This is a genomic window from Streptomyces sp. NPDC029014 (assembly GCF_055564695.1).
Window position 1 is genome coordinate 113,464 of the sequence record NZ_JBVHVT010000003.1, and the last position, 54,365, is coordinate 167,828.

Below are 54,365 nucleotides of genomic sequence, written 5' to 3' on the forward strand. Positions count from 1 at the left end.
CGAACGCGAGCTGCGCCGTACCGAGCAGACCCTCGCCGACGCCCCCACCGGCGAACTCACCCGCTACGGCGAACTCCTGGAGACCTTCGCCGCACGCGGCGGCTACGAGGCCGATGCGCGGGTCGCCGCCGCCCTCGACGGCCTCGGCATCGGCGGCATCGACCGGGACCGGCCCCTCGGCACCCTCTCCGGCGGCGAACGCTCCCGGCTGGCCCTCGCCGGCACGCTCTGCGCCGGCGCCGAACTCCTCCTCCTGGACGAGCCGACGAACCACCTCGACGTCGGCGCCGTCACCTGGCTGCACCGGCGGCTCACCACCCACCGGGGCACGGTCGTGGTCGTCACCCACGACCGCGCCTTCCTGCAGGAGTACGCCACGACGGTCCTGGAGGTCGACGCGGACACCCGCACCGTACGCCGCTACGGCGACGGCTGGGACGGCTACCGGGCCGCACGCGAGACCGAACGGCGCCGGCTCGCCCAGGAGCACCACGCATGGCAGGAGGAGGCGGCCCGCGCCGAAGCCCTCGTCGACGCGGCCGGCACCTGTCTGGCGGGCACCGGCAAGGACCCCCGCCAGGGCTTCGGCAAGCACCGGCGGTCCTCGGAGGCCAAACTGTCCGGCCGCGTCCGCGCCGCCCGCGCCCGCCTGGAGCACCTCCGCGCCCACCCGGTGCCCCCGCCGCCGGCCCCCCTCCGCTTCACCGCCCCCCTCCGCGCCCTCACGCACGGGGCACAGGACCCGGGTGAAGGCTGCCCCCCACCCGTCGTCGAAGTCGACGGGGCGGTGGTCGGCAGCCGGCTCCGGCTGCCGTCGCTGGAGGTCCCGCCCGGTGGCCGCCTGCTGGTCACGGGCTCCAACGGAGCCGGCAAGACCACCCTCCTGCGCCTCCTCGCCGGCGTCGGCCGGGCCGACGCCGGCCACGTCCGGGTCCGCGCCCGCGTCGGCTACCTCCCGCAGGAGCCGGCCCCCCTGCCCGCCGGCCCCGGCACCACCCTCCTCTGCGCGTACGCGTCCGACCGCCCCGGCCCGCCGGACACGTACGCGGAAGAACTCCTGGCCATGGGCCTGTTCCGGCCGGAGGACCTGCTGATCCCGGCCGCCGGCCTGTCGGCGGGCCAACGCCGCCGGATAGAGCTCGCCCGACTGGTGTCCCGACCCACCGACCTCCTCGTCCTGGACGAGCCGACCAACCACATCGCCCCCGCCCTCATCGACGAGTTCCAGGAGGCCCTGACCCACTACCCCGGCGCGGTCGTCCTCGTCACCCACGACCGCGCCCTGGCGGCCGCCTTCCCGGCCCCCCGCCTCCACCTCACCTCAGGCCGCCCGACGGCCCCCTGACCGGCGACCACCCGGCGCCGTGAGGCCGCGCGCTCGCCCGGCGCCACGTCGGCTCGAAACCATGCGTCGGCGGGGGCTGCCCCGCTGCATGCTGGTACTGGTGGGCCGATCGGAGCCGGGGGGCGCGGGATGTGGTCAGTGGTGTCGTCGCGCGGGGTGCCCGCGCGGGACCGGTTCGACTGGTACGCCGACATCATCAACCGCGAGGTGATGCCCGCCGCGCTCAACAGCGAGCAGCCCGAGGCCTTCCAGGGCGAGGCCGCCGTGGTCGACCTGGGGGAGCTGCGCGTGGCGCGGTTCGCCCTGTCGCCGCTGCGGTCGCGGCGGACGCCGGCGCTGATCCGGCGCGGCGACCCGGAGCAGTACCAGTTGGCGCTCATGAGGCGCGGTGCCACCTCGCTGTCCCAACAGCGCAACGAGTGCACCGTCCGCGCCGGGGACTTCGTGCTCTGGGACACCTCGCGCTCCTCCGACAACGTGATGTCGGCCGAGGGCGGTCAGGTGCAGGCGACGATCGTCATGCTTCCCCGCGCCGCCCTGCCGGTGCGCACCGCCCGCCTCGACCGGCTGCTGGCCCGCCGCATACCGGGCGACCGCGCCGTCGCCGCCATCCTGGCCTCCTTCCTGACCGCGCTCGAACACCACGGCGCCGCCTGCACACCCCAGGAGCTGCGCAGGCTCGGCACGGTCGCCGCCGACCTCACGGCGGCCTGCCTCGCCCAGCACCTGGACTCCGAGCAGCAGCTCCCGGCCGAGGTCCGCGCACGGGCTCTCCTGCGGCGGATCCACGCCTTCATCGATCACAACCTCGGCGACCCGGAGCTGAGCCCCCCGGTCATCGCCGCCCGCCACAACATCTCCGTACGCACCTTGCACCAGCTCTTCCGCGGTCAGGACGAGAGCGTCCACGGCCGGATCCGCCGGCGCCGGCTGGAGCGGTGCCGCGCCGACCTCGCCCGCCCCGATCTGGGCGGCCACCCCGTGCAGTCCATCGCTGCGCGGTGGGGCTTCAGCGGCCCGGTGGTGTTCAGCCGCTCCTTCCGCGAGGCGTACGGAATCAGCCCTTCGGAGTTCCGTGCGCTGAGCGTTCAGAAAGCCCGCGCCGAGAGTGCAGGGCGCGGATCGATTCCTTCCTAGATTCGAAGGCGTCCGATCACCTGCGCGGCCCCGCGCAGGTGACAGGACCGGCGATCCACACAACGGGAGGAACCACCATGTCCGCTTCGCTGAAGTCGATCGGCAGGACCCTCGCCATGGTCGGTGCGGCCACCGGCCTCGCGCTGGCCGTGGCCACACCGGCCAGCGCCAACAGCACCGTTCACTGGACTCACGAGGTGTCCCGCCTGTGCCTGGGCTGGAACCTGGACAACAACGACGCCAAGATGTGGGGCTGCAACTCCTACGGAACGGCCTGGTACGAGTACGACAACGGCGACGGCACGTGGCTGATGAAGCGCAACGACGACCGCGGCTACTGCCTCACGGCCTACTGGGACAACGACGTCTACATGGAGCCGTGCACGGGCAACGACTACCAGCGCTGGACCGAGATCCAGACCTCGGCCGGCTGGAAGCTGAAGCACAAGGCGACCGAGCGTTTCCTGGACGCCAACGACAGCGGTAGCAGCATCTACCTCCACAAGGAGAACGACGGCCGCAACCAGCTCTGGCACTGACCTCTGACCGCGCCCGCCTCGCGGGGGCTGCCCGGACGGCAGCCTCCGCCAGGCGGGACCGGTCGCCTCGGTGGCCGAAGGTCAGAACGTCCACCGCGTGTGGCTGTACACACCGCCGTCGCGGCCGAAGCCGTAGGCGGTGGTCGGGGCCACCGCGAACACCATCGCCTTCCCCTGCCGGAACGCGTCCCCGATCCCGTGGAAGGTGCCCTCGGGCGAGGTGATGTGCGGCCCGTACTTCGCCTCGTACGCGGTGATCACCTCTTCCAGCACCGCCGGATCGGCGATCGGGTGCGCCTTGCCCTCGACCACCAGGTCGAGTCCTTCGGTGAGCGAGTTCCCGCCGGTCGTCAGCGCGCAGTGCCCGTCATGGGCGAGGTTCTTCGCCTTCTGCTCGCTCGGGCCGGTGGAGAAGTACAGCACGCCGCCGTGCCAGGCGGCGATCACCGGTGTGACGTGCAGTCTGCCGTCCGGGCGGACCGTGGACACCCAGAAGATCTCGGCCGTCTCCAGCTGCCGCTGGGCCTCGGCCCACTCGGTGGGGGTGACGTCCTCCGCCCCGGGTCGGGGGTTGAGCGCGGAGCTGTAGCGGGCGTCGAGCTCGGTCGTGGGCTGCTGTGCGGATGTGTGAGGGGGCATGGGGTTCTCCTTCCTGTCCTCCCCGTAACGACCGGCGGCCCGGACCGGGATCACCGGCGCACCCGTTCGTGGATCCCGTTCGCGCCGTTCATTCGTTTTGTGCTGTATGTCGGTCTCGTGTGGGTGGCCGGCCGTGCGTCTCTGTCTTTCGGTAGAGGGCGGATCCGCCGTGAGGCGCACGCCGTGGCGGCCCCGCGGTATCGATACTGGTCAGCGTGTCGTGCACCCGTTCCGTCCCTGCGTACAGTCGGCTCGTCCGAGGCCGTTCGCCCGCGCTGGCGGAGACCGCCGGGGTGGTGCTCGCCGGGCTGGGCGTGTGGGTGGCGGTCGCGAGCCTGGGGCTGCTGCCCAGCCCGTACCCGCCGCTGCCGGCGCTCGCGGTGGGCGCGGTGCTGTTCCCGCTGCGCCGCCGCTTTCCCGCGGCCGTGCTCCTCGCCCTCGCCGCGCTGACGGGGCTGGCGTTCTGCGTCGGGCCGGTCACGGCGGCGACCGCGTACTCGGTCGCCCGGCGCACGGTCGCGGCACGGCGGCGCGCCCGGCTGCTGGCCGCGGCGGCCGCCCTGGTCGTGGTGGCCGCGGCGGTGGCCGCGCCCTGGCTCGGGCCGGGGCGGGTGCCGTACGGGCTGGCGCTCGGCCTCATCCTCACCCCGACGGCCGTGATCGTCCCCGGCCTGGTCGGCACCACGTACGGCCAGCAGCGCCGCCTCGTACGGGCGCTGCGCGAGCGCGGGGACGCGGCCGAACGGGCCCGGCGGTTCGCCGACAGCGAGGCCCGCATCCACGAGCGCTCCCGGATCGCCGCCGAGATGCACGATCTGGTCGGACACCGGCTCAGCCTGATCTCGCTGCACGCCGGCGGGCTGGAGCTGGCCCTGGAACGGGCCGACCCCGAACTGCGCGAGGAGGCCGTCCTCGTGCGCCGGACCACCCGGGACGCCATGCGGGAGCTTCGTCAGGCCCTCGGGGTGCTCGGGCCGCTGGGCCGCGACACCGGGCCCGACGCCCTCACCGACGCCACCGGCACCCGCGCCGACATCGAGGCCCTGGTGGCGGAGTCCCGGGACGGGGGGATCGCCGTACGCCTCGACTGGATCGGGCCGGACCTCGACGCCCGGCCGGCACGGGTGCGCAGGGCGGTGCACCGGCTGGTACGGGAGTCCCTGACCAACGTGCACCGCTACGCCGGCGCGGCCCACGTCACCGTGACGGTGGTGCACGGCGACGGGACGGTCCGCGTCACCGTCCACAACGGCGCCCCGCCCGCACCCCCCGCCTCCGCCGGGGACGTGGGCACCGGCCGCGGACTCACGGGGCTCCGGGAGCGGGTCGAGCTGCTGGGCGGGACGTTCGACGCCGGCCCGCTGCCGACCGGCGGCTTCCGGGTGGACGCGGCCGTACCGGCCGAGCCCGGCGACGCGCCCGTACCCCGGCGGCCCGGCGCCCCGCCCAGGGAGGCGGGCGGGGCCCCCGGCCCGGACGGCCCGGACATCCGGGGCACCGACTCCGCTTCCGTATCCGTATCCGGCTCCGGCGGCGGGGTCGCCCAGTGGGTGACGCTCGCCCTCGGGCTGGGGGCGTTGAGCGTGCTGATGGCCCTCGGGACGGCCTTCGTGTACGGAACGGCGCCGCGGAAGGAGTTCGCCGGGCCGCGCCCCCTGCCCCGCATCGGCATGACGTACGGCGAGGTGGCCGGGCTGGGCGTCCTCGACAACGCGGCGGTCCGGGCCGCGGCCACCGGCCACGAACCGCCGCGCCCCGACGGCGCCGTCGGCTGCATCTACCCGTTCACCGGCGGCACCGAGTCCCGCCCCGGCAGCCTGCGGATCGCCCGCCACTGCTTCGACGCCGCACAGCGGCTCATCGCCATCGACCGTTTCACCGTCCCGTCGGTCCGGGACGCCGCACCCTGGGAGACCCCGTGACCGAGCCCGCCCCGCCCTTCCGGTCCGACCGATCCGGCCGACCCGTCCGCGTCCTGCTCGCCGACGACGAGACGATGATCCGGCACGGCGTACGCCTGATCCTGCGGTACGCCGAGGGCATCGAGGTCGTCGCCGAGGCCCGGGACGGCCGGCAGGCCGTCGAACTGGCCGCGGCCCACCACCCGGAGGTGGTGCTGCTGGACATCCGCATGCCCGTCTGCGACGGGCTGACCGCGATCGAGCCGCTGCTCGCCCTCGACCCGGCGCCGCGCGTGGTCATGCTGACCACCTTCGGCGACGACGACAACGTCGTACGGGCGCTGCGCGCCGGCGCCGCCGGATTCCTGCTGAAGGACGAGGGCCCGCAGGAGCTGATCAGCGCGGTCCGTGCGGCGGCCGCCGGGGACGCCGTGCTGTCGCCGGGCGTGACCGGGGCGGTGATCTCCCGCATGCTGCGCGCCGGAGGCCCGGACGGCCCCGGCGCCGCCGCCGCGGACGAGCGGATCGCTCGGCTCACCGGCCGGGAGCGGGAGGTGCTCGCCATGCTCGGCGAGGGGCTGTCGAACCAGGACATCGCCGCACGGCTCGGCATCGGGACCGGCACGGTGAAGACCCATGTGGGCGCCATCCTCGACAAGACCGGTTCGACGAGCCGGGTGCAGGCCGCGCTGCTGGCCCACCGGACCGGCCTGGCGACCTGACGGCGCCGGCCGGCGTCGGTGTCCGCCTCTGCCGGAAGGAAGAGGAGGACCGCCTACCGCTGTCCTTTCGGCAGAGGTCAACTCCCGCCTCCAGGTCGATGTTCGTGCAGCTCAGGGCCGTGACGATGGATGCATCCCCGGCCCGCGGAACTCCTTGCGGGCCGTCGCACGCCGAGGCGGAGTACCCATGTCACAGACGTTCCCTTCCCCCAGCACGCCCCGTACGGAGCCGGCAGCCCGCGCGTCCGGCCTGACCAAGACGTACGGGAAGGGCGAGACGGCGGTCACCGCCCTGGACGGCGTCAGCGTCGACTTCGCGCGGGGCAGGTTCACCGCCGTCATGGGCCCCTCCGGCTCCGGCAAGTCCACGCTGATGCACTGCATGGCCGGCCTGGACCCGGTCAGCGCGGGATCGGCCCGGATCGGCGGTGTCGAGCTGTCCGCCCTGAACGACCGGCAGCTCACCCGGCTGCGGCGGGAGAAGGTCGGCTTCGTCTTCCAGGGCTTCAACCTCCTGCCCGCCCTCACCGCGCTCGAGAACATCACCCTGCCCCTGCGACTGGCCGGCCGGCAGCCCGACCCCGCATGGCTCGACACCGTCGTCGCCACCGTCGGCCTCGCGGGCCGCCTCGCCCACCGGCCCACCCAGCTCTCCGGCGGCCAGCAGCAGCGCGTGGCCGTGGCCCGCGCCCTGGTCTCCCGCCCGGAGATCGTGTTCGCCGACGAGCCGACCGGCAACCTCGACTCCCGCTCCGGCGCCGAAGTCCTCGGCTTCCTGCGCGACTCCGTCCGGGAACTGGGCCGGACCGTGGTGATGGTCACCCATGACCCCGTGGCCGCCTCCTACGCCGACCGCGTGGTGTTCCTCGCCGACGGCCGCCTCGTGGACGAGCTGCACGAGCCGACCTCCGGAGCCGTCCTGGACCGAATGCTCGCCTTCGAAGCCCGGGGCCGCGCCGACTGACCTCCTCTTCCCCCTCATCCCTCTCCTCCATCCCGCATCCGTCGAAAGCCCACCATGCTGCGAACAGCCCTGCGCAACGTCCTCGCGCACAAGGCCCGCCTGACCATGACCGTCCTCGCGGTCTGCCTCGGGGTCGCGTTCATCTCCGGCTCGCTCGTCTTCGCCGACTCCACCGCCGCCGCCTACCGTGCCTCCCTCTCGAAGGACTACGCCGGCATCGCGGTCACCGTGGACCCGAAGTACCCCCCGGGCACCCCCGCGGCCGAGCGCACCACCGTCCTCGACGACGCGCTCGTGGCCCGCCTGGCCGCCGTACCCGGAGTCACCGCGGCCCGCCCGACGGTCGACGGCTCGGTCACCCTCGCCGCCAAGGACGGCTCCCCGATGCGCGCCGACGACGCCATGGGCAAACTGGCCGCCGCCTACCTCCCCGGCGCCGACGGCACGGACGGCCGCCACCCGCTGACGGCCGGCCGCGCCCCCCGCACCGACGGCGAGGTGGCCCTGGACCGCGGCACCGCGGCCGCCGGCCGGTACGCCCTGGGCGACACCGTCACCCTGGCCACCGACGGGCCCGTCCTGCGGATGCGGCTGGTCGGCATCGTCTCCACCGACGACACCCGGGTCACCTCCGGCGGCACCCTCGCCGTGTTCGACAAGGCCACCGCCCAGCGGCTGTTCGCCACCCCCGGCCGCTACACCGGGATCGACCTGTCCGCAGCGCCCGGCACCGACCCGTACGACCTCGCCCAGCGCGTCGGCGCGCTGCTGCCGGCCGACCGGGCCGAGGCGACCACCGCGACCGCCAAGGCCGGCCAGCAGCAGGTCTTCGTCGACACCAAGACCCGCAGCTACTCCCGGCTGCCCATGGTCTTCGCCGCGGTCTCGCTCTTCATCGGCTCGTTCCTCATCATCAACACCTTCACCATGCTCATCACCCGGCGCTCTCGGGAGATCGCGCTGCTCCGGGCGATCGGCGCCACCCGCCGCCAGGTCGTCGGCTCCGTGCTCGCCGAGGCCGCCCTCGTCGGGCTCGGCGCCTCCGTCCTCGGATTCGTCCTCGGGCTCGGTGTCGCCACAGCCCTGCCCGGCCTGCTCGGCACCCCGGACGACCTGCTGCCCCAGGGCCCGCTCGTCATCGGCGCGGTCCCGGTGCTGGCCTCCCTCACCGTCGGCGTCGGCGTCACGGTCCTCGCCGCATGGCTGCCGTCCCGCCGCGCGGCCGGGATCGCGCCCGTCGAGGCGATGCGCACCGCCGAACAGCCCCCGTCCGCGGCGCTGTCCCGGTTCCGGGGCGCGGCCGGCGCGGCCGTCCTCCTCACCGGCGCCGGCCTGCTGCTCTCGTTGGGCGACGCCAAGGACGCCTCGGACGCGAACCTGCGGACCGCCATGCTCGGCTGCGGCGTCCTCGTGACCGGCCTGATCCTGCTCGCCCCGCTGCTCGCGGGACCCGTCGTCCGCCTTCTCGGCCGGCTCACCGCCGGCCTCGGCGTCGCGGGCGACCTCGCGAAGGACAACGCCCTGCGGGACCCGCGCCGCACGGCCGCCACCGCCGCCGCTCTGATGATCAGCACCGCGCTGGTCTCCGGACTGGCCGTCATCGACCACTCCTCCAGCCGGGCCCTGGACTCCCAGGCAGCCGCCGGCCTGAGCGCCGACTACGTCATCAGCACCCGCAACACCACCACCGCCGTCGACCCGGCCGCCCTGCAGCGCCTCGCCGCGGTCCCCGGCGTCGCGACCGTCTCGGCCGTCGCGGACTCCACCCTCTCCACCGGTGCGCTCGCGCGACAGGTCTCCGGCGTCGACCCGAAGACCGTGGAGGAGGTGATGAAGCTGCGCTTCAGCAGCGGCTCGGCCACGGACATCGGGCCCGGCCGGATCGCCGTCTCCAGCAGCTTCGCCCGCGAGAACCGGATCAGCACCGGCGGCCGGATCAACGCGAGCATCGGCCCCGGCACGGGAGACGGCGACCGCGACCGCCCGTACACCGTCGTCGGCGTCTACCAGGACAACCCGACCGCCCAGGACGTCCTCGCCTGGCGCAGCGACGTCCAGCAGAACAGCCACCTGCGCGACTCCGTCCAGCGCGTCCTCGTCCGCACCGGGGACGGCGCCGCCCCCGCCCCCGCCGACCTGGAGAAGCAGCTGCGCGGCGCCGTCGACCGCAGCCCCCTGCTGAAGGTGCAGAGCCGCGCCCAGCTCGTCCGCGAGCAGGCCGGGGTCGCCGGCGACCTGATCAGCATGGTCTACGGGCTACTCGCCATCGGTGTGGTCATCTCCGCCCTCGGCATGGTCAACACGCTCGCCATGTCGGTCGCCGAACGCACCCGGGAGATCGGCGTCCTGCGCGCCCTCGGCATGGACCGCGCCGGCATCCGCCGCATGATCCGCCTCGAATCCCTCGCGGTCGCCGCGTACGGCACCCTGCTGGGCCTGGCCGGCGGCCTGTTCGGGGCGTGGAAGGTCAGCGGCCTGGCCAACGGAGCCATCCCGCAGTACGCCTTCGCGCTCCCCTGGGGCACGCTCGCCCTCGTCGTCGGCCTCTCCCTCGCGGTCGGCGCGGCCGCGGCCGCGCTCCCCGCCCGCCGGGCCGCCGCCCTCGGCCCCCTGCAAGCGGTCGCCCACGCCTGACGCCCCGCGCGCCCGCGCAGCATCCGTATCCGTATCCGACGACACCGCCCCCGGGGAGTGCTCCCCGGGGGCGGTGTCGTCGGTTGCGGCTCAGCCGCCGACGCGGCTCCGGAACGCCTCCGCCGTCATCACCTTCTCGGGCACCGGCAGGGTGATGGCCTGCCGCGCGCCGAAGGAGTCGTAGACGGTGCTGCTGGTGCGGCCGTCACGGGTCGCCTCCAGCAGCAGCAGCCGACGCGTGTCGTTCTCGACGAAGTACAGGTCCTCGGCCTTCCCCGCGGCGACCCGCACGGCCGACGCCCGCCTGCCGTCGATGCTCCGGTCCTCGTCCGCCGCGCGCCGGCCGGTCCCCGCGATCGAGAAGTACGAGGCGCAGCCCCGCTCCGTCCTGCTGGTCACGTAGACGGCACGCAGTGCGGCGGGCACCGTGATCTGCTGCCGTCCGCGCTGGTTCAGCGCGGCCGCGAACAGGTCGGCGCTCGTGTACGTGGTCCCGTCCTTGCAGTACACGTCGCCGGACACGCCGCCCGTGACCTCCATGTGGAGGCCCTGGGCCGGGTCCCACCAGGTTTCCTGCCGGCCGCCGGGGAAGGCGGTCGTGGTGCCGGTGGAGTGGAACGGTTCCTCCTCCAACTGCCGGTTCGCGTCACCGATGAGCGCGGCGGCGGCCGGGTCGGGCTTCGACCCGCCGTCACCGCAGCCCGTCGACGCCGAGGCGAGCAGGGCCACGAGGACGAGCGCACGGACAGTGGCTGCTCTACGGTGCACGGCTGGTCGTTCCCCCTCGGTCGCCCGGTCGGTCGATCTTCCGATTCAAACAGGTCGACCGCTGATGATCCATCAAGAATTCGTATGGATGGGGATGTCGGGGGAGGGACGGCCCGGACCGGCCCGGACCGGCCAGGACCGGCCCGGTCCGGGTGGTCAGGTCAGGTGGTCGGCGACCAGGTCGGCGAAGGCCTCCGGGGTGAGGACCTCCACGCCCAGCTCCGCGGCTTTGACCGCCTTCGAGCTCGGCTTGCCGCTCGCGGACGGCGCCGCGACCAGGATGGACGTCTTGGAGTTGACGCTGCTGCCCGCGCGCCCGCCGGCCTTCTCGATCAGTGCGTTCATCTCGGACCGGCCGAGCCCGTCCAGGGGTCCGGCCATCTTGCCGGTGACCACGACGACCTTGCCGTCCAGCGGTCCCGGACCCTCGCCGTGCGCCGACGCCGTCGGCTCCTGCGGCTCGGTCGTGTTGACCCCTGCCGCGATCAGCTTCTCGATGACCGGGGCCAGCGCCGCGACCTGCTCGACGACGACCGGGGCCTTCTCCGGGCCGATCCCCTCCACGTCCTGCATGGCGGCCGCGTCGGCCTGCCGGATCGCGTCCATGGTGCCGAAGTGGCGGGCTATGCGACGGGACATGCTGCGCCCGGTGCCGAGCACGCCCAGCGCGCAGAAGACACGGCTCAGGGGGCGGGACCTGGCGGTCTCGATCTGCTCGGCGAGCTTCGCGCCCCGCTTGGCACTGCCGGACGCGGCGGTGAGCTGGTCGACGGTCAGGGTGAAGAGGTCGGCGACGTCGGTGACGGCGCCGCTCTCGATCAGGGACGCCACGTACGTCCTGCCGAGGCCGTCGATGTCGAGCATCTCGCGTCCGGCGGCGTACTCGATCAGCGCGGGCAGCGCGCACGAGGTCCCCTTCGCGCAACGCCACCGCTCCTGGGCCTTGTTGATCTCGCCGCCGCAGCGGGGGCAGGAGTCGGGCAGCGGCACCTCCACCGCCCCCGCCGGACGCAGCCGGACCACGGCCGCCTGGACGCGCGGGATGATGTCGCCGGCCTTGTACACGGTCACGGTGTCGCCGAGGTGGAGGTCGCGGCGGCGGATGTCGGCGGGGTTGTGCAGGGTGGCGCGGGTGACGGTGGAGCCGTCGATCTCGACCGGGGCGAGGATCGCGGTCGGAGCGAGCACCCCGGTCCGGCCGACCTCCCACACCACGTCCTGCAGTACCGTCTGCCGCTCGACCGCGGGCAGCTTGACCGCGATCGCCCAGTACGGGAACCGCGTGCCGAAACCGGCCGCCTGCTGCTCGGCGGTGTCGTCGAGCTTGACGACCACGCCGTCGATGCCGACGGGCAGCTCCGCGCGCATGCCGGCGATCGCGTCGACCCGCTGCTGCGCCTCGGCGAGGTCGGCGACGACGCGGAGCCCGGCGGGGGAGTCCGCGGTCGTCCGCACCCCGGCCGCGGCGACGGCGGCCAGGGCCTCGGCGTGCGTGCACCCGGCGGGCAGGAACGATTCGCCGTCCAGCTCCACCACACCGTACGCCCAGAACGTCATGCGGAGCCGGTACGGGCGGTCCTTCGCCCGCAGCGTGCCCGCCGCACCGTTGCGCGGGTTCGCGAAGACCTGCGCCCCGTGGGCCGTGCGGACCTCGTTCGCCGTCTCGAACTGCTCCTGGGTGAAGGCCACCTCCCCGCGGACCTCCACGGTCGCCGCCCCGGCCAGCCGCTCCGGGAGACCGTCGATCTGGCCGATGACGTGGCTGACGTCCTCGCCGTGGCTGCCGTCGCCGCGGGTGATGATCTGGACGAGGCGGCCCGCGCGGTACCGGGCGGCCACGGCCGCGCCGTCGATCTTCGGCTCGACGGTGAACCCGCCCTCCGGTGCGCGGCCCAGCCGGCGCTGGACGGAAGCCCCCCAGGCCACCAGGCCCTCGGCGTCGAAGACGTTGTCCAGGCTCAGCAGCCGGGTGGTGTGCGCGACGTCGCCGGCCGGAGCCGCGCCGTCGGCGACCAGGCCGGTCGGGGAGTCCGTGGAGACCTCGGTCGGGTTCTCCCCCTCCCAGGCGAGGACGGCCAGCCGCAGCCGGTCGTACGAGGCGTCGTCCAGAGCGCTGTCGCCGTCCCCGTAGTACGCCTGCGAGGCCTCGCGCAGGCGCTGGAGCGCGGCCTCGTACTCGGTGCGGTCGGACATGCGGAACTGCGCCTCAACGGCGGTGGAAATCGTCATGGGGAGATCCTCTCGCGAGGGTCTGACAACGGCCCCCGGCCGGCCCGGCGCGCGCGGCGAAGCGGTCTGACCAGCGACGCGCCGACGCGGTCGGGCTCGCGCCCGAGCAGTCCGCGTGCGCGCCGCGCGCCTTCGCGACGGGTGGGGCCCGGCGGAGGCGGGCGGGCACGGTTCCCCCTGCTGCCGTGGGAGCACACCGCCCGGGCCCGGTTCGCCCTACCGGAGAGGCGGCTCGGTCCCGGTCCCGGCCTGTCGGCGGTCACCTCACGGCTGTCAGCGTGTCGAGCAGGGCGGCCGTGACGGCTCGTTGGCCGGCGGGGGTGAGGTGGACGCCGTCGGCGTCGAGGTGGCCGCGGGCCGCGGGCCGGGTGTCGACCACGGGCTCCGGCCGGGCGAGGAGGTCTTCGGCGAGGGCGTCGAGGTCCTCGCCGGACCAGCTGAGGCCGGCCCGCCGGAAGTGCACGTACTGCGCCACCCCTTCCTCGTCCACCCCGGTCGGGGTGAGCCAGACCCAGCGGGCTCCGGTCCGCCGGACCGCGAGGTCGCGCAGCGCCGTCAGGTTGCGGCGGGTCTCCGACGCGGTGACGAGCGGGACCCCGTCGAGCCGCTGGACGTCGTTCCCGCCCAGCATGCACAGCACCCAGTCCGGCTTCCCGAACCCCAGCATCGGCAGGCCGGCCAGGGCCTGGGTGGTCGTGCTGCCGGACACGGCGAGGTTGGTGCACCGGACGTCGTCGGGCAGCAGGTGCCGCAGGATCTCGAACCAGGACAGCCGGTCGGCGGTCGTGCTCTCCCCGACGGCGACCACGTGCTGCCCCGGCCGGAACGGCAACCGGTCCGCCGGGCGGATGGCCCCGCCCGGGCCGGCCGCCGCCCCGGCCCCGGACGCCGTGGCCGCGAGCTCGGCGGCGGCCTTGCGGTTCCGCTCCTCGAAGCCGCTGAGCCGCGTGCGGTAGTCGGCCGGGTCGAGCCCGAAGAGGGCCGCGAGCGTGCCGTCGTCAGGAGGGGCCCCCAGATGACGGAGGGTCTTCTCCGGTTGGTGGAAGCGCAGCCGGCGCTCCGTCTCGTCGGCGGTCACGATCGTCCCTCCGTACGGGTGCGGTGGCGGGGCAGCAGGAACCCGGCGGCGATCAGCCAGCCGAGTCCGGTGAAGCGGGCCAGCGGGAGCAGCAGGGCCGCGCCCTCGAACAGCAGGGTGAGCGTGGCCAGTTCGGCGACCGCGGCGATGGCCAGGCCGGCGATGGCCAGCCCGCGGGGCAGGAGCCGCGCGAGCAGGCCGGGCACGGCGATGCCGGCGACGAGCAGCCCGAGCAGGACGACGTGGCCCGGGCCGCCGAAGCCGAAGGCCAGGTAGTGCAGGGCCCGCACCGGTTCGGGCCGGTCGGCCACGGCGGGCTGGGACAGCACCCAGGTCACCAGGCCGGAGCAGGCCAGGAACGCCGAGGCGAGGATCCCGCCGGCGAGGGCGATGGTCGCGCCGGGCGCGCGGACGCCGAGCTTGTGCAGCCGCGCCGACACGGTTGCGGCGTAGATGGCGAGCGGCACCGATGCGGCGAACTGCAGGGCGCCCGACACGCGGGTCGCGTCGGTGTGGTCGCGGAAGTACGTGGTGATGTCGTCGGTGGCGCCGAACGGCGAGGGGAAGGGCTGCCCGTCGGCCAGCACGGTGCTGAGGGCGAGTCCTGCGAGGAAGAGGGCGGTGACGACGACGGCGAGGACGCCCGGGGGCGGTCCGGCCTGGGCGTCACGAGGACGGGTACGCGTCTGGGTCGCTTGCACGGAGAATCAGTTCCTTCGAATGAATCGTTCACCAAGCTGAATCATTGCGCATGGCTTACGATAAACCCGTGAGCAGCGCCCGGCAACCAGAGCAGCCAGAGCAGGTGGAACGGCCAGAACAGGCGGAGGGCTCGGAGGGGCCGGGCCCGCGGCCCGCTTCCGACGACCGCCACGCCTCCGGCCCCGACCAGGGCCCGGGGCCGCGCGGGGCGGCTTTCCTGCTCGCCCAGATCGGCGCCCACGCGGCCGGGCGTTTCGCGGAGCGCATCGGTCATCTCGGCCTCACCCCGGCCGACGTCGGCCTGCTGCGCATGATCGCCGGGCAGCCGGGGCGCAGCCAGCGGGCCCTCGCGGAGGACCTGGGCGTCGTGCCGAGCCGGGTCGTGGCCCTCATCGACGGCCTGGAGGGCAAGGGCCTCGTCGAGCGGCGGCGCAGCCCCGAGGACCGCCGCAACCACGAACTGCACCTCGGCCCGGAAGGCCGACGCGCCCTCGGCTCCGTCTCCCGCGCGGCCGCCGCCCACGAGGACGCCCTGCTCGCCGGCCTCGACCCCGAGCAGCGGTCACAGTTGCACGCGCTCCTGGAACTCGTCGCCACCCAGCAGGAGTTGACCCCGGGCGTGCACCCGGGCTACCGGACGCTCCCCACCCCGTCCCGGGCCCGGTCGGGCACACGCCGCTCGGGCTGACCCGGCTGCGTCAGGAAGGGCCAGGCGACGTCGGCGACGTGGTCGTCCGCCTGCGCAGTGGCCCAGTGGGGGTAGTAGACCTCCCGGGCGGAGCCGGCGGAGCGCAGCCCGCGCGCGGTGGGCCGGTCGGCGAGCGCGTGATGGGCGGCGAGCATGGCCGGGTGGCCGCCGTCGCCCTTGGTGACCCGTACGTAGGCCTCGCGGTGGGCCGGCTCCAGCCGTACGCCGATCCGCCCGGCCGGCGCGAGGGTGGCGCGGGTCGGGGCGCAGACCTCGACCGGCCCGTCGGCGTCGTGGTCGACGAGCCGCGAAGACCGGCCCGGACAGGTCGGCTCCCGTCTCCCGGAGACGGGCGAACGGCAACTCCGGGGCCTCGGTGAGGAACCGGGGGAGGCCTTCGGCGGTGACGTGTTGCTGCACGCCGATGACGCGCTGCTCCGGCACGTCCCGCTCGGCGATCGCGCACAGGACTTCCGGCCCGGGAGCGGCCCCTTCGGTGAGGAGGCGGCGCGCGCGGGCGGCCATCGCGCGCCGGGCGCAGTGGGCGGCTTCCTCGGCCCGCCAGTGGGCGTCGAGCAACCGGACCGCCTCCTCGCCGGGGGCGTCGAGGACCGCGGCGACGTCGGCCAGGGACAGGCCCGTGGTGCATGCGACGACCATGCCCCTTGCCCCTGGGGGAGGTGCAGGGCCGAGGCGGGGCGGGGAGGCCGGCCGCGGGGCGGACCCGACCGGGAAGTAGCGTCGTGATCATGAACCCTTCGACCCATGCGATGACGGACCAGGCACCGGCGGACCCGGCAGCCGCCGATGACGTGCTCGCCTCCCAGCCCATCGGCTACTGGAGCGGCCTGGTGCACACGGCCGTCACGCGACACCTCCGTGACGCCATGGCCAGGATCGACGTCACGCAGCCGCAGTACTGGGTACTGAACGGCGTGAACGGCGCAGCCGCGCCACCCGCCCGCGAGGACGTCATCACCCAGCTGACGCCCCTCGCCGACGGGCCGCACGAGATCTCTCGCGTCATCGACCAGCTGCTCCATCGCGGATGGCTCCGCACCGACGACGCACGGGGCCTGTGCCTCACGGGCGCCGGCGAGGCCGCGCGAGCGCGGCTGCGCACGCTGGTGACCGAGATACGGGCGGTGGTCCACGAGGGCATCAGCGACGAGGAGTACGTCGCCGCCCTCAAGGTGCTCCGCAGAATGGCGGCCAACGCGAACGGCGCCGGGACTTCCTGATCCGACCCCGGCGGCGCGCGGATATTTACCAGGGCCGACTGATGGAGTCAAGCCACGTGTTCCAGTGGCGTGACGCTCCTCCGCTCACAGGGTTTATTTGAAGTACGCCCTCACCGGGAACTCCGGAAAGGAGGGCGAATCACAAAAACCCCTTCTATATCGAGTGGAGAATCATCATGTTCGAGCGTTCTTGGACCCGTCGTATCGTTCTGGCCGGCGCCTCCGCGGCCCTGCTCGGCGGCGGCATCGCACTGCCCGCCACCGCCATGGCCGCCCCGGTCACCGCCCCACAGCACGCCGTTTCCCTCCTCCCGAACGACAGCGCCGACGGCATCGGCACCAGCGGTGATGCGGACGCCAGCAACACGACGGTCGGCGGCGAGGCCAGCACCGGTGCCGCCAACTCCGGTGTGAACAACTGTGACGGCGGCTGCGACATCCACACCGGCAACGCCCAGAGCGGCAACGCGAGCGCCGACGCGATCAACCAGGGCGACTCGACCGCGGTGACCGGCGACGCCACGGGCACGGGCGGCACGGTGACGAAGCAGCTGATCAAGAAGGAGCTGAAGGAACAGCTGAAGGCGAAGCTCGGCAAGTGAGGCACCCGGCCCCCGGCCGCCCCGCCCTCACCCCCCAGCCCCCGGGACACCGTCCCGGGGGCTGCTCGACGTCGCGGGCGCCGAATTCCGAATTCCATGCCTACCGGAAAACGCGTCGGTGTTTCACCGGGAACGCCCGGGCGCCGGAATTCCGCACACGGCAGGGGAGGCCGCTTTCCGTGAAATGTCCCGCAGGACCGGCCGCCGGGTGTTCACCTCCGGTGCCGCAGGACGTGGTCGATGACGGCCCCGGCCTGCTCCGGGTGGCCCTCCAGCCACGTGTCGAGGTGTTCCCGCACGGCCTCTGCGACGCAGGCGCGCACGACCGCGTCGCCCAGTGCCCTGTGGGTGGCGCCGACGAAAGCGGGACATCGCGGGAGCCGTGCAAGCGGAGGGCGACCTCCGTCGTCCCGCCATGCGCGGCTCTCCTGTGCGAAGCCGATGACCTCCGGGTGCACCGGTGCACCGGTGCATTCGCGTCCGCGGCGAGGAAGGCGGCGAAGTCCCGCGCCCCGCCGGGGAAGCGGAACCGGGCCGAGTCCGGTCCTCCCGGAGGGCGCTCGTCGGTCAGTGTGAGGTCAAGGCCCCGGTTCAGGAAGGCCAGTTCCCTGAAGCGCTCCGCCAGTACGGCGAACGAGCACTCCGTCGTCGCGAAGACGTCGGCGTCGGGCAGGAAGGTGAGCGTGGTGCCGGTTCCGGTCGTCCGCCCCGCGGGCGTCGGCGGGGTGAGGGCGACGCCGCGCGCGTACGTCTGGACCCGGCGGACGCCCGCACGTCGCACCTCGGCCGTGCCCGGCGGTCGCGGTCGCGAACCGCGGCCGGTGCGGCACCCGGGCCCGCCCGGGCCGCGTACGGCCGTGTTCTCGGCGGGCCCGGGGTCCGCGATTCGGGAACTCGCGCCCGGCTGCTGCACTGCGTGCAGGTAGGGCGTCTCAGCAGTGGTTGACGGCCACGGGACGGTTCTCGTACGGGCCGTAGCCGGCGAACGTGGCGGTCGCGGCGGCAGCCACCTGGCGGCAGGTCGAGATGCTGCCGTCCCGGTAGATCACCTGGAGGCCGTAGGTGCTGCCGCAGCCGTTGAAGACGGGGGTGTAGCGCCAGGTCTCGGACCAGGTGATGCACGTGGGCGCGATCCCGGAGGCCGGTATGCCGGCGGTGACGCGGAAGGTGTCCCGAGTGGTGACGGGGGCGCCTCCGGCCCGGGGCTGCATGAAGCGGTTCGCGCCGTCCTCCCAGGTGACCGTCCCGTCGGCCTTCTTCACCAGGTACTTGTACTCGACGGGCGCGTCGGTCGGCGCGACGGCCTCGGCGTCCCACTGCGGGTAGCCGTGGGCGTCGAGCGGTACGGCGCGTGCCGGATCCCACGAGCCCAGCGCCGGAACGCTGCCGACCGCGAAGACCTGGTCGCCCCACTGGGTGGTGGCCGTGACCTGGAACCGGATCGGTGCACTCGACCGGGTGTCCGCGTCCGCCGCGGTGGCGGACGGCGCGGCGGCCCAGGACAGGAGCGCGGCGGCCAGTGCCGCCGCGGTGACGCCTACGCGACTGCTGTGCGGTCTCTGCACGGGAAATGGTCCCTTCGTGGGAGGAGAGGAGGGGTGGATCGGGAACGGGCGCAGCCTATCGATCTCTGCAAGTTCTTGCAGCAACTTGCAGAAAATCTGCGGGGGTTGTCGAGTGCCGCCCGAGCGGCCGTGGCGGGAAAGATGCAGGTCCGGGCGCGTCGCCTGTTACGTTGACGGCTCTTTTTGTTGTTCACGGGTTTTCGGGCGGGGGAGTACGGGGCGATGCGGCGCGGGTTGGTGCGGGCGGCCATGGGGGTCGTCGGGGCGGGGATCCTGGTGGTGGGGGCGACGGCCTGCGGGACGTCGACGACGGGCGGGACCTCGGACGGAGGGGAAGCGCCGCCCGCGAAGGGCGCCGCCACCGCCGCCCCGCCGAGCCCCGCCGCGAGCCCGGGTGGCGGCACCGGCGTCAAGGCCGCCGGATCCGTCGGCGGCGCAGGGACCCCGTGCCGGCTGCCCGTCACGTTCGACCTCGCCAAGGACTGGAAGCCGAAGGCCGTCACGCACGCCGAGGACGACCAGTTCGCTTCGCTGTTCAAGCAGGGCGGGACGACCCTGGCCTGCGAGATCGACGCCAAGCCCGCCGGGAACCTCGGCTTCCTGCGCGTCTGGGTCGCCGACGCACCCGCCGCGCCCGGCGACGCCCGCACGGTGCTGGAGGCGTTCATGGCCGGCGAGAAGACCAAGGGCGCGCCCGCCTACACCGAACTGCGGGCCGGTACGGGCGGCGCCGCGCTGCCGGCGGTCGAGGCCGCCTACGAGACGGCTCCCCTCGACGAGGCCAAGAAGGAGAGGGCCTTCGCCGTCGTCACCCCGGGCGGTGCGGCCGTCGTCGTCCACCTGGGCGGGTTCGACAGCGGCGAGCACGACGCGATGCTGCCCGCCTACCGGTTGGCCCAGCAGTCCCTCGGGCCGGGCGAGTAGGACGGCCGCGCCCATGGGAACCACCTCCCGCAACGCCGCCCTGCTGTACGCGCAGGACGTCCACGTCGCGTACGACGACGAGCCCGTGCTCGACGGCGTCGGCCTGGCGCTGGAGCCCGGCGGCTGCCTGGCGCTCGCCGGCGCCAACGGGTCCGGCAAGTCCACCCTGTTGCGCGTCTGCGTGGGCCGCCAGCAGCCCGACCGGGGCGAGGTCCGCTTCGCCGGGACCGCGCCGCGCGAGGCCGACACCGCCTTCCGCCGGGACGTCGGGCTGCTCCTCGACGGCGCCACGTGCTTCCCCGACCTCACTGTCGCCGAGCACGTACGCATGGTCGCCACCGCACACGGCCTGGGCTCCGGGGCGGACGCGGCCGCCGAACGCGTCCTGTCCGACCTCGGCCTGGAACACCGCCGCGACGCCTTCCCCGACGCGCTGTCGGCAGGGCAGGGCCAACTGCTGCTGCTCGCCTCGGTACTGGTCCGTCCGGCCCGCCTGATCGTCCTGGACGAGCCCGAGCAGCGCCTCGACGTCACCGCCCGGCGCAGGCTGGCCGATGCGCTGTGCGCGGCGAAGGCTGGCGGTACGGCGGTGCTGTTGGCCTCGCACGACCGCGCCACCGTCGAGGCGGTCGCCGACCGCGTGCTGCTCCTGGACCGGGGACGGCAGGCCGCCTCGGGAACCCCTGCCGAGGTCACCGGCCCGGCGGCGGGCTCGCCGTGGCGGTGACCACGCAGAGCACTGCCAGCGCGGGCGCGGAGCGGGACGACACGGCTCCGGCCCCGGCCCCGGTCGCGGCCCCGGTCGCGACCGAGGCCGCGGCGGCTCAGGCCGTCGCAGCCGCCCACCGGGCCCGCCGCGGACGCGGGGCCGGCCGGCCCCGCTTCGACGACGTGTGGACCCGGGTCTGTGCGGCCGTCTCCGCGCTCGTGGTGATCGCCGGCCTGGTCCGGGCGGCGCCGGGCATCGGCCTAGGGCTCGGCTGGTCCGGCGGCCCGGCCGCCCGCGCCGTGGTCGTCGGCACCGCCCTGCTGCTGTTCGCCGGCCAACTCGCCCTCTGCGTACGGCTGGGCCCGGTCCTGCTGGGCCCGGCCGAGATCACCTGGCTCCTGCCCCTGCCCGGGGACCGGGGCCGGCTGCTGCGCCCCCGGCTGCGGCAGGCCCTGGCCGTCGCCTGTGGCACCGCGCTGCCCGTCGGCGCCCTCGCTGCCGCGCTCGCCCTCGCCGTGCAGGGCGAGCCGCAGCCCGCAGCCGCCCCCGTGGCCGTCGCCGCCCACCTGGCGCTGGCCTGCCTCGCCGTGGGCCTGGGCGCCCTCGTCGAGGCCCGGCCGGTCCTGGCGGGCCCGGCCCGGCTGTTCGGCGGCTGTCTGGCGGCGGCCGGGGCGACCGTACTCGCCTGCGGGGCGGCGGTGCCCGCCGTGACCGAGTTCGCGGCCTGGTCCGGCCCCTGGGGCTGGGCCGGCGCGGCCACCGCCACGGCCGCCGCACACGGCCCGCCGGTCGCCTGGGCGGCGCAGCTGGTCTGCCTGGTGCTCTGCACGGCCGGCGTCCTGCGCGCCGCGTTCCGGGCCGTCGTGGACATCCCCACGGACGCACTCATCGCCCGCGCCCGCACCAGCAGTCAGGTCACCCGGGGCGCGACACTGCTGGACCTGCGCGCACTGACCCTCGTCCTCCGGTCGACGGACGGGCGCCGCCGGCCGGCGGCCGGCCCCCGCCTCCGCTCCCGCCTCCGTCTCCCCCTGCCCCGCGCCCCGTGGGCGGTCCCGCTCTGGCGGGACGCCGTCGTCCTGCTGCGCCATCCGGGCCGGCTGCTCCTGGCCGGCGCGGCGCTGGCGGCCGGGTACGCCCAGTTCCGCGCGGTCGCCGGCTGGCTCGCCGGTCCGGCGCACGGCAGCCCTGCCGGCCCCCTGGAGGCGGCGCTCGTGGGGCTGCTCCTCGTCCTGCCGCTCCAGCTGGCGGCGGTCGCGCTGGCGGAACCCGCCTACCAGGACACCGACCGGCCGGGCCGTGCCCTGCTGCTGCCGCAGTCGCCCACCGTCCTGGCCGTCGCCCATCTGGGCGTACCGGCCGCGTTCCTGTGGGCCGTCGGCGGCGTGGGCTGGGCGCCGGCCCTGCTGCCCGGAACGGCCGCCGGTCCCCTCGCCGCGTACGCCACGGCGCTGCTGGTCGCGGGACCCGCCCTGGTCGCCACCGCCCTCGTGGGCGCCTACCGGGGCGCGCCGCGGTACGAGCTGCTGGCGCTGTCGCTCGACTGGTTCGCGGCCGTGCCGTTCGTCCTGTGGCGGCTGGCGCCCGCGCTCGCCGCCGGGTTCGTGGCCGCGCCGTACCTGTGGCACGCGGCGTGCGACCCGTCAGCCGGCCCGGACGCCGGGGACACGCTGTGGCTGGCGGTGCGCTCCGCCGCCGTGCTCGTGTGGGCCGTCCGCAGCATCGGCCGCCGGGCCCGGGAACTCCACGGCTGACCGGTCGCACGACGGCCCCGGGGGATCGAGCCGAGCCACGCCGGAGGGAGTTGCCCTCGCCGCCGCGCCCCGTGCGGTATACGTCCTCCTCGGGCGCACCCGTCGCCCGCGAAGGGAGTGGTTGCCGTGGAGCGAACGACCTGCTGCGTGGTGGGAGGCGGGCCCGCCGGCATGGTGCTGGCCCTGCTGCTGGCCCGGGCCGGCGTCGAGGTGACGGTGCTGGAGAAGCACGGCGACTTCCTGCGGGACTTCCGCGGCGACACCGTCCACCCCTCGTCGCTCGCACTGCTGGACGACATCGGCCTCGCCGAACGGTTCGCCCGTCTCCCGCAGCGCCGCGTCAGCTCGGTACGCCTGCCCATCGGGCCGGACGGGGCCCTCGTCACCGTCGGGAACCTCGGGGCGCTGCACGGCAAGTACAACTACATCGCGATGGTGCCCCAGTGGGACCTGCTCGACCTCCTCGCCGACGAGGCCCGCCGCGAACCGTCGTTCCGGCTGCGCATGAACACCGGGGCGACGTCCTTCCTCGTCGAGCGCGGACGGGTGAACGGCGTGCGCTACCGCACCGCGGACGGCGGCACCGGCGAACTCAGGGCCACCCTCACCGTCGCCTGCGATGGCCGCGGATCGCTGGCCAGGACCCTGCCCGAACTCGGCCTGGAAGGCTTTCCCTGCCCCATGGACGCCTGGTGGTTCCGGCTGCCGCGCCGTGAGGACGACCCCACCGGGCTCGTGGGGGGCGCGGGGAACAGGTTCTTCACCGCACTCATCGACCGCGGCGAGTACTGGCAGTGCGCGGGCCTCATCCCGAAGGGCGCCGACGCCGCGCTGCGCGCCGAAGGCCTGGAGTCCTTCCGGGCCCGGTTCGCGGGGGCCGTCCCCTGGCTCGCGGACCGGGTCGACAGCCTCACCTCCTGGGAGGACGTGAAGCTGCTCGACGTGCGCCTCGACCGGCTGCGCCGCTGGCACCGGCCCGGGCTGCTGTGCATCGGGGACGCCGCCCACGCGATGTCCCCGGTCTTCGGCATCGGCATCAACCTCGCCGTGCAGGACGCGGTGGCCGCGGCCCGCTACCTCGTGGGACCGCTGCGCGAGGGCACCGTGGGCCTCCGGGACGTGCGCCGGGTCCAGCACCGCCGCTGGCCCACCACCGTGGCCACGCAGGGCATGCAGCGGCTCGCCCATGCCCAGGTCATCGAGCCGCTGCTGGCCGGCCGCCCCGCGTTCGGCGATCCGCAGCGCGTGAAGCGGCTGACGGAGCTGGTCACCGAGTCGCGCTGGCTGAACCGGGTCCCCGCCTACTTCGTCGCCTACGGTGCCCTGCGCGAGCGGCCCCCGCGGGAATCGCTGCGCTGAACGGGCCCGCGGGTCAGGAGGTGCGCTTCAGGGTCCACGTGTTGGCGTTGAAGCTGGGCACCGCCGAGTAGCGGCAGCCGGCCGAGTAGTAGCTGCTGACGATGGTCCAGCCGGAGGGCGGCCAGGTCGAGGCGCAGGCGTTGACCTGGGTGCCGACCGGGTACCCGTTCAGGTCCATGATCTGCTTCATGTTGGGGCTGAAGCCGGAGCCGCAGCCGGCGCTGTTCCACCACTGGACGTCCACCCAGCCGCTCGGCGTGAGCGCGTTGGCGCACATGTTCTGGGTGGCGCCCGGCGCCGCGCTGGCGGGGGTCGCGGCGATCGCGAGGGCGGTGAACGCCATGGTGGCGAGGGCGGCGAAACGGGTGCGGATCACGGGTCTTCCTTTCGGGCGCACTGGAGGCTCCGTCGACCGTCGACGGGCGGTGCTCAGGGTGCCGCCCCATTGCTATCCGATCAGGACCGGCCACAGACAGTCGCATTTTGGGCACAACCGTGCGATCGTTTACAGCCGTTGAAGGCCCTTCCGGTGCAGGTCAGGCCCTTGACCGCCGCGCCGACCGGCCCCGTACCGTGCCCGCGGCCCCCGGCCGCCGACGTCTTCGGCCCTGCCGGACCGGATCGCCGGGCCCGGACCGGCATAGTGGTGCGGTGACCAGCGAACGCGACGACACAAGCGGCGGCCCCACCCCCGACGGCACCTCCCCGCGACCGGACGGGGCGGGTGACGAAGAAGCACAGGTCATCGTCGTCGGGGCCGGCCCGGCCGGATCCGCCGCCGCCGCGCACCTGGCCCGAGCCGGCGTGGACGTACTGCTGCTGGAGAAGGGCGGCTTCCCCCGCGAGAAGGTGTGCGGTGACGGCCTGACCCCCCGGGCCGTACGCCAGTTGGTACGGATGGGCGTCGACATCGGGGCCCCGGGCTGGATGCGCAACAAGGGGATGCGCTGGGTGTGCGAGGGCCGCCAGGTGGAGCTGGACTGGCCGCGCCTGGGCAGCCACCCCGACTTCGGGCTCACCCGCAGCCGCTACGACTTCGACGAACTCCTCGCCGCCCACGCCCGCGCCGCCGGAGCCCGCCTGCGGACCCGCGTGAAGGTGACGGCCCCCCTGTGCGACCGGGCGGGCAGCATCATCGGCGTCACCGCCTCCCACGGACCGGGCGGCGAACCCGTGCACTACCGGGCCCCGCTCGTCGTCGCCGCCGACGGCGCCTCCGCCCGCACCGCACTCGCCCTCGGACTGGAACGGGACACGGCCCTGCCCGTCGCGAAGGCCGCCCGCCGCTACTACCACAGCGAGGCCCGCACCCACGACCCGTACCTGGAACTCTGGGCCGACCTGCGCTGCCCGGGCACCGGACTGGACCTGCCCGGCTACGGCTGGGTGTTCCCGCTCGGCGACGGGCGCATCAACGTCGGTCTCGGCGCCCTACCGCGCCGGGGGCGCCGGCCCGTGGACCTCCGGGCCGTCCTGGAGCACTGGCTGCCGCGGCTGCCCGCCCACTGGGGGGTGCACGAGGACAGCGCCGACTCGCCGTTGCGCAGCGCCCCCCTGCCCATGGGCCTCAACCGGCGCCCGCAGTACCGGCGAGGCCTGCTGCTGGTCGGCGACAGCGCCGGGATGGTCAGCCCCTGGAGCGGCGAGGGCATCGCCCAGGCGCTGGAGGCGGGGGAGGTGGCCGCGGAGACCATCGCCCTGGCGCTGGCGCGGCCGACCGGGGCGCGCCGGGAACACGCGCTCCAGCAGTACCCGGCCGAGATCCGCCGCCGCTGGGGCCGCTACTACCGCCTCGGCACCCTCGCCGGGGACCTCGTCCTCGCCCGCTACGGCTACCGGCCGCTGCTCCACCCGCGCGTCATGGCCTCGCCGCCGCTGGTGCGCGCCCTGGCCCGCCTGCTCACCCACGTCGCCGACGAACCCGCCCAGGACGGCATCGACGCCGTCGTCCACACGATCCTGCGCGCCGTCCCCACTCCCCGGCGCTGAGACGCCCGGGCCCTGCATCCGGTACCGGCGCCGACCGCGGGCCCGGTCCCGGTCCCGGTCCCGGTCCCGGTCCCGGACCGGGCCCGCGCGGGGTCCTACGGCATCATCCGCCCCACGGGGTGATGCCCCAGCGCATCGTGTGGTGGCCACCCGGTTCCAGGGCCACCACCGAGGTCCCGCTGGTGAACGCGTCGGGCGGGCACGACATCGGCTCGACGGCGACCGCGCGCCGCCGCTGCCCCTGCGGCAGCGTGTCGCCGGTGTACACCTGCAGGTACTCCGTGCCCTCACCGAGCCACAGGTCCGTGCCGTACTCCCCGGACGGGTGGGCGAGCCGGACCACCGCCCGCCCCTGCCCGTCCCGTCGGAGCGACCCGAACGGCGTGTCCAGCACCATCCCGCCGATGGGCCGCGCCGTACGGAAGTCGTAGGGCGTGCCGGACACCGGCTCCTGCGCCACCGGAAGGCCCGCCCCGTCGGTGCGCAGCCGGGTCCCCGCCGGGACGGTCAGCAGTACCTCGTCCACCGTCGCCGTGCCGACCGTCAGGTACGGGTGCTGGCCGATGCCGTACGGGGCGACCTCCCGGCCCCGGTTCCAGGCGGTCACCGCCACCTCCAGACCGGCGTCCCCCAGGGCGTACTCCGCCCGGACCCGGAGGTGGAACGGGTAGCCCGGCTGCGGCCACACGTCGGCCTCGAACGCGGCCCGCCGCCCGTCCGACCCGGTCGCCCGCCACGAGGTCCAGCGCAACAGCCCGTGGATCGCGTTCCCGTGCTCCGGCTCGCTCAGGGGCAGTTGCAGGTCCTTCCCGCGCCACCGGTAGCGGCCGCCGCCGATCCGGTTGGGCCACGGCACGAGGATCTGGCCGCGCCCGGCCGTGATCGGCTCGTCGGCGCCGAAGCCGTCGAGCAGGGGGCGGCCCGCCACGGCGTACGACCGCAGCGCCGCCCCGAGTTCCACCACCTCCGCGACGTGGTCGTGGTGGCGCAGTGTCGTCCGGTGTCCGGACGGGCTCTCGTGCACGGGTCGAGACTGGGAGCAGCCGGGCAACGGCGCAAGGGGGACACGTGCCTTCGCCCGGAAACCCCCGCGCACACAACCCGATGGGCGGACCCGCCGCAGCGCCCCGCCGGGCACCCCGGCCGCCCCCGGCTTAGGCTGGTCGCAGGAGCGGATCCGGGTGACGGCGCATGCCGGAAGGGACGCCCTGATGGACGAGTACCCGCTGATCGAGGACCACGGCCTGATAGGCGACCTGCAAACCGCGGCCCTGGTGACCGCCGACGGATCGGTCGACTGGTTCTGCTGTCCCCGCTTCGACTCGCCCAGCGTCTTCGGGGCACTGCTCGACAAGGGCGGCGGCGGGCACTGCACGGTCCGGCCGCTCCACACCACGTACGCGACCAAGCAGTTGTACCTGCCCGACACGGCGGTCCTGGTGACCCGCTTCATGACCGAGGCCGGCGCCGGCGAGGTCGTCGACTTCATGCCGCTGACCGGGACCACGGTCACCGACCGCCACCGACTGGTCCGCATGGTCCGCTGCGTGCGCGGCAGCATGACCTTCGAGGTCGACATCGCGCCCCGCTTCGACTACGGCCGCAAGCCGCACGAACTGCACGTCACCGAGAACGGGGCCGTGTTCGCCTCGGAGGACCTGTCCCTGACGGTGCACACGCTGCGCGAACCGGACGACGAGCGGCTCGTGCACTCCCTCACCGGCGACCACGACCTGCACCTCACGCTGAGCCTGCAGGCGGGCCAGCAGCGCGGACTGGTCCTGGAATCCGCCGCCGACGGACCGCCCCGGCAGATCCGCCTCGACGAGTACGAGCGGCTGTTCCACGACACCATCCGCTTCTGGCGGTCCTGGCTGGCCGCCTCGCGCTACACCGGGCGCTGGCGGGAGGCCGTGGAGCGCTCCGCCGTGACCCTCAAGCTCATGACCTACGCCCCCAGCGGCGCGGTCGTGGCCGCCCCCACCGCGGGCCTGCCCGAGCAACTGGGCGGCGAACGCAACTGGGACTACCGGTTCACGTGGATCCGGGACGCCTCCTTCTCCGTGTACGCCCTGCTGGGCATGGGGTTCACGGAGGAGGCCAAGGCGTTCATCGGCTGGCTCGACGACCGGATCAAGGAACGGGCCGGCGGCGAAGGGGACTCCGGGCCGCTGAACATCATGTACGCGGTCGACGGCTCCTCCGACCTGAAGGAGGAGAGCCTGGAGCACTGGGAGGGCTACGAGCGCTCCGCCCCCGTGCGCATCGGGAACGGCGCCGCCACCCAGATCCAGATGGACATCTACGGCGAGGCGATGGACAGCATCTCCTTCGCCCACGGCCACGGCATCCACCTCGGCCACCGGGGCTGGACCGGACTGCTGCACGTCCTGGACTGGCTGGCGGACCACTGGGACCAGGCCGGCGAGGGCCTGTGGGAGACCCGAGGCGGCCGCCAGCACTTCACCTACGGACGGGTGATGTCCTGGGTGGCGTTCGACCGCGCGCTGCGGCTCGCGCAGGCCACCGGCCGCCCGTCCGCGGCACAGCGCTGGAGCAGCACGCGGGACGCGGTCTACGAGCAGGTCATGGCGCACGGGTGGAACGAGGAGCGCGGGGCCTTCGTCCAGCACTACGGCAGCGACGTGCTCGACTCGTCGCTGCTGCGCATGCCGACGGTCGGCTTCATCACCCCGGAGGACCCGATGTGGACCTCCACCCTGGACGCGATGGAGAACGAACTGGTCACCGACAGCCTGGTGTACCGCTACAACCCCGAGGCGTCGCCCGACGGGCTGCGCGGTTCCGAGGGCACCTTCTCGCTGTGCACCTTCATGTACGTCGACGCCCTCGCGCGCGCCGGGCGGATCGACCAGGCCCGGCTCGTCCTGGAGAAGATGCTGGGATACGCCAACCACCTGGGCCTGTACTCGGAGGAGATCGACCTCACCGGACGCCAACTGGGCAACTTTCCCCAGGCGTTCACCCACCTGGCCCTCATCGACGCCGCGATCACCCTCGACGCGGCCCTGAACCGGGCCCCGGGGCAGGGGCAGTGACGGCAGGTCAGCGGAGCTCGCCGCCGGCTCCGGCCGGTCCTCCCGGGGAGACCGGCACGGGCCCGAGGAGCACCAGCACGTCCCCCTCGGCCGGGGCGGCCGGACGGTCCCCGGTGACCGGCTCCAGCAGCCCGTCCCGCCGCACCACGAACAGGGTCTCGCAGCCGGCCGGACGGGGTGCGGAGGCCGGCTGCACCAGGAAGCGGGCCCCGCGCGCATGGTGCTCCGCGAGCACGCTGCGGACCACGGCCGGGCCGAAGAGGACGGAGCCGCCGGTGTACGGTGCCACGACCGCGCCGCTGTCGGGCGGCGGGCCGACCCGGTAGACCGGTCCCTCGACGCTGTCCTGGACGACGACCGAGGCGAGGGCGTTGAAGTCGTCGTCGTCCGTGCAGAGGAACACCGCCGTCACCCCCTCCAGGCGGGCCCCCGGGTCCGCCGCGGTGGCCAGGAGCTCGCCCGGGGCCAGTTCGATGCCCGCTCCCTCGATGCGCTGCCGCTCCGGCGCGAGCCCCGCCCACATCAGCACGTCCAGGCCGGCCGTGCGCAGCGCCCGCGCCAGGTCGACCACCCAGGGCGCGCCGCCGACCAGCAGCGGGCGGGTCCGGGAGGGGCGGACGACGCCCAGCGCGGCGGCCACGGGCCGGGCCGTGAGCGCGTACACCAGGACGGTTCCGACGATCACCAGGAAGGTGATGGGCAGGATCTCGTCCGCGCCGGACAGCCCGTCGTCGACGAGGGTGGCCGAGAAGGTCGTGGCGGTGGACGCGGCGACGATGCCGCGCGGCGCCATCCAGCCGATGAACGCCCGCTCCCCGGAACCGAGCCGCGTACGGACCGTCGCCAGGAACGCCACCAGCGGGCGCACCACGAGGACGAGCCCGGCGACGAGGACCAGCGAGGGCAGCAGCACCGGCGTCACGGCCTTCGGCGCGACCGTGGCCGAGATGGAGATGAACAGCAGGCCGATGACCAGCTGGACGACGGTCTCGAAGAACGGGCGCCGGGCCGGCATGTCGAACCCGGGCAGGTTCGCGGCCGCCATGCCCATCACGATGGCGGCGATGAGCCCGGTGTCGTCGAGGAGCATGTCGCAGCCCGCGGACGCCGCGACGACCGCCGCCAGCTGTGCGAGCGTCCCCAGCGCCCCGCCGAGCCGCAGCCGCTGCAGGGTCAGCCACAGCAGTGCGACCCCGACCGCGCCGCCGGCCAGCCCGACGGCGAAGCTCCCGAAGAGCATGCCGAACCGGAATCCCTGGCCGGCCTGGGAGCGGACGATGACGTGGAAGGCGACGGCACCGAGGATGCCGCCGATCGGGTCGATCAGGGAGCCTTCCCAGACCAGGATCCTCCGTACCCGGTCGGTCGGCCGGACGTGGTCGAGCAGCGGGCCGACGACGGTCGGCCCGGACACGACGAGGATCACGCCGAGCATCACCGCCACCGCGAGCGGAACGTCGAACAGGACCACGACCAGCCCCAGGCAGGCCGCCCAGGTGATCAGGACCCCCGGCAGGATCAGCCGGCTCACCACGGTCCGCGGCTCGCCGCCCAGTTGGTGCCGGTGCAGCCCGAGCCCGGCGTCGTACAGGATGACCGCGACGGCCAGGGACACCAGCGGGTCGAAGTCGGGGGCGAGCTGGTCGGGATGGATGACGTCGGTCAGGGCCCCGGCGGTGAAGCCGACCGGCAGCAGCACGATCAGCGAGGGGACGCGCAGCCGGCTCGCCAGGATCTGGGAGCCCACGGCGAGCACGACGGTCAGGGCGGTGCCGAGCAGGATCTCCTGTTCGCTCACGGCCCTCCCGTCCCCCTCGTCCGTCGTGCGTGCACCGGCCCGGCCCTCCGGCGGTCAGCCGCTGCTCTCCGGGCCGCCGCCCCGCCGCAGGTCGGCGTCGGTGAGTGGCTCCAGCTCGCCGTGCGTGTCGAGCCGGTACAGCAGCACCACCGCCGGGAAGACCAGCACCACGGCCACGAGGGTCACGATGACCAGCCAGTGCAGGGTCGCGGGCGCCCCCGCCCCCTCGGCCACCGTCAGCGAGCCCGGGATCAGGTACGGGCGCTGCGCCATGCCCCAGGCGATGACCGCCGCCGCGACGACGCCCACCGCCGAGACCCGCGACCACGCGCCCGGGGTGCGCAGCAGCAGCCACGCCGTCACCAGCGATGCCACCACCGACACGATGACGAAGAACAGGCCGGCGCCGTGGGTGAGTCCGTGCCACACGTGCGGGGCGTCGCCGTGGGTGACGAACAGCGTGACCACCGCGAGCACCGCCATGGCGGCGAGCGCGGCGACCGCCCGCCGGCGGAAGTAGGCGTGCAGGTCCGGGGCGTCGAACCGCACCCCGTCCGCGGCCAGGAACACGGCCCCCAGCAGGGCCGTGGCCACGACCGCGAGCAGGCCGAACAGCACCGAGGTGGGGTTGGCCCAGGCGTGCGCCGACGGCTCGGTGCCGGGCGCCACCCGGCCGGAGGCGATCCCGCCCGCCGCGGCGCCCAGGAAGAACGGGGTGAGCAGCGAGGAGATCGCGAACACGGCCCCGTAGATGCGCCGTCCGGCGATCCTGCGGGTGGGCTTGCGCAGGGCGAAGCCGGCGCCGCGCAGCACGATGCCGACGGCCGCGAGGGCCAGCGGCAGCCACATCGAGAGGAACACCGTCTGGAAGAACACCGGGAACCCGGTCCACATGATGACCAGGACGAAGATGAGCCAGACGTTGTTGACCTCCCACACCGGCGCCATGGCGTGGTCGATCAGCCAGCGGGGGCGCTTGCCCCGCTCCGCCCCGCCCGCGGTCAGGTCCCAGAACCCCGCCCCGTAGTCCGTACCGCCGGCGCAGGCGTACGCGGCGATCGCGAGCAGCAGGACCACCGCCACCACGTCGGCGGTCATGGCCCGCCTTCCCCGGTCGGTGCCGGGCCGTCACTGCGGCCGGGCCCGGGGGAGCCGCCGGCGGGAACCGCGGAGCGGGGGCCGTAGGGGGTGTCCGTCTCCGGATGCTCCATCGTTCCTTCCTCACTGCGCCGTTCGTCGTCCAGCCGCCATCGGGTGCGCATCTTCAGGAGCACGGCCAGGAAGGAGCCGAAGATCAACACGTACACCACGACCACCAGCGCGAACATGGTCCACAGGGCGCCGGAGCGGGTCGCCGTCACCGCTTCGGCGACCTTCATGTTCTGGTAGACGATCCACGGCTGCCGGCCCACCTCGGTGGCGATCCAGCCGCATTCGACGGCGACGACGCTGGCCACCCCGGCGCACGCGGCACCGCGGTAGAACCAGGGCGAGGCGGGCAGCCGGCGGTGGCGCAGCCAGACGAGCCCGTACCAGAGGGCGAGCAGCACGAGTACGGAGCCGATGACCACCATGAGGTCGAACGCCCAGTGGGCGATGGTCGCCTGGGCGGCGGTCGGCCGCTGGTCCGCCGGTACGGACGTCAGTCCCGTCACCTTCGTGTCGGGGCTGAACCCGGCGAGGATGGAGTCGAGTTGGGGGACCTTGATGCCGCCGGAGATCGTCCCGTCGGGGTGGAGGCGGCCGAAGAGGTACTCCGGCACGTGGGTGCTGGTGTCCCAGACGATCTCCAACGCGGCGAACTTCACCGGCTGCTTGCGGAACACGGCGCGGGCGATGGCGTCGCCCAGCATGAACTGGATCGGCGTGCAGACCGCCGCGACCGTGAACGGCACGGTGAAGCCGAGGCGGTGGTAGCGGTCGCGGCGGCCGCGGAGCCAGCCGACGGCGTAGACGCCGGCCACCACGTACCCGGCGGTGAGCAGCATCGCCACGACGAAGTGCCAGTACTCCGGCCCGAACATCGGCGTGAAGATCGCCTTGCGGACGTCCACGTCGACGGGGTTGCCCCCGGAGTCGAGGGTGAAGCCCCGCGGTGTGTTCATCCAGGAGTTGGCCGCCAGGATGCCGAAGGCCCCGAGCAGGGCGGTGGCCGGCAGGGGCAGCCCGAGCAGGAAGTGCGTACGGGCGGGCAGTCTGCGCCAGCCGTAGAGGTAGACGGCGATGAGGACGGCCTCCAGGAAGAAGGCCCAGGCCTCGACGCCGAAGCCGAGCCCGAAGACGTCGCCCCACCGGCCCATCAGACCCGGCCACAGCAGGCCGAACTCGAAGGACAGGACGGTGCCGGTGACGACGCCGATCGCGAACTGCACCGCCATCACCGCCGACCAGCGCCGCGCCAGCAGCAGCGCGGTCGCATCGCCGCGGCGCAGCCCGTAGCCGTGCATGATCAGGGTGATCAGCGGCAGCGCCACGCCCATGGGCACCAGGATGATGTGCGAGGCGAGCGTGAAGGCCATGAGCGATCTGGCCGGCAGCATCTGGGGCGGCGCTTGCGCCAGCAGGTGGACCGTGGTGTGCATGGGTGGTGTGTCTCCCCCCGGGGGCCGAGGCGGTTGGAGTCAGCCGCCGGTGGCGAAGCCGGGGAAGAGGGTCATCCCCCCGTCCACGTACAGGGTGGCTCCCACGACGTAGTCCATGAGGTCGGAGGCGAGGCCGACGGCCGCGTTCGCGATGTCCTCCGGGTCGCCGACGCGGCGGTACGGGATCAGCTTCAGCAGGTCCTGCTCCGCCTGCGGGGTGTCCCAGGCGCTGCGGTTGATGGGTGTCCTGATGGCGCCGGGCGCGATCGCGTTGACGCGGATCTTCTGCGGCGCCAGTTCCTGGGCGAGGGTCTCCATCATCATCTGCACGCCGCCCTTGGAGGAGGCGTAGTTGACGTGGCCGGCCCAGGGGATGATCTGGTGCACCGAGCTCATGCAGATGATCTTGCCGGCGGAGCGGGACACCTCCGGGACGACCCCGCGCCGCAGGAACTCCTTCGTCGCCTCGCGGGCGCACAGGAACTGCCCGGTCAGGTTGACGTCGATGACCTTCTGCCACTGGGCGAGGGTCATCTCGGTGAAGGCGGAGTCCCGCTGGAGCCCGGCGTTGGCGACGAGGACGTCGATCGTCCCGAACTCCTCGACCATGCGGTGCGTCATGGCGACGACCTGGTCCTCGTCCGACACGTCGGCCTCGTACGCCGCCGCGCGCACCCCGAAGGACGTGATCTCCTCGACGACCTTCTCGGCCTCGTCACGGCCGGCCACGTAGTTCACGACCACGTCCGCCCCGGCCCGGCCCATGCCGATGGCCGTGGCCTTGCCGATCCCGGAGTTGGCGCCGGTCACCAGCACCTTCTGGCCCCTCAGCAGGTGCGCGGGGATCACGCCCCCGGGTACGGCCTCGGTGGAACTCACGACAGACTGCCTCCTCCGCAGCGCGGCCCGCGCGGTCCGGGCGGGGACAGCCGGGCGGGTTCCGGGTCACCCAATCACCGGGGGCGGGGCGCGGGGGCGCGCGGCGATGCGTGTTGCACCACCCGGCTGAGGTTCTTCGCCCGGTCGGCGGTGTCCTGCGGTGGGTCAGCCCATGCGTTCGAGGAGGTGGTCGCCCACGCGCAGGGCGTTCGCGATGGCCGTCAGGGACGGGTTGACCGCGCCGATGCTCGGGAAGAAGCTCGTGTCGACCACGTACAGGTTGTCCAGGTCGTGCGCCTTGCAGTCGAGGTCCAGGGCCGAGGAGGCCGGGTCGGTGCCGAAGCGGACGGTCCCGGCCTGGTGCGCGGTGGCCCCGATCGGCATGCCCTTGTGCAGGTAGATGCTGTGGTCCAGCAGGTGGTGCTCGTGCATGCCCAGGCGCCCGAGGCGGTGCTGGAGCTCGTGCCGCAGACGGTCCAGCCCGGCGGTGTTGTTGTCCTCGTCGAGCGCGAGGTGGATGCGCCCCTCGCCGTCCAGGGTGACCCGGTTGTCGGGCAGCGGCAGGTCCTCGCCGCACAGCCAGAAGTCGACGGCGTGGTGGGCCATGACCTCGAACGGCATGTTCGGGGTCACCGCCCCGGCCCAGCGCGGGGCCTCGCCGTGGATCTGCTCGGCGTCCGACTTGCCGAGCATCTGGATCCCGCCGAGGGGGTAGTCCCAGTCGTCGGAGCCGAGGTACCAGTCGTGCAGGGCGAGGGTCTTCTGGAACTGCGTGTCGTTCGGCTCCTTCGACACGGCCATCAGGGCCAGGTTGTTGTGGCGCATGTAGAAGCGGCCGACCACGTCCGAGCTGTTGGCCAGGCCCCGCGGGTGGCGGTCGTTCGCGGAGGCCAGCAGCAGCGCCGCCGAGTTGACCGCCCCGCAGGAGACGACCACGATGTCCGCCGCGTACCGGACCTCCTCGTCCCCGTCGAGCCGGACGACGACCGTGCTCACCGTCCGCCCCGTCGGGTCGGTTTCCAACCGGACCACGTGGGCGCCCGTGACCAGTTCGACGTTCGGGTGCTGCAGGGCCGGCTCCACGCAGATCACCTCGGCGTCGGACTTGCCGCGGACCAGGCATGGGAAGCCGTCCACCCGGTTGCAGCGGATGCAGACGCTGGAGTGGGTCGCCCGCCCCCGGTCGTCCTGGCTCAGGTTGACCCCGATGGGCAGGTGGAAGGGGTGCAGACCCTGCTTCTCCAGATCGTCGCTCAACTGCTGGATCCGCGGCTCGTGTTCGACCGGAGCATGGGCGTACTGCGCGCTGGCCGGCCCCTCCCAGGGGTCCTCGCCGTGCCGGCCGTGCACCAGGTACAGGTGTTCCGCCTGGGTGTAGTACGGTTCCAGGTCCTCGTAGCCGATCGGCCAGGCCGGCGAGATCCCGTCGTGGTGGCGCAGCTCGCCGAAGTCCTGCGGGCGCAGCCGGAACAGCGCCGCGCCGTAGAACTTGGTGTTGCCGCCCACGTAGTAGTTGACCTCGGGCGGGAACTCGCGGCCGTGCTTGTCCAGCCAGAACTCCGGTGCACGGTACTTCCCCTTGACGAACACCGCGGTGGAGTCCCAGTTGTCGCGCTCGCGCGGGAGGTGGCCGCCGCGTTCGAGGAGGAGCACGCGTTTGCCCGAAGGGGCGAGCCGGTGGGCGAGCGTGCCGCCGCCGGCGCCGGATCCGATGATGATGGCGTCGTAGTGGGGGGTGTCGCTCACGGCGACCACCGTCCGTCCTCGGTCTGTGGAGTCGCGCCCGCACCGGGCCTGTCCGTCACAGCGGGATCCCTCTTCGAACGTATACGCCGACCGGCGGTCCGGCACCCCGGAGGGCCGGGCGCCCGTCCCGTCACACGACGGCGATCGGATTCACGGGGGAGCCGGTCGCCGCCGGCAGCCGCAGCGGCGCCACCGTGCACAGGAACCGCCAGCGTCCGAGCTCCGCGCACAGCTGCGCCAGCTCCTCCAGGTCCAGGTAGTCCAGCAGGTGCACGCCCAGTGCGTGCATCGCCAGGACGTGTACGGGGAAGGAGACGCCGGCCACCGGGCTGGGCGCGGTGTCGTTGTTGCCGTCCGAGCCGAGGACGGCGACGTGCCGCTCGGCCAGGAGCCGCACCGCCTCCGGATGCAGGCCCGCCCTGGCCTGCGCCACGTCCCACGGGCCGGACTCGCGGCGCCGGCGCCGGTGCCCGACGCGGACGAACAGCAGGTCGCCGGGCCCGGTGCGGACGCCCTGCGCATCCTCGGCCGCGGTGAGGTCGCCGGCGCTCACGCAGTCGCCGGGCTCCAGCCAGGGCAGACCGCGCACCCGGGGAACGTCCAGGAGCACGCCGCGGCCGACGATGCCGCCCCGGGCGAGGTCGAGCGTGATCCCGCGGGCACCGCCCGCCTTCAGGGCCTTCTCCGGGACGCCGCCGTAGAGTTCGCCGTCGAAGACGACGTGGCACAGGGCGTCGAGGTGGGTGTGGGCGTCGCCGTGCACGTTCATGGCGAAGCGGTCCAGGGCGAAGTGCAGGCCGGGGGTCCCGGTCTCCTGCTCGCGGGGTGCGGTCAGCACGTAGGCGGCGGGCTGCGGATCGTCCGGGCCGGGATACGTCTCGATCGGCGCGGCCAGCGACACGGTGCGCCCGATGCGCACCTCGGCCGCGGCGGCCGCGACCCGCTCGGGGGTCAGGTGGGCGAGGGCGCCGCGGCGGCGCTCCTCGGCGGTCCGTCGCCCGTGGTGGCGCAGGTCCACGTAGAGGGACCGGAAGGCCTCCTCCGTCATGGGCGCTGCGGGCGCTGCGGCGGTCGCGGGCGTCGTCGGCGTCGTGGGTTCCCCGGAGGTCCTGTGATCGGTCACGCCGGATCCTCCTGCTCTGCGTCTGCCGAAGGGCCCCGCCTCCACTGTCCGGCGCCGCCGTGGGCCGTGCATCCCGGGCGGACGCCGTCAGTCGGGTCCGGACGGCCGCCAGCCGGGTTCGAGGCGGTCGAGCAGGAGGCGGAAGGCCGCGTCGGCCCGCTCCCGGTCCCCGTCCGCGAGCGGGGCGAAGAGCAGGCCGACGGCGCAGTCGACGAGCAGGGCGGCCTCGGTGCGCGCCCGCGCATCGGGCATGCCCAGGCCGGCGAAGAGGCCCGTCACCAGCTTGGTCCAGCCGGTGACCAGGTCGCGCATCACGGGCCCGTACCGCTCCGGATGCAGCAGGCTGGCGCTCATGATCTCCAGGTACAGGGGGAGTACCGCCCGCATGTCCGGACTGCCGAACTGCTCCCAGACCCGTTCCATGAGCCGCCGCAGCCCTGCGGCGTCCCGCGGCGCGCCGCGCGCGTCCAACTGCGCCCGCAGCCTGAGGAGGGGACGGCGCTCGTCGAGGGCGAGGGCCTCGGCGACCATGCGCTCCTTGGTGCCGAAGTAGTACAGGAGCATGCGGTCGCTGGTGCCCAGGGACCGGGCCAGCGGGCGCAGGGACAGCCCGGCCAGGCCGTTGCGGAGCACGTACTCGCGGACCCGGTGCAGCAGGTCACGACGTTTTTCCTGGTCGGCGGGGCGGGGCATGGGACCTCCCGGGGGCGCGGCATACGCGGTCCGTATGTCCGTTTTGGTTAAGTCTTTACCGTAATGCCTGCTTCGTGTATTCTTGTATGTGTAGCAAGTGCTACATGAACGTCGAACCTTCGCCATCGAGCGGCCGGGCCACCCGGCACGGAAAGGACTGATGACCATGGCCCGCTTCACCGTCCTCCCCACCCGTCTGCACGAGCGGACAGGACGGCATGCCGGCACGCCCGTCCGCGGGCACGCCGGGGAGTGGGTGGCGAAGAACGCCTCGACGTCGTGGTTCACCCGGCAGCTGGGCCTGTGGACCCGGAGCCTGGCACCCCTGCGCCCCCTCTGCGCGCCCGCGGCCCGGGCGACCGCCCGGGAGGCCTCCTGGCCCCTGGCGCGCGACCTGACCTCGGCGGGCCGGGCCCGCCACCTGGCGACGGGCCGGCTCCGCGACTGGGGCCTGGACGACCTCTCCGACACCGCCGAACTCCTGGTCAGCGAGATCGTCACCAACGCGCTCCGCCACGCCCGGGGCCCCGTCCGCCTCAACCTCAGGGCGGAGGGCGACCGGCTGCTGTGCGAGGTGGAGGACGCCTGCGACGCCGACCCCGTACGCCGCGCCGCACCCCTGGGGGCGGAGGGCGGCCGCGGCATCGAACTCCTCGACCTGCTGAGCGAGGCCTGGGGCAGCCACCGCACGGCCACGGGCAAGACGACCTGGTTCGAACTGCCCGTCCGACCCTGAGCCGAGACCGGGGTGTACCTGGGTACACCCCGGTCCGGTAGCCAGGCGCAGCGGACGCGGCCCTGCGGGGCGGCATCGTCGGTGTCATGCGAATGACACCTGTGGACATCAGGGTGACGGTCTGCTTCCTGGCCGTCGCCTTTCCGGCGGCCGGCCTGCTGGGCGCCGCCCAGCCCGCGACGCGGATACCCGCCGAGATCATCCAGCTGACGCAGTTCGGGCCCGCCCTGGGGGTCGCCGTCGCCGCCCTGCTGTGGCCGCGGCGCGTACGGGCGCTGCTCGCCGGCGGCCCGACCCGCCCCGGCGGCCGCGGGGCCCTGCTGCTCCTGACCGCACCGCTCGTCATCGCGGCCGGCGCCGCCGCGTACGCGGCCCTCGGCGGGGACGGGCGGCCGGTCCGTCCCGACGCCGCCCCGTTCGCCCTGATCGCCGTGGCGCAGCTGATCGGTGCCTGCGCCGAGGAGATCGGCTGGCGCTGCCTCCTCCAACCGTTGCTGCGCCCCCGCTTCGGCCCCCTGGGAGCCTCCGTGGCGGTCGGCTCGGTGTGGGGCGTCTGGCACGTCCAGGTCTTCGCCCAACACCCCCTCTACGCCGCCGGGTTCCTGGTGGGCGCGGTGTCCCTGTCGGTCGTGCTGGGCTGGGCGCTCGACGGAGCGCCGGGGGCGTCCCGGCTGCTCCTCGCGGGCGGCTTCCACGCCCTGGTCAACCTCGGCATGCTGCTCTGCATGGACGAGGAATCGGGCACCGTGACCCCCATGGTGCTGTTCGGTGTGTCCGGTCTGACGGCAGCCGTCCTGTGGACGTGGTCGGGCGTGCGCCGGGGACGGGCCGCGCAGACGGATCCGGCGCCGGATAGGCTCACCACGATCATGGAAGATGTTCGATAGACCGCGCGCCGTCCGCAGCCGCGGACGCGCCACCACCCCCGCTCCCGCTCCGGTTCCGGTTCCGGTCCGTGCGTACGTCGCCCTCGGCCGCTGCCAGCTGGCGAGCCTGCACGCCCTCGCCGTGTCGGCGACCGGCTCGCTGGTGGTGCTCGCCGTCCTCCTGCTGCCCGTGGGCATCGGCTTCCGGCTGCTCCCGCCCGCCGCCCTGGCCCTGCGCGCCCTGTCCGACCGCTCCCGCGCGCGGGCCGCGGCCTGGACGGGCGTCCGGATCGGCCCGCCCGAGCCGCTGCCCGCCGCCGACAGCGGCGCGACCGCCCGCCGGCGGTCGCGCCGCATCCTGGCCGACGACGGGTTCTGGCGCGACCTGGCGTGGGCGTGGCTGGAGCCGGTAACGGGGGGCCTCCTGGTCGCCGTACCCCTCTCCCTGGCCTGGTACGGGGTGTTCGGCGCGCTGGTGCAGCCGTTCGTCTGGCGCAGGATCGACGACGGCAACTGGTACGCCTTCGTCCCCGTGCACACCACCGCCACCATGCTCGCCGCGCTCGTGCTCGGGCTCGCCTTCGTCGCCGCCGGCCTGTACACGGCACCCGCCGTGCTCCGGCTGCACGCACGCCTGAGCCGGCGGCTGCTCGCGGAACCCCGCACCACCCGGCTGACCCGGAGGATCGAGCAGCTCACCGACACCCGCGGCCGTGCCCTCGACACCCTGGCCGCCGAACTGCGGCGCATCGAACGGGACCTGCACGACGGAGCACAGGCCCGTCTGGTCGCCCTGGGCATGACCCTGGACCGGGCCACCCGCCTGCTGGACACCGATCCGGCGGCGGCGCGCGACCTCCTCCTGGACGTCCGCAGCACCTCGGAGCGGGCCCTGCAGGACCTGCGCACCCTGGTCCACGGCATCCACCCGCCGGTCCTCGCCGACCGCGGCCTCGGCGACGCGGTCCGGTCGCTGGCCCTCGACAGCTTCCTCGACGTCCACGTCGAGGCCCGACTGCCGGGCCGGCTCCAGGCGCCCGTCGAAACCGCCGCCTACTTCGCCGTGAGCGAGGCGCTGACCAACGCGGCCAAGCACTCCGGCGCCCGCGAGGTCCGCATCGCCCTCGCCCACGGCGACGGCCTGCTGCGCATCACCGTCACCGACGACGGGCACGGCGGCGCCGACCCGTCCCGGGGCACCGGACTGGCCGGCGTACGAAAGCGGTTGGATACCTTCGACGGAACCCTCGCCCTGCACAGCCCCCGGGGCGGACCGACCACCGTGACGATGGAGATACCGTGCGCGTTGTCCTCGCCGAAGACCTCTTCCTCCTGAGGGACGGGCTCACCCGCACCCTCCGGGAGCACGGCTGCGAGGTCGTCGCCGTCGACAACGGGCCGTCCCTCCGGCGCGCGTTGCTCGCCGAGGGGGATGCGGCGCCCGACGTCGCGGTGGTGGACGTACGGCTGCCGCCGACCTTCACCGACGAGGGCCTCCAGGCCGCCCTGGACGCCCGCCGCCGCAGGCCCGGGCTGCCGGTCCTCGTCCTCTCCCAGTACGTGGAGCAGCTCTACGCGAACGAACTGCTGGCCGGGGGAGAGGGCGCCGTCGGGTACCTCCTGAAGGACCGGGTGACCAACACGGAGCAGTTCGTCGACGCGGTCCGCCGCGTCGCCGCCGGCGGCACGGTGATGGACCCGCAGGTCATCTCCCGCCTGCTGGCGCGCGGCGACGCCCGCGGAACGATCGACGGTCTGACCCCGCGCGAACGCGACGTGCTGGAACTGATGGCGGAGGGCAGGTCGAACGCCGCGATAGCAAGCGGCCTGCACATCAGCGAGAGCGCCGTCGCCAAGCACACCGCGAGCATCTTCGCCAAGCTGCGGATCAGCGCCTCCGCGGACGACAACCGGCGGGTGCTGGCCGTCCTGGCCTACCTCAAACGCTGACGGTCGCCCGGGTGGGCGGAACGCGTTCCTGGGTAGGGACCCCCAGACCCTGCCGCGACTCACCCGCGCGGCCACCGGATCGCCCGAGGGGGGACGGATGCTCTGGGACCAACTGCCCGCGCTGGCGGGCGTCGTGATCGGCTCGGCGGCCTCGTACGCGACGCAGAGCCTGACCGAGCGCCGCAGGTGGAAGCGGCAGCGCGAGGAACGCTGGGACGAGAAGCGCTTCGAGACCTACGCCCGCTACGCCAACGCCCTCAAGGCCCAACTGCGCATCGCCCAGCGCATCGGAGCGGCCCTCGGCTTCGCCGACGTGGCCGACCCACTGGCGCCGGCCGAGGGACTGGTCCAGTTGGCCGAGGCGGAGTCGCGGCGCGCGACCGAGTGGGAATCGGTCCTGCTGGTGGGGGACGCGGAGACGATCGCGGCGGCGCGCCGCTGGCACGAGACGATCTGGACCATAGAGCTGCTGGTACGGGAAGGCTCCGCCGACGCCGGGCAGTGGACCAAGGCCCACCAGCTGGCGAGCGCGGCGCGGGACGCCTTCTACGCGTGCGCGCGCCGCGACCTCGGCATCAACGGCGTGCCACCGCCCTCCGGGCGGTGGCCGCGGGCATGGCGGGCCGAACTGTCCGGCTGAGTCGACACGATGACCTGCCGTCACGAACGCCCGGGCGGTGTGGGGCTCACCGCGAACCCTTCGGCGGCCGCCCCCGGGCCGGACGCCGGCTCCTCGTACACCTCCACGTTGAGGACCGCGGCCGCCGGCGGCCCGGCGTGCATCCACCGGACCATCCGGGCGACGGCTTCCTCGTCCCCCTCGAACAGCGCCTCCACCTCCCCGCCGGGCAGGTTGCGCACCCAGCCGGCCACCCCCTGCTCCAAGGCGGCGCTCCGGCAGCTGTCGCGGAAGAACACCCCCTGGACCCTGCCCGACACGATCACACGCTTCCGCACCATGCACCCGACCCTGCCCCCTCCCCGCCGCCGCCCGGCCGAGCGACGCGCGGGGGACGCGCGGACCGCCCCCGTTCGGGGGAGCCCCCACCGCTCAGTGCCGGAACACGTCCTTTCCCGCCTCCTTCGTCTGCCGGGCCTTGCCGCGGGCCTCCAACGCGGTTCCCTTGGCCTCCGTGGTCCTGTTCCCCACGGCGTGCGCCGCCTTCCTCACGGCCTTTCCGATCACCTGCTCGGCCTTGGCCTTGATCTTCTCGCTGGTGCTCATGTCCGCCCCTTTCTCATCACCGTGCGCCTACCCCGGCCCGGGGGGAACACCCTCAGGGTTCGGGCGGCGCGAGCAGGGGGCCGAGCGGGCCCAGGTCCAGGTTCAGGTCGTCGAGGGTGCAGCCGTGCCGGGCGCACAGCTCCGTCATGCGGTCGTGGAGGGCGAGGAGCGTGGCCCCGAGCTCCTCCTCCTGCGCGTCACTGAGGCCACCGGCTTCGACGCGGCGGATCGCCTGCCGTTCGATGAGCTGCCGGAGGAGTTCGACCACGGTCAGGACGAGCCTGACGAGGTCCTCCTCGACCGTCTCGGGTCCGGTGCGGATGCGGTGGCCGCGGGAGGGCCCCGAAGGCGGGGCATCGGCCGGAGACGCCGGCAGCACCCGCACGGCATCGGCCATGGCGCCCCCGACCGCCCGCAGATCGGGGGCGGGGGCGGGGCCGGGGGAGGGGACGGGGGCCGGGGCGGCGGGCTGCGGCCGGTCGGGCGTCTCATGGCTCATGGTGCTGTCCGCCGTTCCGGTGCCGGCCGGGGCGCGTCGGCCGTGCTCACGGAGCTGATCAGAGCGCGCAGGGAGATCCTGACCAGGTCGATGTCCGCGATGGACAGGACGATGTCGCCGGTGATGACGACGCCTCCGGCCAGCAGCCGGTCGAGGAGGTCGACGAGCGCGACCTGCCGGCCGGGCAGGGCGAGGTCACGACGGTCGGCGCGGTCGCGCCCGTCGACGCGGTCGAGGCGCTCCTCGCGGGCGTGGTGGTTCATGGCGCGGGCGGAGCCGGCGGTGCGGCGGCGAAGGAGTACGGCGCCCAGGGGCCGGTCACCTCCAGGCGGATTCCGGGAAGGTCCTCGGCCGCGCCGCGGACCGCCGTCCGGAAGGCCTCGGCCCGGTCGTCGGGGACGAGGAAGGCGTCGTTGAGGACGTTCTCCCCGTCCGCCGGGGCGGCGAGGGGGCCGGCCTGCGGGGAATGGCGCACCTGCTGGGCCGCGCACCGCAGGGCGATGCCGGCGATGCGGTCGGCAGCCAGTTGCGCCTGCCGGTAGTGGCCTTCGCGGGCCTCGTGCTGGGCGCGGCGGGCCCGGAGGTAGGCCTTGCCGGCACCGGCCGGGGCGGGTCCGGCCACGGGTTCGGGCGTCGCAGGGCCCGCGGGGGCGGTGGTGACGGCGGGCGGGGAGGGACGTACGTAGACCTTGACGCCGTACTCGGTGTGGGCGCTGAGCCGGACCAGCTGGCCGGCGAAGTCCTGGCCCTGCTCCTCCAGCGCCTGCAGCGCCCGGGCCCGGTCCTCGTAGAGGGTGGCCAGCCGCAGGGGCAGGACGGTGGTGCGCGCCGCGAGGGCCTCGATCACGCGGTGGTGGGCGCGCGCGGTGTCCTCCAGCCAGCGCAGGTCCTCGAAGCGCTCCCTGAGCACCTCTTCGGTCCACTCGGAGCGCGGGACGTCGCTGACGACGAAGGCGACGGGCGCCGTTTCCCCGGCGGGGGGCCCGAGCAGCGCGACGTGGCTGCCCGCCACCCCGGCCAGGCCCCCGAGGGACTCGCCGAGACCGGGCGCGGCGGCCGTGACGGCGTACACGTAGGTGAGGGCGGGGGCGGTGGGGGCGGTGGGGGCGGTCACGGCTCGGCCCTCCGCTCCGGCGTACCGCGGGCCCGGGAGGAGTGTTCCTCCTGCCCGACTCCCAGGACGTCGGGCAGCGGTCCGGCATCGGTGAGTCCCTCGCGGCGTGCCTGCGCGAGCTCGGCGCGCAGGCGCCGGTTCTCGTCGGCCAGCGACTCGCCGTCGCGGTGACCGGACGAGAGCGACGCGTCGTGCTCCCACCAGTCGATGCCCATCTCCTTGGCCTTGTCCACCGAGGCGATCAGGATCCGCAGTTTGATGGTGAGGAGCTCGATGTCGAGCAGGTTGATGCGGATGTCGCCGGCGATGACGATGCCCTTGTCCAGCACGCGCTCCAGGATGTCGGCCAGGCTGCTGGCAGAGCTCGGAGGGTAGCCCGCCATCGCGGGACCCGAGCCGAATCTGCGGTCCAGGGGGTTCGTCACGTATCTCGCCTCCCAGTCGTCTGCTCCGGTCCCGTCACGGCTCGCCGCTGCGGTACCTGTCGATTTCGGCGAGTCGGTCGATCAGCAGGTCCTCCTCGCGTTCGAAGGTCTCCTCGTCGATCTCTCCGGCGGTGAGCTGCCGCTCCAGCTCGGCGAGCTGCGCCCAGACGGGCGCCGGATCGTAGTACTCGGCTTCGGCCTTGTCCGCCACCCGCTGCGCCGCCCAGAGCACGGCCCGTACCGGCAGCAGGGGCGAGGTGATCAGTTTCTCCAGCAGGCCCATCGCGGATGCTCCTTCCTCGGTCCGGGCCGCGGCCCTACGGCACGAAGCTGTACGGGGGCAGTGGCCCCGTCAGCCGGATCGCCAGGCCGCTGTCGTCGTTCTGGGTGAGCTCGGCGTGAGCCCTCACCAGGGCCGTTTCGTCGCCGAAAGGCACGAGCAGGGACAGGTTGAGGAAGTCCTCACCGCCCGGGGTGTGCAGGGCGTGCTCCCTGCCGAGCGGCACCAGCGCCCGGACCAGGTCCGACGCCGCGGCCGCATTCCGCAGGTCGACCTCCTCGGCGATCAGGCGCCCCAGTTCCAGGGGCAGGCGCGGGTCCTGGGACCCGGCGAGGATCTCCTCGTTGAGCCTGCGCGCCTCGGGCGAAGCGTCCAGGATCTCCCGCAACAAGTGGTCCTGCTCCCGGGACGCCTTCACGTTGTACTCGGCGCAACCCTGTACGCGCTCCAATGCCGCGCGGTACATGCCGCCCTGCTCCCGCAGCGCCTGGCGGACGGCGTCGTCGTCGGGCGCGGTGTAGCCGAACTGCAGCGGGAGCGGGGTTCCGTCGGCCAAGAGGCGGTTCTGGACGGTCTGGTGGGCTGCGACATCGCGCCGTTTGGGGCGGACTTCCTCGTCGATGTCGCTGACCACGGCGCGCAGCCCGTCCGCCGGGACGACCCGGACGGGCGCGGCCTGCGCACCGACGCCGGACACTCCGTCGATCCGGCACGGATGTCCGTCCAAGGTGACGGCGTATACGTAGACGGCCACGGTTCACTCCCTCTCGTGCCGCGCCGACCGCCGGACCGGCCGCCGGCGCCGAGGAGGCGCTTCTTCCAGTTCGGGTTCCTCCGCCTCGCGCTCCTCCTCGTCCTCGTCTTCCGCCTCTTCGTCCTCGCCCTTGCCGGACAGGGACTGCGTCAGGCCCTCCAGCGCGCCGCTGAGCGCACCCTTGGCCTTGCCCTTGCTCCCGCCCTCGATCATCTTGTCCATCATCTCCGGCAGCTGGGCGGGTGCGCTGCGGCCCGCTTCGAGGTCGAGCCGGTTGCAGGCTTCGGCGAAGCGGAGGTAGGTGTCGACACTCGCGACCACGATCCGCGCGTCGATCTTGATGAGTTCGATGCCGACCACGGAGACGCGCACGAAGGCGTCGATGACCAGCCCACGGTCGAGAATGAGTTCCAGGACGTCGTAGAGGCTGCTCGTTCCACCGCCGCTGCGGCTGAGGCCTCCGCTCGCCCCTTGCGGCATCACCGTCATGGTGCTTCCCTTCCGGGCCGGTGGCGGCGTCAGCCGCGCGGCCGGTCGATCATGCCCCGGCTGTACCTCCGGGTACGTTCGTACGAGATCAGCTCGCCCTGGTCGTCCAGCTCGACCCGGTAGCTACCCATGACGCTGGTGGTGTCCGGGATGCGTTCGAGCTCGACCACCTCCACCACCGCTTCCCAGCCCTCGTCCGTGGGCTTCAGGGACGAGACCGACTCGGGCCGCCGACCGAGCAGTTCCGAGAGCTGCTCCGCGGCAGCCCGCAGTGCTGCCGCAGCGCCGGGCACTCCGCGCTTGCGCGTGGCGGCCGTCTTGCGCGCGGGCCTGGCGGCGGGCCGTTCGGCGTCTTCGTCCCCGGAGGTGCGGCGCCGCCGGCGGGCCGGTTCAGACGTGGTCATGTGCTCCCTCGCGAACCAGATCTCCATGGATCTACAACGCCTCCCCCCACGCGGCCACACCACACCTCGCATGTGGAACTTTCTTCACATAAAGCCGAATATCTGGCGCCAGGGTGAGCAGCCGCTCCTTGAAGCCACGCGGAAGGGACCAAGTCGATGGAGGACACGACCAAGATCGCCCTGGGAGCCGCCATAGTCGGTGGTTACGTACTGGGCAGAGCGAAGAAGGGCCGCATGGCCCTGTCGTTGGCGACCTACCTCGCCGGCCGCAGGTTCGGCCTCGAGCCGGGTCAGCTCATGACCCAGGGGCTGCGCAAGCTCGGAGAGCTGCCGCAGGTCGCCGAACTCGGAGAGCAGCTCCGCGGTGAAGCCCTGCAGGCGGGCCGCGCGGCCCTCGCCACTGCTGCCAACCGCCAGCTCTCGGGTCTGGCCGACACCCTCCACCAGCGCACCCTCGAACTCACCCGTGAGCGCGAGGAGCCGGAGGAGGCGCGCGCCGAGGACGAGGACGAGGACGAGGAGTACGAAGAGGAGCCTTACGAGGACGAGGCGTACGAGGACGAGGAAGAGGAGGAGCAGCCCTACGACGAGGAGGACGAGGGACCGTACGACGAGGAAGAGGAGGAACCGGAGGAAGAACCCGAGGAAGAGCCTGAGGAAGGGGCCGAAGAAGAGCCCGAAGCCGAGGAGGAGCCCGAGGCCGAGGAGGAGCCCGAGCCCGAGGAGGAGCCCGAGGAGGAGAGCCCCCGCAAGCCGGCCCGTCGCAGCAGCGCACGCACCTCCGCGCCCGCGCGCACCTCCACGGGCCGCGAGCGCAGCCCGGCGTCCGAGAAGCCCGCTTCCCGCCGCGCACCGGCGAAGGAGAAGAGCGCCCCGGCCCGGAAGACGGCGGGTAGGAAGTCGGCGACCCCGGCAAAGAAGGCCGCCCCGGCACGGAAGGGCACAGCGGCGAAGAAGTCGGCGGGACCGGCGAAGAAATCGGCCGCGCCCGCGAAGAAGGCCGCGCCCGCGAAGAAGGCCGCACCTGTGAAGAAGGCCGCACCTGCGAAGAAGGCCGCACCTGCGAAGAAGGCCGCAGAGCAGAGGAAGACCACCACCTCCTCCACCCGGAGCACGCAGGCCAGGAAGGCCCCGGCCAAGAAGGCCGGCTCGTCACCGGGCCGCGCCGGGCCCAAGAAGTCCGCGTCCGCCAGGCCGCCCGCCAAGAAGGCCGCGGCCAAGAAGACCGCGGCGCGCCAGCCCGCCCGGAGCAGCAGCGCGAGGAAGTCCTCGACGTCAGCGAAGAAGGCGACGGCGCGCAAGCCGTCGACGCGGAGGTAGCGCCATGGCCACGACACACAGCGAACGTACGTCCGACAGCTCGCGGTCCCCCATGGACCACCTGGTCGAGGAAATCGGAGGCTATCTCTCGGCGCAGGCCGACCAACTGGCCGACAAGGCGTCCGACAAGCTCGGCGACCTCACCGACCAGCTCTACGACGTGGCCGACAACGGAGGTTCCCTCGCCGACATCGGCGGCCGGCTCCTCAAGGGCGACTCGCCCCTCAAGGCCGTCGCGGGCAGCACCTTCGAGGGCCTGAAGGAGAAGGTCAAGGACATCGGCAGTGGACTGACCGGCAAGGGAAAGTCCCGCAAGAGCGGGTCCAAGCCCACCCACATCATGGAGACCGTCGACGTCGGAGTCCCGCTGCGCACCGCGTACGACCAGTGGACGCGGTACGAGGACTTCAGCAGTTTCGCCAAGGGTGTGCGCAGCGTCTCCCAGGGCGACGACACCTCCTCCGACTGGAAGGTCAAGGTCGGTCCCTCCACCCGTAGCTGGAAGGCGACCGTCCAGGAGCAGGTCCCCGACGAACGGATCGTATGGAGCTCCGATGGCGCCAAGGGCACGACCCGCGGCTGCGTCAGCTTCCACGAGCTCGCCCCCTCCCTCACCCGCGTGGTCGTGGTCGTCGAGTACTACCCCTCCGGGCTGTTCGAGAAGACGGGCAACATCTGGCGGGCCCAGGGCCGCCGCCTGCGCCTCGACCTCAAGCACTTCGTGCGCCACGTGACCCTCGCGAGCGAGGAGCCCGACGGCTGGCGGGGTGAGATACGCGACGGCGAGGTGGTCCGCAGCCACGAAGAGGCCGTGGAAGAGGAGGAGTCCGCGCAGGACGAGCCGGAGGAGTACGAGGACGAAGAGGCCCCGCCGGACGAGGAGGACGACGACCAGGAAGGCGAGGAGGACGAAGAAGCGGAGGAGGAAGCAGACGAAGACGAAGGAGCAGCCGAAGACGAGACGGACGAAGACGAAGGAGCAGCCGAAGACGAGGGAGCGGCCGAAGACGAGACGGACGAAGACGAGGGGGACGGAGAGGAAGAGGAAGCGGAGGAGGAAGAAGCGGACCGGGCCGAACCGCGTGCCCGCCGTCGGCGCAGGAGCCACTGACGCCGCACACGCTTGCGCGGGTGCGGTCCAGCAAGGCAAAACGGAGCCGCCGTCCACGGTGGACGGCGGCCCCGGTTCGTGCTTCGCGCAGAGGTCAGGTCAGCGTGCCCTTGGCCGCGTCCTTGGCCTTCTGCCCGGCCTGCTTGGCGTTGGCAGCGGTCTGCTCGGCCTTCCCCTTCATTTCCATGCTCTCGTTGCCGACTGCTTTGCCGGTGGTTTCCTTGACCTTGCCCTTCATGTTCTTGCCGATGTTCTGGGCCTTCTTGCCGGTTGCCATTCCTGAATCACCTCCGACCCCCTTCACAGCCGCTGCCCCGTGGGGAGCCACCCATGCCTCCTCAGCGGGCTTTCCTGCGAGTAGGCAGCACGGAACGCACCCGGTGCCGCAGCGCCCGGCGCAGGCCCCAGAGCGACAGGCGCAGGGCCCACACCGTCAGCCGGACGCCGATCGGGCGCAGGGCGTTTCGCGGCACTCGGCGGACGAGCGCCCGGCGCTTCGTCCGCCCGTGTCCCCGCCGCCCCCGGCGGTCCTTCACGACTGCCTCCTGCCCGGTCGCCAGGCGATGGCTCTCATCACCGCGCAACGACCCTGTGCCGTTCCGTCTGCGCCGTCCGCCAGGGTTCAAACGCCGAGCGCGCAGTTTTACAGGGCCATCAGGCCGGCCGCGGTCACCGTGAACCCGCACGCGTCGAGGTAGAACGGGCGCAGGTGCTCCTCGAAGTCGACGTGCAGCCACTCACAGCCCGCAGCGCGGGTCTCACGGGCCGCGGTCGTGACGAGCGCGGCGCCCACTCCACCGGAGCGGCGGTGCCGGGCGACCACCGTGTCCAGTAGAAAGGCGTGGACGCCTCCGTCCCAGACGACGTTGACGAAACCGATCAGAGCCCCGCCTTCCCACGCGCAGACCCAGCCGAGACTGTGGCGCTCCAGCCGTTCCCGCCAGTCGGTCCGGGTGACCGGGTGGTCGAAGCCGTCGGCGTGGAGTGCGTCGAGCGCGGCGTTGTCGACCTCGCCCCGCCACTCGTAGTTGATCTTCACGCGCAAGAGCGTACGGAGCTGGGCGGGCGGCGGGCGGCGGGCGGCGGGCAGCAGGCAGTTACGAAGTTGTTGCAGGAGCTGTGGGTTCCGGCACAGCGGTCGGGGCCGGTGTGCTGCTGGAGTCGGCCGATGGCGTACTTCCTGTTGCTCCTGGTCCCGGCCGCGCTGATCTTTCCGTTCGTCTTCGCGGCCCGCGCCGTCGGTGCCCTGGCCCGGGCGGGTGGGCTGCGCCGTGCCGACGGCGGGGCCTGGTTACGGATCGCCGGCCACGCCCAGGCGGCGGTCGCGGTGGCCGTGTACGCCTGGGGGCTGCTGCATGTCACCGGCGCGGTCATGTCGGCGGAGGACGGCGGGACGAACTCGGTCCCCCTCCTGCCCTGCCGCACCCCGGGCTGGGAGTACCGGGCGGAGGGGATCGCCGGCTACCGGGTGGAGTACCTGCCCCTGCGCTTCGTGTGCGAGGCCGACGACGTCGGCGACTACGCGACCTCCGTCCCCGGCTACGTCAACCCGGCCGCGTTCCTCCTCGGCTTCGGGGCCGCCGTCTGCTTCACCGTCGCGGCCCTGGACTCCGGCCGCACCCCCGACCGGGCCGGCGGCACCGGTGCGTAGCCTGCCGCCCATGACCCGTCACGCGCCTCCCCGCCCCGTGGACGTCGAGAGCTTCCCGAGGTCGCCCCGCTGCGGCGGCTGACGGTACGGCTCCACCCCCGCGCCGGCCGTCCGCCGAGGCGGGACGGTTCGTCGGGTGGACCGCTGCCGTGGCCGCAGGACGAGCCTCGGCCGCTGTGCCCGGAGCACCAGGGGCGCTGGCACCGCGCTTCCACCTGGGCGGAGCCGAGGCCGGGTGGAGCTGCCACCACCACTCGTCCACCGCTCCGGGCACCGAGCTGGACCCCCGCGGCAAAACGCCGCAAAGCGGTCATTGCGGGCGTGTCGGTGGTCGATCATAATCCGCGTGTCGGGTGCGAGCCCTGGAAAGGAGCCGGCCGGGGTGCTGAGCAGTGGTGGGCGGTCGACCGCCGCGCGGGCGGCTGCGGCGGGGGCGCTGCTCGCCGTCGGCCTCGCGGTCGTCTCGTGGACCGGCAGCGACGGCACGGGCAAGGACGAAGGCGACGGCAGCGGCAAGGTCACGATCGTCTACGAGGACGGTGCGATCAAGCCGCAGGACCGCCCGGCGGTGGACGCCCTCCGGAAGTCCCGCGCGCTCGAACAACTCGCGGACTGGGTGAACACCTCGGTCGCCCTCCCGCACGACCTCGTCGTGAAGGTCACCGACAAGGTCCCGCCGGGGGTCACGGACGCCGTCACCCAGCCCGACGGCAGAACGATCTACATCCCGCCGGTGTTCCTGACCCAGCTCCGGGACATCGCCGGCGACGTCGTCAAGACCGTCAAGCGTCCGGCCCTGTTCCCCGAGGACGAGTACAACGTCGACGACCTGACCGCACTGTCGACCCGGTTCGTCTTCGGCCACGAGATGGGCCATGCCCTCCAGCGCCAGCTCCAGCTCCCGAACCTCGGTCTCGAGGAGGACGCCGCCGACGGGTTCGCCTCGTTCCACACCGTCAACGAGGCCGGGCCGGAACCCTCGCTGGCGGCCGCGCTCGTCTTCGACGCGCTCGCCCGCAAGGAGGGCGAGCTTACGCTCGAAGGGCTCTCGAGCGACCACCCCGTCACCCAGCAGCGGGTCTTCAACTTCCTCTGCTACCTCGACGGCAGCGACCCGAAGAGGTTCGACGGGGCGCTGGTCGGTGCCGGCTACCTGCCGAAGTCCCGCGCCCCGCTGTGCCCGCAGGCGTGGGCGATGCTGGACCACGGCTGGTGGACCCAGCTCCAGCCGCACTTCCGCGAGGCGTTCAGGAAGCAGGGCGACAAGAGCCGCGCCGAGGCGCGCGCCCGGTTGATCGCGGAGACGAAGGCCTTCGCCGAGAGGCTCGACGAGCTCCGCAGGAACCAGTGACGGTGCCGTCCTCGAACCGGCGCATCCGCCGGCGCGCAGGGGAGTGAAGTACCGGGTGGGGGCGTCCGGACCGGGCGCCCCGCCCCGTCCGAAGCCGGTGAGCCGCATGAGACGACCCTCCGGGACGCGCCCGCGCCGGTGGGCTGCCCCACCCGCACACCCGGCGGCTGCGCCGTGACCGCCGCGGCGCTCCGCGCCCGGCTCGCCCGGCCGCTCCCGCTGCTGCTGGCCCTCCTCGCCCTGACCTACGGCGTCGCCGCAGTCGGAGCCCTGGCGGCGGCCGACGCCGGCGACGTCTACCTCGGGTTGCGGCGTCCCGGCTGGGCACCGCCGGCGTGGCTCTTCGGGCCGGTGTGGACCGTGCTCTACGCGTCGATCGCCGTCGCGGCCTGGCTCGTCGTCCGACACGGCCGCGCGGACGGCCGCGACCGCCGTCCCGCCCTCACGCTGTGGGCGGTGCAGCTGCTGCTCAACCTGGCCTGGACGCCGCTGTTCTTCGCGGCCGGGCAGTACGGTGCGGCGCTGGTCGAGATCTGTCTGCTGCTGGTGTCGATCGGTTTCACCGTCGCGGCCTTCGCCCGCCTGTACCGGCCCGCTGCCCACCTGCTGCTGCCCTACCTGCTGTGGGTGGCGTACGCGTCCGTGCTCAACGGGGCGATCTGGTGGCTCAACCGGTGATCGTCGGTCGGGTACGCGGCGCCACCGCCGACCGTGTCGCACATGTGCTTGAATGTCGGACTTCCGCGTACCCTCTATGGCGTGTCCAAGCCCCGCCTGCACCGCGTCGCCGTCCTGGTCCTGGAGGGTGCGAAGCCGCTCGACGTCGGCATCCCCGCCCAGGTCTTCACCACCCGGGCGAGCATGCCGTACGAGGTGCGGGTGTGCGGCGCCGCCCCCGGGCTCGTCACCGGCGGTGACGGTCTCTCGTACCACGTGAACCACGGGCTCGACGCGCTCGCATGGGCCGACATCGTCTTCGTGCCCGGCTACCGGTTCCCGGACCGGGAGGACCCTCCACAGGACGTCATCGACGCCCTGATCGCCGCCCATGCGCGGGGCGCCCGGCTCGCCGCCATCTCGACCGGCGCGTTCGCGCTCGCCGCCACCGGCCTGCTCGACGGCAAGCGCGCCACGACCCACTGGCACTACGCACGCGCGCTCGCCGCCAAACACCCGCTCGTCCGGCTCGACGAGAACGTCCTGTTCGTCGACGAGGGCAGAGTGCTGACGTCCGCGGGCGCCGCCTCGGGCATCGACCTGTGCCTGCACATCCTGCGCGCCGACCTCGGCGTGGCCGCCTCGAACCACGCCGCCCGCCGCCTGGTCGCGGCCCCCTACCGCAGCGGCGGCCAGGCGCAGTACCTGCCCCGCAGCGTGCCCGAGCCCCTCGGGGAGCGGTTCGCCGCCACCCGCGAGTGGGCCCTGCGCCGGCTCGCCGAGCCCCTGACCCTGGAGGCGCTCGCCGAGCACGCGGCGGTGTCGTCCCGCACGTTCTCCCGGCGCTTCGCCGACGACACCGGGTACACGCCCATGCAGTGGATCATGCGCGCCCGGGTCGACAGGGCCCGTGAGCTGCTCGAACGCTCGGAGCGGAGCGTCGAGCAGATCGCCGCCGACGTCGGCCTCGGAACCGGCGCGAACCTCCGGCTGCACTTCCAGCGCATCCTCGGCACCACCCCGACCGAGTACCGCCGCACCTTCACCCGGGGCGAGTAGTCCGCCCCCGCGGTGTGGCGAGATCCTTTTGAACCGTGGCGATCCCGCCACTGTCGTCGGAGGATCAAGGAAGCGAATCTGATGGCGAACAGAAGGGACACCGCTCATGACTCGCATCGCCATCAACGGATTCGGCCGCATCGGACGCAACGTGCTCCGCGCGCTTCTCGAACGCAACAGCGACCTCGAGGTCGTCGCCATCAACGACCTCTCCGAGCCCACCACGCTCGCGCGGCTGCTGGCGTTCGACTCGACGTCCGGCCGCCTGGGCCGCCCGGTGACCGTCGACGGGAACACCCTCGTCGTGGACGGCCACCGCATCACGGTCCTCGCCGAGCGCGAGCCGGAGCAGCTGCCCTGGGCCGAGCTGGGCGTGGAGATCGTCCTCGAGTCGACCGGCCGCTTCACGTCCGCCGAGGCCGCCCGCGCCCACATCAAGGCGGGCGCGAAGAAGGTGCTCGTCAGCGCCCCGTCGGACGGCGCGGACGTGACGCTCGCGTACGGCGTGAACACCGACGCGTACGACCCGGCCGAGCACACGATCGTCTCCAACGCCTCGTGCACGACCAACGCCCTCGCGCCGCTGGCCGCCGTCCTCGACGAGCTCGCCGGCATCGAGCACGGCTTCATGACGACGGTGCACGCCTACACGCAGGAGCAGGCCCTGCAGGACGGTCCGCACCGCGACCCCCGCCGCGCCCGCGCCGCCGCCGTCAACATCGTCCCGACCACGACCGGCGCCGCCAAGGCGATCGGCCTCGTGCTGCCGCAGCTCGACGGCAAGCTGAACGGCGACTCGATCCGCGTTCCGGTTCCGGTCGGCTCGATCGTCGAGCTCAACACGACCGTCTCCCGCGACGTGACGCGCGAGGACGTGCTGGCGGCCTACAAGGCCGCGGCGGAAGGTCCGCTGGCCGGCGTGCTCGAGTACTCGGAGGACGCGCTGGTGTCGTCCGACATCGTCGGCAACCCCGCCTCGTCGATCTTCGACTCGGCCCTCACCCGCGTCGACGGCCGCCACGTGAAGGTGGTCGCCTGGTACGACAACGAGTGGGGCTTCTCGAACCGCGTGATCGACACCCTCACCCTCCTCGCCGCCCGCTGA

The 54,365-nt window shown here is 73.6% G+C and carries 58 protein-coding genes (1 of these 58 running past the window's edge); 28 read left to right on the forward strand and 30 right to left on the reverse strand.

Going from position 1 to position 54,365, the window contains the following annotated elements:
- The 3 genes from ACZ4VL_RS03005 to ACZ4VL_RS03015 all read left to right on the forward strand — a co-directional run.
- Positions 1–1,345: the 3' portion of an ABC-F family ATP-binding cassette domain-containing protein gene (locus ACZ4VL_RS03005; protein WP_468195019.1), read on the forward strand. The gene continues 350 nt to the left of window position 1, outside the view; the window shows 1,345 of its 1,695 coding nt (coding positions 351–1,695); its start codon lies off the left edge, out of view; it ends in the stop codon at positions 1,343–1,345.
- 129 nt (positions 1,346–1,474) lie between these two features.
- Complete coding sequence (locus ACZ4VL_RS03010; RefSeq protein ID WP_468195022.1) at positions 1,475–2,482, forward strand: AraC-like ligand-binding domain-containing protein; 1,008 nt, start codon at positions 1,475–1,477, stop codon at positions 2,480–2,482.
- A gap of 77 nt (positions 2,483–2,559) precedes the next feature.
- Complete coding sequence (locus ACZ4VL_RS03015) at positions 2,560–3,021, forward strand: RICIN domain-containing protein (RefSeq protein ID WP_468195024.1); 462 nt, start codon at positions 2,560–2,562, stop codon at positions 3,019–3,021.
- An 81-nt stretch (positions 3,022–3,102) separates the two neighbouring features.
- On the opposite strand, the gene ACZ4VL_RS03020 is transcribed toward ACZ4VL_RS03015, so the two are convergent.
- Positions 3,103–3,660 carry a pyridoxamine 5'-phosphate oxidase family protein gene (locus ACZ4VL_RS03020; RefSeq protein ID WP_468195027.1) on the reverse strand — a complete coding sequence of 186 codons (558 nt, stop codon included), beginning with the start codon at positions 3,658–3,660 and terminating at the stop codon, positions 3,103–3,105.
- A 215-nt stretch (positions 3,661–3,875) separates the two neighbouring features.
- Between ACZ4VL_RS03020 and ACZ4VL_RS03025 the strand changes: the two genes are divergently transcribed.
- The 4 genes from ACZ4VL_RS03025 (at position 3,876) to ACZ4VL_RS03040 (ending at position 9,881) form a co-directional block, all read left to right on the forward strand.
- The gene (locus ACZ4VL_RS03025; protein WP_468195030.1) at positions 3,876–5,582 is read left to right on the forward strand and encodes a sensor histidine kinase; all 1,707 of its coding nucleotides are present in this window, start codon (positions 3,876–3,878) and stop codon (positions 5,580–5,582) included.
- A complete protein-coding gene (locus tag ACZ4VL_RS03030) occupies positions 5,579–6,283 on the forward strand; it encodes a response regulator (RefSeq protein ID WP_468195033.1) in 705 nt (234 codons plus the stop codon). Before ACZ4VL_RS03025 ends, ACZ4VL_RS03030 begins: the two co-directional genes overlap by 4 nt.
- 187 nt (positions 6,284–6,470) lie before the next feature.
- On the forward strand, positions 6,471–7,247 hold the full coding sequence (locus tag ACZ4VL_RS03035) for an ABC transporter ATP-binding protein (protein WP_468195036.1): 777 nt from the start codon (positions 6,471–6,473) through the stop codon (positions 7,245–7,247).
- Positions 7,248–7,301: 54 nt separating this feature from the next.
- On the forward strand, positions 7,302–9,881 hold the full coding sequence (locus tag ACZ4VL_RS03040; protein WP_468195039.1) for an ABC transporter permease: 2,580 nt from the start codon (positions 7,302–7,304) through the stop codon (positions 9,879–9,881).
- Positions 9,882–9,971: 90 nt separating this feature from the next.
- Here the strand turns inward: ACZ4VL_RS03040 and ACZ4VL_RS03045 are convergent, their stop codons facing one another.
- The 4 genes from ACZ4VL_RS03045 to ACZ4VL_RS03060 form a co-directional block, all read right to left on the reverse strand.
- The gene (locus ACZ4VL_RS03045; RefSeq protein WP_468195042.1) at positions 9,972–10,649 is read right to left on the reverse strand and encodes a hypothetical protein; all 678 of its coding nucleotides are present in this window, start codon (positions 10,647–10,649) and stop codon (positions 9,972–9,974) included.
- 156 nt (positions 10,650–10,805) lie between these two features.
- Complete coding sequence (gene ligA / locus ACZ4VL_RS03050) at positions 10,806–12,878, reverse strand: NAD-dependent DNA ligase LigA (protein WP_468195044.1); 2,073 nt, start codon at positions 12,876–12,878, stop codon at positions 10,806–10,808.
- 259 nt (positions 12,879–13,137) lie between these two features.
- On the reverse strand, positions 13,138–13,956 hold the full coding sequence (locus ACZ4VL_RS03055; protein WP_468195047.1) for an SGNH/GDSL hydrolase family protein: 819 nt from the start codon (positions 13,954–13,956) through the stop codon (positions 13,138–13,140).
- Entirely contained in the window at positions 13,953–14,657 is a 705-nt protein-coding gene (locus tag ACZ4VL_RS03060) for a hypothetical protein (protein WP_468195050.1), read from the reverse strand. The genes ACZ4VL_RS03055 and ACZ4VL_RS03060 overlap by 4 nt, the downstream gene beginning before the upstream one ends.
- Positions 14,658–14,725: 68 nt before the next feature.
- Between ACZ4VL_RS03060 and ACZ4VL_RS03065 the strand changes: the two genes are divergently transcribed.
- Entirely contained in the window at positions 14,726–15,346 is a 621-nt protein-coding gene (locus ACZ4VL_RS03065) for a MarR family winged helix-turn-helix transcriptional regulator (RefSeq protein ID WP_468195052.1), read from the forward strand.
- Here the strand turns inward: ACZ4VL_RS03065 and ACZ4VL_RS03070 are convergent.
- Positions 15,289–15,501: a hypothetical protein gene (locus ACZ4VL_RS03070; RefSeq protein ID WP_468195054.1), complete on the reverse strand. Its 213-nt coding sequence runs from the start codon at positions 15,499–15,501 to the stop codon at positions 15,289–15,291. The two genes, ACZ4VL_RS03065 and ACZ4VL_RS03070, sit on opposite strands and share 58 nt — an antisense overlap.
- 594 nt (positions 15,502–16,095) lie before the next feature.
- Between ACZ4VL_RS03070 and ACZ4VL_RS03075 the strand changes: the two genes are divergently transcribed.
- Both ACZ4VL_RS03075 and ACZ4VL_RS03080 read left to right on the forward strand, forming a co-directional pair.
- Positions 16,096–16,587, forward strand: coding sequence for a MarR family winged helix-turn-helix transcriptional regulator (locus tag ACZ4VL_RS03075; protein ID WP_468195055.1), 492 nt, complete (start codon positions 16,096–16,098; stop codon positions 16,585–16,587).
- A 176-nt stretch (positions 16,588–16,763) separates the two neighbouring features.
- Positions 16,764–17,189, forward strand: coding sequence for a hypothetical protein (locus ACZ4VL_RS03080; protein ID WP_468195057.1), 426 nt, complete (start codon positions 16,764–16,766; stop codon positions 17,187–17,189).
- A 212-nt stretch (positions 17,190–17,401) separates the two neighbouring features.
- On the opposite strand, the gene ACZ4VL_RS03085 is transcribed toward ACZ4VL_RS03080, so the two are convergent.
- The gene (locus ACZ4VL_RS03085) at positions 17,402–17,512 is read right to left on the reverse strand and encodes a hypothetical protein (protein WP_468195059.1); all 111 of its coding nucleotides are present in this window, start codon (positions 17,510–17,512) and stop codon (positions 17,402–17,404) included.
- A gap of 609 nt (positions 17,513–18,121) precedes the next feature.
- Complete coding sequence (locus ACZ4VL_RS03090; protein ID WP_468195062.1) at positions 18,122–18,754, reverse strand: carbohydrate-binding module family 20 domain-containing protein; 633 nt, start codon at positions 18,752–18,754, stop codon at positions 18,122–18,124.
- 222 nt (positions 18,755–18,976) lie between these two features.
- On the opposite strand from ACZ4VL_RS03090, the gene ACZ4VL_RS03095 reads away from it, so the two are divergent.
- The 4 genes from ACZ4VL_RS03095 to ACZ4VL_RS03110 all read left to right on the forward strand — a co-directional run bounded on the left by ACZ4VL_RS03095 (position 18,977) and on the right by ACZ4VL_RS03110 (position 23,500).
- Complete coding sequence (locus ACZ4VL_RS03095; RefSeq protein WP_468195065.1) at positions 18,977–19,678, forward strand: lipoprotein; 702 nt, start codon at positions 18,977–18,979, stop codon at positions 19,676–19,678.
- A 13-nt stretch (positions 19,679–19,691) separates the two neighbouring features.
- On the forward strand, positions 19,692–20,405 hold the full coding sequence (locus ACZ4VL_RS03100; RefSeq protein ID WP_468195068.1) for an ABC transporter ATP-binding protein: 714 nt from the start codon (positions 19,692–19,694) through the stop codon (positions 20,403–20,405).
- Complete coding sequence (locus tag ACZ4VL_RS03105; RefSeq protein ID WP_468195071.1) at positions 20,402–22,141, forward strand: DUF6297 family protein; 1,740 nt, start codon at positions 20,402–20,404, stop codon at positions 22,139–22,141. The genes ACZ4VL_RS03100 and ACZ4VL_RS03105 overlap by 4 nt, the downstream gene beginning before the upstream one ends.
- Positions 22,142–22,267: 126 nt before the next feature.
- The gene (locus tag ACZ4VL_RS03110) at positions 22,268–23,500 is read left to right on the forward strand and encodes an FAD-dependent oxidoreductase (protein ID WP_468195073.1); all 1,233 of its coding nucleotides are present in this window, start codon (positions 22,268–22,270) and stop codon (positions 23,498–23,500) included.
- 13 nt (positions 23,501–23,513) lie between these two features.
- Here the strand turns inward: ACZ4VL_RS03110 and ACZ4VL_RS03115 are convergent, their stop codons facing one another.
- A complete protein-coding gene (locus ACZ4VL_RS03115) occupies positions 23,514–23,876 on the reverse strand; it encodes a hypothetical protein (protein WP_468195076.1) in 363 nt (120 codons plus the stop codon).
- A gap of 368 nt (positions 23,877–24,244) precedes the next feature.
- Between ACZ4VL_RS03115 and ACZ4VL_RS03120 the strand changes: the two genes are divergently transcribed.
- Entirely contained in the window at positions 24,245–25,489 is a 1,245-nt protein-coding gene (locus ACZ4VL_RS03120; protein WP_468195174.1) for a geranylgeranyl reductase family protein, read from the forward strand.
- Positions 25,490–25,592: 103 nt separating this feature from the next.
- Here ACZ4VL_RS03120 and ACZ4VL_RS03125 read toward each other — a convergent pair whose 3' ends face one another.
- Positions 25,593–26,513, reverse strand: coding sequence for an aldose 1-epimerase family protein (locus tag ACZ4VL_RS03125; RefSeq protein ID WP_468195079.1), 921 nt, complete (start codon positions 26,511–26,513; stop codon positions 25,593–25,595).
- A 187-nt stretch (positions 26,514–26,700) separates the two neighbouring features.
- On the opposite strand from ACZ4VL_RS03125, the gene ACZ4VL_RS03130 reads away from it, so the two are divergent.
- Positions 26,701–28,548: a glycoside hydrolase family 15 protein gene (locus ACZ4VL_RS03130; protein WP_468195081.1), complete on the forward strand. Its 1,848-nt coding sequence runs from the start codon at positions 26,701–26,703 to the stop codon at positions 28,546–28,548.
- A 7-nt stretch (positions 28,549–28,555) separates the two neighbouring features.
- Here the strand turns inward: ACZ4VL_RS03130 and ACZ4VL_RS03135 are convergent, their stop codons facing one another.
- The 7 genes from ACZ4VL_RS03135 to ACZ4VL_RS03165 all read right to left on the reverse strand — a co-directional run bounded on the left by ACZ4VL_RS03135 (position 28,556) and on the right by ACZ4VL_RS03165 (position 37,369).
- The gene (locus ACZ4VL_RS03135) at positions 28,556–30,346 is read right to left on the reverse strand and encodes a cation:proton antiporter (RefSeq protein ID WP_468195084.1); all 1,791 of its coding nucleotides are present in this window, start codon (positions 30,344–30,346) and stop codon (positions 28,556–28,558) included.
- A gap of 54 nt (positions 30,347–30,400) precedes the next feature.
- The gene (locus ACZ4VL_RS03140) at positions 30,401–31,444 is read right to left on the reverse strand and encodes a cytochrome d ubiquinol oxidase subunit II (RefSeq protein ID WP_468195087.1); all 1,044 of its coding nucleotides are present in this window, start codon (positions 31,442–31,444) and stop codon (positions 30,401–30,403) included.
- Positions 31,441–32,928: a cytochrome ubiquinol oxidase subunit I gene (locus tag ACZ4VL_RS03145; protein WP_468195089.1), complete on the reverse strand. Its 1,488-nt coding sequence runs from the start codon at positions 32,926–32,928 to the stop codon at positions 31,441–31,443. Before ACZ4VL_RS03145 ends, ACZ4VL_RS03140 begins: the two co-directional genes overlap by 4 nt.
- 39 nt (positions 32,929–32,967) lie before the next feature.
- A complete protein-coding gene (locus tag ACZ4VL_RS03150) occupies positions 32,968–33,762 on the reverse strand; it encodes an SDR family oxidoreductase (protein ID WP_468195177.1) in 795 nt (264 codons plus the stop codon).
- A gap of 210 nt (positions 33,763–33,972) precedes the next feature.
- The gene (locus ACZ4VL_RS03155; RefSeq protein ID WP_468195090.1) at positions 33,973–35,553 is read right to left on the reverse strand and encodes a GMC oxidoreductase; all 1,581 of its coding nucleotides are present in this window, start codon (positions 35,551–35,553) and stop codon (positions 33,973–33,975) included.
- Positions 35,554–35,683: 130 nt separating this feature from the next.
- A complete protein-coding gene (locus tag ACZ4VL_RS03160) occupies positions 35,684–36,601 on the reverse strand; it encodes a cyclase family protein (RefSeq protein ID WP_468195180.1) in 918 nt (305 codons plus the stop codon).
- Between the two features lie 162 nt (positions 36,602–36,763).
- Positions 36,764–37,369 (reverse strand): TetR/AcrR family transcriptional regulator, encoded by a 606-nt coding sequence (locus ACZ4VL_RS03165; RefSeq protein ID WP_468195093.1) that lies wholly within the window; start codon positions 37,367–37,369, stop codon positions 36,764–36,766.
- A 160-nt stretch (positions 37,370–37,529) separates the two neighbouring features.
- Between ACZ4VL_RS03165 and ACZ4VL_RS03170 the strand changes: the two genes are divergently transcribed.
- The 5 genes from ACZ4VL_RS03170 to ACZ4VL_RS03190 all read left to right on the forward strand — a co-directional run bounded on the left by ACZ4VL_RS03170 (position 37,530) and on the right by ACZ4VL_RS03190 (position 41,561).
- Positions 37,530–38,105 (forward strand): ATP-binding protein, encoded by a 576-nt coding sequence (locus ACZ4VL_RS03170; RefSeq protein WP_468195095.1) that lies wholly within the window; start codon positions 37,530–37,532, stop codon positions 38,103–38,105.
- A gap of 86 nt (positions 38,106–38,191) precedes the next feature.
- Complete coding sequence (locus ACZ4VL_RS03175; protein WP_468195097.1) at positions 38,192–38,992, forward strand: CPBP family intramembrane glutamic endopeptidase; 801 nt, start codon at positions 38,192–38,194, stop codon at positions 38,990–38,992.
- Positions 38,982–40,307 (forward strand): sensor histidine kinase, encoded by a 1,326-nt coding sequence (locus ACZ4VL_RS03180; protein WP_468195100.1) that lies wholly within the window; start codon positions 38,982–38,984, stop codon positions 40,305–40,307. The genes ACZ4VL_RS03175 and ACZ4VL_RS03180 overlap by 11 nt, the downstream gene beginning before the upstream one ends.
- Positions 40,271–40,921 carry a LuxR C-terminal-related transcriptional regulator gene (locus ACZ4VL_RS03185; protein ID WP_468195103.1) on the forward strand — a complete coding sequence of 217 codons (651 nt, stop codon included), beginning with the start codon at positions 40,271–40,273 and terminating at the stop codon, positions 40,919–40,921. The genes ACZ4VL_RS03180 and ACZ4VL_RS03185 overlap by 37 nt, the downstream gene beginning before the upstream one ends.
- A 97-nt stretch (positions 40,922–41,018) precedes the next feature.
- Positions 41,019–41,561: a hypothetical protein gene (locus ACZ4VL_RS03190; RefSeq protein WP_468195106.1), complete on the forward strand. Its 543-nt coding sequence runs from the start codon at positions 41,019–41,021 to the stop codon at positions 41,559–41,561.
- Positions 41,562–41,581: 20 nt separating this feature from the next.
- Here ACZ4VL_RS03190 and ACZ4VL_RS03195 read toward each other — a convergent pair whose 3' ends face one another.
- From ACZ4VL_RS03195 to ACZ4VL_RS03240, 10 genes are all read right to left on the reverse strand, one after another.
- Positions 41,582–41,881: an acylphosphatase gene (locus ACZ4VL_RS03195; protein WP_468195108.1), complete on the reverse strand. Its 300-nt coding sequence runs from the start codon at positions 41,879–41,881 to the stop codon at positions 41,582–41,584.
- A gap of 91 nt (positions 41,882–41,972) precedes the next feature.
- The gene (locus ACZ4VL_RS03200) at positions 41,973–42,146 is read right to left on the reverse strand and encodes a CsbD family protein (RefSeq protein WP_468195110.1); all 174 of its coding nucleotides are present in this window, start codon (positions 42,144–42,146) and stop codon (positions 41,973–41,975) included.
- A gap of 52 nt (positions 42,147–42,198) precedes the next feature.
- Positions 42,199–42,645 (reverse strand): gas vesicle protein K, encoded by a 447-nt coding sequence (locus tag ACZ4VL_RS03205; protein ID WP_468195113.1) that lies wholly within the window; start codon positions 42,643–42,645, stop codon positions 42,199–42,201.
- Positions 42,642–42,908 (reverse strand): gas vesicle protein, encoded by a 267-nt coding sequence (locus tag ACZ4VL_RS03210; RefSeq protein ID WP_468195116.1) that lies wholly within the window; start codon positions 42,906–42,908, stop codon positions 42,642–42,644. Before ACZ4VL_RS03210 ends, ACZ4VL_RS03205 begins: the two co-directional genes overlap by 4 nt.
- Positions 42,905–43,759, reverse strand: a complete 855-nt coding sequence (locus ACZ4VL_RS03215; protein ID WP_468195119.1) for a GvpL/GvpF family gas vesicle protein — start codon at positions 43,757–43,759, stop codon at positions 42,905–42,907. The genes ACZ4VL_RS03210 and ACZ4VL_RS03215 overlap by 4 nt, the downstream gene beginning before the upstream one ends.
- Positions 43,756–44,142 carry a gas vesicle protein gene (locus tag ACZ4VL_RS03220; protein WP_468195121.1) on the reverse strand — a complete coding sequence of 129 codons (387 nt, stop codon included), beginning with the start codon at positions 44,140–44,142 and terminating at the stop codon, positions 43,756–43,758. Before ACZ4VL_RS03220 ends, ACZ4VL_RS03215 begins: the two co-directional genes overlap by 4 nt.
- A 76-nt stretch (positions 44,143–44,218) precedes the next feature.
- Entirely contained in the window at positions 44,219–44,467 is a 249-nt protein-coding gene (locus tag ACZ4VL_RS03225) for a gas vesicle protein GvpG (RefSeq protein WP_468195123.1), read from the reverse strand.
- Positions 44,468–44,501: 34 nt separating this feature from the next.
- Positions 44,502–45,218 (reverse strand): GvpL/GvpF family gas vesicle protein, encoded by a 717-nt coding sequence (locus ACZ4VL_RS03230; RefSeq protein ID WP_468195126.1) that lies wholly within the window; start codon positions 45,216–45,218, stop codon positions 44,502–44,504.
- 3 nt (positions 45,219–45,221) lie between these two features.
- Positions 45,222–45,707, reverse strand: a complete 486-nt coding sequence (gene gvpJ / locus ACZ4VL_RS03235) for a gas vesicle protein GvpJ (protein ID WP_468195128.1) — start codon at positions 45,705–45,707, stop codon at positions 45,222–45,224.
- A 29-nt stretch (positions 45,708–45,736) separates the two neighbouring features.
- Positions 45,737–46,111 (reverse strand): gas vesicle protein GvpO, encoded by a 375-nt coding sequence (locus ACZ4VL_RS03240; RefSeq protein WP_468195130.1) that lies wholly within the window; start codon positions 46,109–46,111, stop codon positions 45,737–45,739.
- A 156-nt stretch (positions 46,112–46,267) separates the two neighbouring features.
- Between ACZ4VL_RS03240 and ACZ4VL_RS03245 the strand changes: the two genes are divergently transcribed.
- Both ACZ4VL_RS03245 and ACZ4VL_RS03250 read left to right on the forward strand, forming a co-directional pair.
- A complete protein-coding gene (locus tag ACZ4VL_RS03245) occupies positions 46,268–47,431 on the forward strand; it encodes a histone protein (RefSeq protein WP_468195133.1) in 1,164 nt (387 codons plus the stop codon).
- A gap of 4 nt (positions 47,432–47,435) precedes the next feature.
- Positions 47,436–48,542: an SRPBCC family protein gene (locus tag ACZ4VL_RS03250; RefSeq protein WP_468195135.1), complete on the forward strand. Its 1,107-nt coding sequence runs from the start codon at positions 47,436–47,438 to the stop codon at positions 48,540–48,542.
- 94 nt (positions 48,543–48,636) lie between these two features.
- On the opposite strand, the gene ACZ4VL_RS03255 is transcribed toward ACZ4VL_RS03250, so the two are convergent.
- The 3 genes from ACZ4VL_RS03255 to ACZ4VL_RS03265 form a co-directional block, all read right to left on the reverse strand.
- On the reverse strand, positions 48,637–48,819 hold the full coding sequence (locus ACZ4VL_RS03255; protein ID WP_468195137.1) for a CsbD family protein: 183 nt from the start codon (positions 48,817–48,819) through the stop codon (positions 48,637–48,639).
- A gap of 61 nt (positions 48,820–48,880) precedes the next feature.
- Positions 48,881–49,078 (reverse strand): hypothetical protein, encoded by a 198-nt coding sequence (locus ACZ4VL_RS03260; protein WP_468195142.1) that lies wholly within the window; start codon positions 49,076–49,078, stop codon positions 48,881–48,883.
- A gap of 107 nt (positions 49,079–49,185) precedes the next feature.
- Positions 49,186–49,581 (reverse strand): GNAT family N-acetyltransferase, encoded by a 396-nt coding sequence (locus ACZ4VL_RS03265; protein WP_468195144.1) that lies wholly within the window; start codon positions 49,579–49,581, stop codon positions 49,186–49,188.
- A 129-nt stretch (positions 49,582–49,710) separates the two neighbouring features.
- Here ACZ4VL_RS03265 and ACZ4VL_RS03270 point away from each other — a divergent pair, with 129 nt between their 5' ends.
- The 5 genes from ACZ4VL_RS03270 to gap all read left to right on the forward strand — a co-directional run bounded on the left by ACZ4VL_RS03270 (position 49,711) and on the right by gap (position 54,365).
- Positions 49,711–50,193: a hypothetical protein gene (locus tag ACZ4VL_RS03270; RefSeq protein WP_468195147.1), complete on the forward strand. Its 483-nt coding sequence runs from the start codon at positions 49,711–49,713 to the stop codon at positions 50,191–50,193.
- A gap of 382 nt (positions 50,194–50,575) precedes the next feature.
- Entirely contained in the window at positions 50,576–51,544 is a 969-nt protein-coding gene (locus ACZ4VL_RS03275; RefSeq protein WP_468195150.1) for a DUF4344 domain-containing metallopeptidase, read from the forward strand.
- A gap of 174 nt (positions 51,545–51,718) precedes the next feature.
- Positions 51,719–52,222, forward strand: coding sequence for a TspO/MBR family protein (locus ACZ4VL_RS03280; protein WP_468195153.1), 504 nt, complete (start codon positions 51,719–51,721; stop codon positions 52,220–52,222).
- Between the two features lie 81 nt (positions 52,223–52,303).
- Positions 52,304–53,260: a GlxA family transcriptional regulator gene (locus ACZ4VL_RS03285; protein ID WP_468195156.1), complete on the forward strand. Its 957-nt coding sequence runs from the start codon at positions 52,304–52,306 to the stop codon at positions 53,258–53,260.
- A gap of 106 nt (positions 53,261–53,366) precedes the next feature.
- Positions 53,367–54,365 carry a type I glyceraldehyde-3-phosphate dehydrogenase gene (gap, locus tag ACZ4VL_RS03290; protein ID WP_468195158.1) on the forward strand — a complete coding sequence of 333 codons (999 nt, stop codon included), beginning with the start codon at positions 53,367–53,369 and terminating at the stop codon, positions 54,363–54,365.

What these genes read in the sequence shown, in the direction of transcription:
- ACZ4VL_RS03190 (WP_468195106.1), top strand. Translation starts at nt 41,019, where the DNA reads ATGCTCTGGGACCAACTGCCCGCGCTGGCGGGCGTCGTGATCGGCTCG.
- ACZ4VL_RS03250 (WP_468195135.1), top strand. Translation starts at nt 47,436, where the DNA reads ATGGCCACGACACACAGCGAACGTACGTCCGACAGCTCGCGGTCCCCC.
- ACZ4VL_RS03170 (WP_468195095.1), top strand. Translation starts at nt 37,530, where the DNA reads ATGACCATGGCCCGCTTCACCGTCCTCCCCACCCGTCTGCACGAGCGG.
- ACZ4VL_RS03270 (WP_468195147.1), top strand. Translation starts at nt 49,711, where the DNA reads ATGGCGTACTTCCTGTTGCTCCTGGTCCCGGCCGCGCTGATCTTTCCG.
- ACZ4VL_RS03175 (WP_468195097.1), top strand. Translation starts at nt 38,192, where the DNA reads ATGCGAATGACACCTGTGGACATCAGGGTGACGGTCTGCTTCCTGGCC.
- ACZ4VL_RS03205 (WP_468195113.1), bottom strand. Translation starts at nt 42,645, where the DNA reads ATGAGCCATGAGACGCCCGACCGGCCGCAGCCCGCCGCCCCGGCCCCC.
- ACZ4VL_RS03020 (WP_468195027.1), bottom strand. Translation starts at nt 3,660, where the DNA reads ATGCCCCCTCACACATCCGCACAGCAGCCCACGACCGAGCTCGACGCC.
- ACZ4VL_RS03240 (WP_468195130.1), bottom strand. Translation starts at nt 46,111, where the DNA reads ATGACCACGTCTGAACCGGCCCGCCGGCGGCGCCGCACCTCCGGGGAC.
- ACZ4VL_RS03015 (WP_468195024.1), top strand. Translation starts at nt 2,560, where the DNA reads ATGTCCGCTTCGCTGAAGTCGATCGGCAGGACCCTCGCCATGGTCGGT.
- gvpJ (WP_468195128.1), bottom strand. Translation starts at nt 45,707, where the DNA reads ATGACGGTGATGCCGCAAGGGGCGAGCGGAGGCCTCAGCCGCAGCGGC.
- ACZ4VL_RS03180 (WP_468195100.1), top strand. Translation starts at nt 38,982, where the DNA reads ATGTTCGATAGACCGCGCGCCGTCCGCAGCCGCGGACGCGCCACCACC.
- ACZ4VL_RS03165 (WP_468195093.1), bottom strand. Translation starts at nt 37,369, where the DNA reads ATGCCCCGCCCCGCCGACCAGGAAAAACGTCGTGACCTGCTGCACCGG.
- ACZ4VL_RS03255 (WP_468195137.1), bottom strand. Translation starts at nt 48,819, where the DNA reads ATGGCAACCGGCAAGAAGGCCCAGAACATCGGCAAGAACATGAAGGGC.
- ACZ4VL_RS03095 (WP_468195065.1), top strand. Translation starts at nt 18,977, where the DNA reads ATGCGGCGCGGGTTGGTGCGGGCGGCCATGGGGGTCGTCGGGGCGGGG.
- ACZ4VL_RS03130 (WP_468195081.1), top strand. Translation starts at nt 26,701, where the DNA reads ATGGACGAGTACCCGCTGATCGAGGACCACGGCCTGATAGGCGACCTG.
- ACZ4VL_RS03160 (WP_468195180.1), bottom strand. Translation starts at nt 36,601, where the DNA reads ATGACGGAGGAGGCCTTCCGGTCCCTCTACGTGGACCTGCGCCACCAC.
- ACZ4VL_RS03075 (WP_468195055.1), top strand. Translation starts at nt 16,096, where the DNA reads ATGAACCCTTCGACCCATGCGATGACGGACCAGGCACCGGCGGACCCG.
- ACZ4VL_RS03195 (WP_468195108.1), bottom strand. Translation starts at nt 41,881, where the DNA reads ATGGTGCGGAAGCGTGTGATCGTGTCGGGCAGGGTCCAGGGGGTGTTC.
- ACZ4VL_RS03145 (WP_468195089.1), bottom strand. Translation starts at nt 32,928, where the DNA reads ATGCACACCACGGTCCACCTGCTGGCGCAAGCGCCGCCCCAGATGCTG.
- ACZ4VL_RS03040 (WP_468195039.1), top strand. Translation starts at nt 7,302, where the DNA reads ATGCTGCGAACAGCCCTGCGCAACGTCCTCGCGCACAAGGCCCGCCTG.
- ACZ4VL_RS03070 (WP_468195054.1), bottom strand. Translation starts at nt 15,501, where the DNA reads ATGCTCGCCGCCCATCACGCGCTCGCCGACCGGCCCACCGCGCGCGGG.
- ACZ4VL_RS03010 (WP_468195022.1), top strand. Translation starts at nt 1,475, where the DNA reads ATGTGGTCAGTGGTGTCGTCGCGCGGGGTGCCCGCGCGGGACCGGTTC.
- ligA (WP_468195044.1), bottom strand. Translation starts at nt 12,878, where the DNA reads ATGACGATTTCCACCGCCGTTGAGGCGCAGTTCCGCATGTCCGACCGC.
- ACZ4VL_RS03220 (WP_468195121.1), bottom strand. Translation starts at nt 44,142, where the DNA reads ATGGCGGGCTACCCTCCGAGCTCTGCCAGCAGCCTGGCCGACATCCTG.
- ACZ4VL_RS03035 (WP_468195036.1), top strand. Translation starts at nt 6,471, where the DNA reads ATGTCACAGACGTTCCCTTCCCCCAGCACGCCCCGTACGGAGCCGGCA.
- ACZ4VL_RS03140 (WP_468195087.1), bottom strand. Translation starts at nt 31,444, where the DNA reads ATGACCGCCGACGTGGTGGCGGTGGTCCTGCTGCTCGCGATCGCCGCG.
- gap (WP_468195158.1), top strand. Translation starts at nt 53,367, where the DNA reads ATGACTCGCATCGCCATCAACGGATTCGGCCGCATCGGACGCAACGTG.
- ACZ4VL_RS03080 (WP_468195057.1), top strand. Translation starts at nt 16,764, where the DNA reads ATGTTCGAGCGTTCTTGGACCCGTCGTATCGTTCTGGCCGGCGCCTCC.
- ACZ4VL_RS03100 (WP_468195068.1), top strand. Translation starts at nt 19,692, where the DNA reads ATGGGAACCACCTCCCGCAACGCCGCCCTGCTGTACGCGCAGGACGTC.
- ACZ4VL_RS03245 (WP_468195133.1), top strand. Translation starts at nt 46,268, where the DNA reads ATGGAGGACACGACCAAGATCGCCCTGGGAGCCGCCATAGTCGGTGGT.
- ACZ4VL_RS03210 (WP_468195116.1), bottom strand. Translation starts at nt 42,908, where the DNA reads ATGAACCACCACGCCCGCGAGGAGCGCCTCGACCGCGTCGACGGGCGC.
- ACZ4VL_RS03225 (WP_468195123.1), bottom strand. Translation starts at nt 44,467, where the DNA reads ATGGGCCTGCTGGAGAAACTGATCACCTCGCCCCTGCTGCCGGTACGG.
- ACZ4VL_RS03200 (WP_468195110.1), bottom strand. Translation starts at nt 42,146, where the DNA reads ATGAGCACCAGCGAGAAGATCAAGGCCAAGGCCGAGCAGGTGATCGGA.